Annotated in this window: 42 protein-coding genes; 12 read left to right on the top strand and 30 right to left on the bottom strand. The window is 37.2% G+C overall.

Translation table 11 applies throughout. The features are described 5' to 3' along the window. Window positions 1-300: 300 nt before the first annotated feature. Window positions 301-1,350: an alpha-L-fucosidase gene (locus AC6CH7_RS26070; protein ID WP_498265489.1), complete on the top strand. Its 1,050-nt coding sequence runs from the start codon at window positions 301-303 to the stop codon at window positions 1,348-1,350. 33 nt (window positions 1,351-1,383) lie between these two features. Here the strand turns inward: AC6CH7_RS26070 and AC6CH7_RS26065 are convergent, their stop codons facing one another. Further along, on the bottom strand, window positions 1,384-2,397 hold the full coding sequence (locus AC6CH7_RS26065) for a zinc-binding alcohol dehydrogenase family protein (RefSeq protein ID WP_498265488.1): 1,014 nt from the start codon (window positions 2,395-2,397) through the stop codon (window positions 1,384-1,386). After that, window positions 2,394-3,473 carry an aldo/keto reductase gene (locus AC6CH7_RS26060; RefSeq protein WP_498265487.1) on the bottom strand — a complete coding sequence of 360 codons (1,080 nt, stop codon included), beginning with the start codon at window positions 3,471-3,473 and terminating at the stop codon, window positions 2,394-2,396. Before AC6CH7_RS26060 ends, AC6CH7_RS26065 begins: the two co-directional genes overlap by 4 nt. 106 nt (window positions 3,474-3,579) lie before the next feature. Here AC6CH7_RS26060 and AC6CH7_RS26055 point away from each other — a divergent pair, with 106 nt between their 5' ends. After that, the gene (locus tag AC6CH7_RS26055; protein WP_498265486.1) at window positions 3,580-4,449 is read left to right on the top strand and encodes an AraC family transcriptional regulator; all 870 of its coding nucleotides are present in this window, start codon (window positions 3,580-3,582) and stop codon (window positions 4,447-4,449) included. Window positions 4,450-4,456: 7 nt separating this feature from the next. On the opposite strand, the gene AC6CH7_RS26050 is transcribed toward AC6CH7_RS26055, so the two are convergent. Then, entirely contained in the window at window positions 4,457-4,768 is a 312-nt protein-coding gene (locus AC6CH7_RS26050; RefSeq protein WP_048906015.1) for a hypothetical protein, read from the bottom strand. A 122-nt stretch (window positions 4,769-4,890) separates the two neighbouring features. Between AC6CH7_RS26050 and AC6CH7_RS26045 the strand changes: the two genes are divergently transcribed. Further along, window positions 4,891-6,789, top strand: a complete 1,899-nt coding sequence (locus tag AC6CH7_RS26045; RefSeq protein ID WP_498265485.1) for a glycoside hydrolase family 172 protein — start codon at window positions 4,891-4,893, stop codon at window positions 6,787-6,789. Here AC6CH7_RS26045 and AC6CH7_RS26040 read toward each other — a convergent pair. Further along, window positions 6,786-7,430 (bottom strand): response regulator transcription factor, encoded by a 645-nt coding sequence (locus AC6CH7_RS26040; protein ID WP_498265484.1) that lies wholly within the window; start codon window positions 7,428-7,430, stop codon window positions 6,786-6,788. The two genes, AC6CH7_RS26045 and AC6CH7_RS26040, sit on opposite strands and share 4 nt — an antisense overlap. Before the next feature lie 148 nt (window positions 7,431-7,578). Here AC6CH7_RS26040 and AC6CH7_RS26035 point away from each other — a divergent pair, with 148 nt between their 5' ends. Next, window positions 7,579-7,989, top strand: a complete 411-nt coding sequence (locus tag AC6CH7_RS26035; RefSeq protein WP_498265483.1) for a hypothetical protein — start codon at window positions 7,579-7,581, stop codon at window positions 7,987-7,989. A gap of 66 nt (window positions 7,990-8,055) precedes the next feature. Here the strand turns inward: AC6CH7_RS26035 and AC6CH7_RS26030 are convergent, their stop codons facing one another. After that, window positions 8,056-10,014, bottom strand: coding sequence for an ATP-binding protein (locus tag AC6CH7_RS26030; RefSeq protein WP_498265482.1), 1,959 nt, complete (start codon window positions 10,012-10,014; stop codon window positions 8,056-8,058). 46 nt (window positions 10,015-10,060) lie between these two features. Further along, window positions 10,061-10,708 carry an FMN-binding negative transcriptional regulator gene (locus tag AC6CH7_RS26025; RefSeq protein WP_498265481.1) on the bottom strand — a complete coding sequence of 216 codons (648 nt, stop codon included), beginning with the start codon at window positions 10,706-10,708 and terminating at the stop codon, window positions 10,061-10,063. A gap of 84 nt (window positions 10,709-10,792) precedes the next feature. Between AC6CH7_RS26025 and AC6CH7_RS26020 the strand changes: the two genes are divergently transcribed. Beyond that, the gene (locus tag AC6CH7_RS26020; protein ID WP_498265480.1) at window positions 10,793-11,701 is read left to right on the top strand and encodes an SMP-30/gluconolactonase/LRE family protein; all 909 of its coding nucleotides are present in this window, start codon (window positions 10,793-10,795) and stop codon (window positions 11,699-11,701) included. A gap of 60 nt (window positions 11,702-11,761) precedes the next feature. On the opposite strand, the gene AC6CH7_RS26015 is transcribed toward AC6CH7_RS26020, so the two are convergent. Beyond that, the gene (locus tag AC6CH7_RS26015; RefSeq protein WP_498265479.1) at window positions 11,762-12,160 is read right to left on the bottom strand and encodes a nuclear transport factor 2 family protein; all 399 of its coding nucleotides are present in this window, start codon (window positions 12,158-12,160) and stop codon (window positions 11,762-11,764) included. A 141-nt stretch (window positions 12,161-12,301) separates the two neighbouring features. On the opposite strand from AC6CH7_RS26015, the gene AC6CH7_RS26010 reads away from it, so the two are divergent. After that, a complete protein-coding gene (locus AC6CH7_RS26010) occupies window positions 12,302-13,288 on the top strand; it encodes an AraC family transcriptional regulator (protein ID WP_498265478.1) in 987 nt (328 codons plus the stop codon). A gap of 26 nt (window positions 13,289-13,314) precedes the next feature. Here the strand turns inward: AC6CH7_RS26010 and AC6CH7_RS26005 are convergent, their stop codons facing one another. Both AC6CH7_RS26005 and AC6CH7_RS26000 read right to left on the bottom strand, forming a co-directional pair. Further along, window positions 13,315-14,898 (bottom strand): Na+/H+ antiporter, encoded by a 1,584-nt coding sequence (locus AC6CH7_RS26005; protein ID WP_498265477.1) that lies wholly within the window; start codon window positions 14,896-14,898, stop codon window positions 13,315-13,317. Between the two features lie 77 nt (window positions 14,899-14,975). Next, on the bottom strand, window positions 14,976-15,752 hold the full coding sequence (locus AC6CH7_RS26000; protein ID WP_498265476.1) for a phosphatase PAP2 family protein: 777 nt from the start codon (window positions 15,750-15,752) through the stop codon (window positions 14,976-14,978). A gap of 133 nt (window positions 15,753-15,885) precedes the next feature. Between AC6CH7_RS26000 and AC6CH7_RS25995 the strand changes: the two genes are divergently transcribed. Continuing rightward, the gene (locus tag AC6CH7_RS25995) at window positions 15,886-16,596 is read left to right on the top strand and encodes a DUF4488 domain-containing protein (RefSeq protein WP_498265475.1); all 711 of its coding nucleotides are present in this window, start codon (window positions 15,886-15,888) and stop codon (window positions 16,594-16,596) included. Between the two features lie 8 nt (window positions 16,597-16,604). Here the strand turns inward: AC6CH7_RS25995 and AC6CH7_RS25990 are convergent, their stop codons facing one another. Continuing rightward, window positions 16,605-18,440: an outer membrane protein assembly factor BamB family protein gene (locus tag AC6CH7_RS25990; RefSeq protein WP_498265474.1), complete on the bottom strand. Its 1,836-nt coding sequence runs from the start codon at window positions 18,438-18,440 to the stop codon at window positions 16,605-16,607. 138 nt (window positions 18,441-18,578) lie between these two features. On the opposite strand from AC6CH7_RS25990, the gene AC6CH7_RS25985 reads away from it, so the two are divergent. Then, complete coding sequence (locus tag AC6CH7_RS25985; protein ID WP_498265473.1) at window positions 18,579-19,664, top strand: Gfo/Idh/MocA family protein; 1,086 nt, start codon at window positions 18,579-18,581, stop codon at window positions 19,662-19,664. Window positions 19,665-19,680: 16 nt separating this feature from the next. Here AC6CH7_RS25985 and AC6CH7_RS25980 read toward each other — a convergent pair whose 3' ends face one another. The 4 genes from AC6CH7_RS25980 to AC6CH7_RS25965 form a co-directional block, all read right to left on the bottom strand. Then, the gene (locus AC6CH7_RS25980) at window positions 19,681-20,682 is read right to left on the bottom strand and encodes an aldo/keto reductase (RefSeq protein WP_498265472.1); all 1,002 of its coding nucleotides are present in this window, start codon (window positions 20,680-20,682) and stop codon (window positions 19,681-19,683) included. A gap of 80 nt (window positions 20,683-20,762) precedes the next feature. Beyond that, window positions 20,763-21,671 (bottom strand): helix-turn-helix domain-containing protein, encoded by a 909-nt coding sequence (locus AC6CH7_RS25975; protein ID WP_498265471.1) that lies wholly within the window; start codon window positions 21,669-21,671, stop codon window positions 20,763-20,765. A gap of 93 nt (window positions 21,672-21,764) precedes the next feature. Beyond that, the gene (locus AC6CH7_RS25970; protein ID WP_498265470.1) at window positions 21,765-22,337 is read right to left on the bottom strand and encodes an NADPH-dependent FMN reductase; all 573 of its coding nucleotides are present in this window, start codon (window positions 22,335-22,337) and stop codon (window positions 21,765-21,767) included. Window positions 22,338-22,383: 46 nt separating this feature from the next. Then, window positions 22,384-23,892: a GNAT family N-acetyltransferase gene (locus tag AC6CH7_RS25965; RefSeq protein WP_498265469.1), complete on the bottom strand. Its 1,509-nt coding sequence runs from the start codon at window positions 23,890-23,892 to the stop codon at window positions 22,384-22,386. A 178-nt stretch (window positions 23,893-24,070) separates the two neighbouring features. On the opposite strand from AC6CH7_RS25965, the gene AC6CH7_RS25960 reads away from it, so the two are divergent. After that, window positions 24,071-24,373, top strand: coding sequence for a hypothetical protein (locus AC6CH7_RS25960; RefSeq protein WP_498265468.1), 303 nt, complete (start codon window positions 24,071-24,073; stop codon window positions 24,371-24,373). Then, window positions 24,370-25,026, top strand: a complete 657-nt coding sequence (locus AC6CH7_RS25955; RefSeq protein WP_498265467.1) for an ATP-binding cassette domain-containing protein — start codon at window positions 24,370-24,372, stop codon at window positions 25,024-25,026. The genes AC6CH7_RS25960 and AC6CH7_RS25955 overlap by 4 nt, the downstream gene beginning before the upstream one ends. 31 nt (window positions 25,027-25,057) lie before the next feature. On the opposite strand, the gene AC6CH7_RS25950 is transcribed toward AC6CH7_RS25955, so the two are convergent. The 11 genes from AC6CH7_RS25950 to AC6CH7_RS25900 form a co-directional block, all read right to left on the bottom strand. Further along, complete coding sequence (locus AC6CH7_RS25950) at window positions 25,058-27,616, bottom strand: DUF5686 and carboxypeptidase-like regulatory domain-containing protein (protein ID WP_498265466.1); 2,559 nt, start codon at window positions 27,614-27,616, stop codon at window positions 25,058-25,060. A 184-nt stretch (window positions 27,617-27,800) separates the two neighbouring features. Further along, on the bottom strand, window positions 27,801-29,066 hold the full coding sequence (locus AC6CH7_RS25945; RefSeq protein ID WP_498265465.1) for a sensor histidine kinase: 1,266 nt from the start codon (window positions 29,064-29,066) through the stop codon (window positions 27,801-27,803). A gap of 5 nt (window positions 29,067-29,071) precedes the next feature. Further along, the gene (locus tag AC6CH7_RS25940; RefSeq protein ID WP_498265464.1) at window positions 29,072-30,445 is read right to left on the bottom strand and encodes a sigma-54-dependent transcriptional regulator; all 1,374 of its coding nucleotides are present in this window, start codon (window positions 30,443-30,445) and stop codon (window positions 29,072-29,074) included. Between the two features lie 20 nt (window positions 30,446-30,465). Then, a complete protein-coding gene (locus tag AC6CH7_RS25935) occupies window positions 30,466-31,650 on the bottom strand; it encodes an ABC transporter permease (protein WP_498265463.1) in 1,185 nt (394 codons plus the stop codon). Window positions 31,651-31,683: 33 nt separating this feature from the next. Then, window positions 31,684-32,919, bottom strand: coding sequence for an ABC transporter permease (locus AC6CH7_RS25930; RefSeq protein WP_498265462.1), 1,236 nt, complete (start codon window positions 32,917-32,919; stop codon window positions 31,684-31,686). A gap of 20 nt (window positions 32,920-32,939) precedes the next feature. Then, window positions 32,940-33,605: an ABC transporter ATP-binding protein gene (locus tag AC6CH7_RS25925; protein ID WP_498265461.1), complete on the bottom strand. Its 666-nt coding sequence runs from the start codon at window positions 33,603-33,605 to the stop codon at window positions 32,940-32,942. 23 nt (window positions 33,606-33,628) lie between these two features. Continuing rightward, entirely contained in the window at window positions 33,629-35,101 is a 1,473-nt protein-coding gene (locus AC6CH7_RS25920) for a TolC family protein (RefSeq protein ID WP_498265460.1), read from the bottom strand. 10 nt (window positions 35,102-35,111) lie between these two features. Continuing rightward, window positions 35,112-36,359: an efflux RND transporter periplasmic adaptor subunit gene (locus AC6CH7_RS25915; protein ID WP_498265459.1), complete on the bottom strand. Its 1,248-nt coding sequence runs from the start codon at window positions 36,357-36,359 to the stop codon at window positions 35,112-35,114. Window positions 36,360-36,502: 143 nt separating this feature from the next. Then, window positions 36,503-36,898 carry a (deoxy)nucleoside triphosphate pyrophosphohydrolase gene (locus AC6CH7_RS25910; protein WP_498265458.1) on the bottom strand — a complete coding sequence of 132 codons (396 nt, stop codon included), beginning with the start codon at window positions 36,896-36,898 and terminating at the stop codon, window positions 36,503-36,505. Window positions 36,899-36,908: 10 nt separating this feature from the next. Further along, complete coding sequence (locus AC6CH7_RS25905) at window positions 36,909-37,586, bottom strand: pseudouridine synthase (RefSeq protein ID WP_498265457.1); 678 nt, start codon at window positions 37,584-37,586, stop codon at window positions 36,909-36,911. A gap of 43 nt (window positions 37,587-37,629) precedes the next feature. Next, window positions 37,630-37,935, bottom strand: a complete 306-nt coding sequence (locus AC6CH7_RS25900; protein ID WP_498265456.1) for a hypothetical protein — start codon at window positions 37,933-37,935, stop codon at window positions 37,630-37,632. Between the two features lie 264 nt (window positions 37,936-38,199). Between AC6CH7_RS25900 and AC6CH7_RS25895 the strand changes: the two genes are divergently transcribed. Then, window positions 38,200-38,838 (top strand): NAD(P)-dependent oxidoreductase, encoded by a 639-nt coding sequence (locus AC6CH7_RS25895; protein ID WP_498265455.1) that lies wholly within the window; start codon window positions 38,200-38,202, stop codon window positions 38,836-38,838. 41 nt (window positions 38,839-38,879) lie between these two features. Here the strand turns inward: AC6CH7_RS25895 and AC6CH7_RS25890 are convergent, their stop codons facing one another. Then, entirely contained in the window at window positions 38,880-40,082 is a 1,203-nt protein-coding gene (locus AC6CH7_RS25890; protein WP_498265454.1) for a DUF763 domain-containing protein, read from the bottom strand. A gap of 217 nt (window positions 40,083-40,299) precedes the next feature. Here AC6CH7_RS25890 and AC6CH7_RS25885 point away from each other — a divergent pair, with 217 nt between their 5' ends. After that, entirely contained in the window at window positions 40,300-41,157 is an 858-nt protein-coding gene (locus AC6CH7_RS25885) for an EamA family transporter (protein WP_498265453.1), read from the top strand. Here AC6CH7_RS25885 and AC6CH7_RS25880 read toward each other — a convergent pair. The 4 genes from AC6CH7_RS25880 to AC6CH7_RS25865 all read right to left on the bottom strand — a co-directional run bounded on the left by AC6CH7_RS25880 (window position 41,154) and on the right by AC6CH7_RS25865 (window position 45,512). Beyond that, window positions 41,154-41,399: a hypothetical protein gene (locus tag AC6CH7_RS25880; RefSeq protein WP_498265452.1), complete on the bottom strand. Its 246-nt coding sequence runs from the start codon at window positions 41,397-41,399 to the stop codon at window positions 41,154-41,156. The two genes, AC6CH7_RS25885 and AC6CH7_RS25880, sit on opposite strands and share 4 nt — an antisense overlap. A 127-nt stretch (window positions 41,400-41,526) precedes the next feature. After that, complete coding sequence (locus AC6CH7_RS25875) at window positions 41,527-43,395, bottom strand: M1 family metallopeptidase (RefSeq protein ID WP_498265451.1); 1,869 nt, start codon at window positions 43,393-43,395, stop codon at window positions 41,527-41,529. Window positions 43,396-43,442: 47 nt separating this feature from the next. After that, window positions 43,443-44,792, bottom strand: a complete 1,350-nt coding sequence (locus AC6CH7_RS25870; protein ID WP_498265450.1) for a PhoH family protein — start codon at window positions 44,790-44,792, stop codon at window positions 43,443-43,445. Between the two features lie 105 nt (window positions 44,793-44,897). Further along, window positions 44,898-45,512 (bottom strand): outer membrane beta-barrel protein, encoded by a 615-nt coding sequence (locus AC6CH7_RS25865; protein ID WP_498265449.1) that lies wholly within the window; start codon window positions 45,510-45,512, stop codon window positions 44,898-44,900. Window positions 45,513-45,698: the final 186 nt, after the last annotated feature.

Genomic DNA, 45,698 nt, shown 5'->3' with positions numbered 1-45,698 from the left:
GTTTAAACAAACTAGATCTTCGGTATTAAAATGATTAAATCAAGTTCTATAAAACATAAATATTAACTTATAATTAACACCCTATTGTGTGTAATTATTTTACATCAGGGCCAATGTTCTAAAGCCGAAACAAAAAGAGGCAAAATAAGCACTTAAACGTATTATACACAAACGTTTGCGCAGTTTTAGGTGGGGATAAAAGATCTGATTTGCCGAATTACTTCCTTACCTTCCGATTCACTAAGCATTATTTATCAGATCTGGTGAATTATCAAATTGAACCAAAATCTAAACCACTAAATGAAAAAACACATTCTATTTTCCTTAGCATTGCTTGCAATGGTAAAATTTTCTTTAGCCCAGGAAGGTATTACAAAGCCCATTCCCTCTTCAAAACCTGGCAAATACCAATTAGAACAAATAAACCGTAAATACGGGATGTTTATTCATTTCGGCATCAACACTTTCCATGATGAGGAATGGACTGACGGAACATTACCGCCAACTTCATATAATCCATCTTCAATTGATGCAGAACAATGGGTTAAAACCGCTAAAGATGCCGGGATGAAATACGTAATACTTATTACTAAACATCATGACGGATTTTGCCTCTGGGATAGTAAATATACCACCTACGATGTAAATAGCGCTGCTAACAAAACTAACGTGATAGAAGCCGTAGCAAAAGCATGCAAAAAGTACGATATAGGTTTAGGATTATATTACTCTTTATGGGACAGGCATGAGAATGCGAAGACCGAGGACACAACTCAGGACAAAGCATATAATGATTTTATGGTGAATCAAATCAACGAGTTAATTGCTATAACTCAGAAAGCCAAAACTAAAGTTGTAGAGTTTTGGTTTGACGGAGGCTGGGTGAAGCAAAACAACAGATGGCCTGCTGCTGAGATTTATAAAGCAATAAAATCTAAAGAGCCACAATGCCAAATAGGAATTAACTGGTCTATAGGTGCACCTGGAAATGCTGATCAACATATGGTTTTACCTGCTCAACAAAAAGAAGGCTACCCTATCAGATACTTCCCAAGCGACTTTAGATTAGGTGACCCATACCTCCCTGCCACGCCTGATCCAAAAATATTCTCTCACAATAATGAGAATTATTATATGCCTTGGGAATCTACTATATGCATCAGTTCAAAATGGTTTTATAACACCAAAGACACTACATATAAGTCCATAGATAAACTGGTTGAGGATTATAAAATAACTACTGCCCAAAATAATATTTTAATTTTAAACACGCCTCCCAATAGAGAAGGAAAAATAAGGCAAAAAGATATTGAGCTATTAATGGAATTAAAAAAGCTAATTTCTAAGTAGACATTTCCCGGATAGGTTTTCCAGATCCTGCTTTCAGAATACAATCACGGCTTTTACCAAACCATTTTCAAAGGCAATAAGGTCTGAAAACCTATCTTTCACTTCTTCAAATTTCAGCTTGTGAGTGATGTAATTTAATGGCTTTATATGCCCATTCCTTATGCACGAAATCACATGCTCAAAATCAATTGGCAGTGCATTGCGGCTACTTAATAATGTTGCTTCCCTTTTATGAAATTCGGGGTGACTAAAACTTATTTCCTGCTTTTGTAAACCTATCAAAACAAAACGAGCACCATGCGCCATATACTGAAATGCATTATTTATGGCTTTCAAATTTCCGGTACAATCAATTACAACTGTGGGCATATCACCATTTGTTATCGTTTTTAATCGCTCAAAAACATTGTCAGACGTGGCATTTATAATATGCTTTATCCCCAACTTATCTCTGCAAAATTCCAAACGTTGCAGATTAGTATCCAAAGCAATTACCTCTGCACCGGCTATTCTGGCAAAATCCATGGTTCCTAAACCTATAGGACCGGCACCTACAACCAGAACAAATTCTCCGGGCTTAACGCTTGCTCGTCTGATACCGTGAGCGCCAATAGCGAGCGGCTCCACCAATACCAGTTCATCTTCACTCAAACCTTCACCTGCGACTAAGGCATAATCAGGGACAAGAATGTATTCACTCATTGCTCCGTCTATATGTACACCGCAGACCCTCATTGTTTCACAGCAATTTGTCTTCCCGTTGCGACAGGCAATACATTCACCACAATAAAAATATGGGCTTATTGTTACCTTATCTCCTATGTTAAATGAGCTTTTCGCTGAAGTTTCAGCAATTTCAGCAGCAATTTCGTGGCCCAATATTCTGGGATAATTAAAAAAGGGCTGAACTCCTTGATAAGCATGGTAATCTGTGCCACAAATTCCTACAGCCTTAATCTTCAACTTAGTATATCCTTCTATTAGATCTGGTGATATTTTATCTATATATTCAAACTCCCCCGGAGTATTACAAACTAACGCTTTCATCTGTTTAATGGTGTCGATATTAATTGTTCATGTTGCATGGCTTTCCAAAAATCTTCCGGAATTTTCTTATTTACCATCATTATATTTTCGCTTATCTTCTCAGGACGGGTTGTATTTAAGGCGATGCTACTTACTCCCGGTATATTAAAACCAAAATCAAAACACGCTTCGGCAGGTTTAACATCAAACTTGCTACATAAGGCAAAAAAATTGTTTCTCCATTGATAAAGTGCTTTACCTTCTACAGTGTGCTTATCTACTTTTTGATAATTGTAAAAATCACTTCCTATTAAGAATCCTCCATTAAATACGGCCGAATTAATAACTTCAATATTCTTCTCCCTTAAGTCGGCAATAAATCTGACTAAATCTTCTGGGTGTGACTTTACCGTTAAGCTATTCGCAATCATTACCCAATCCAATTCTACATCAGCAGCTACGCGCTCAATTACCTTCCAGTTTTTAGCACCAATACCAATTGAAGTTACTAATTTCTGCTTTTTTAATTCGGTAAGTGCCCTATAAGCTTCAAGAATATCCTGATACTTTTGCTCCTTCTCTTTTTCATCTTTTGCCGCAGCTAAATATTCATCAGGATCATGAACAGAAACCATCTTTGCAGAATAAATACCCAGCAAACTGTTCCCCTGATCAAAGCACTTTATAATACCCTCATAGCTGATTTGCTGAACCGCATCATTTTTCAAGTCAACCCAAACGTCTTTTTCAAAGGTAGGTTCTGGAGTTAGCAATTCGGTTTGATACCATCCCAGCTTATTGCATATCACAACATCATCCGGGTGAACATTTAAATCTGCCAAACTTTTACCTAAAACTTCCAACGCCAAACCGGCTCCGTATTTACCGGCCGTATCAAACAAGGCTTTTCCAAGAGAATGCTCAATACATTCCTTTATTATGTTTCGCTTAGTTTCATAACTCACAGACTGATACAAATTCCCTAAACTGCTTGTACCAAAAATTATTGGTGGCAGCTGTCCATCGTTTTTCTTCCTTTTTTCTTTTTTTACAGATAACATCAAATAATTTTGTAATTGATGGTATAAAGGAAGCATGTTTTAAAATATGAAATATGGTGTGCTTATCCATTTATTAAGCTATTTTAACATAATTACCATCAATATGCTTTTTTGAAGTATATTTTAGCTATAATAGTCAGAGATGAAACCTCAACACCTTAAAATTCCGAACAGTGCAGATCATTCTTTTAGCGTAAGAAAAGACATGATTCCAAACATCAATAACAGATGGCATTACCATACTGAAATAGAATTGATCTGCTTTCATAAGGGCACCGGTACCCAGTTTGTCGGTGACAATATTAAAAGATTTGCACCTGGAGATATTGTTTTGGTGGGAAGCGATTTACCACATTATTGGAAATATGACTCCCCTTATTTTGATGATGCCGGATCAAAAGAGCCATACTCGACTGTAATTCATTTTTACGACAACTTTATTGGCGAACGATTTCTACATCTTCCTGAAACCAAACCTATTAAAAACATTCTTGAAAAGGCCAAAAGAGGTATTCTAGTACAAGAGAAAGATGCCTTAGAAATAGCTGCATATATTGAGAAAATATATCAAAGCGATGGCATAGCTAAAATAATAACGCTTCTTGAATGTTTAATGGCAATTGCAAACCTTCCTCAAATTGCCTTACTTTCTTCGATAGGCTTTAAATACGATTATAGCGCATCTGAAAACGAGCGGATGAATAACATTTACAACTTTGCATTAAATAATTTCAAGAAAAAAATTCAGCTGGAAGAAATAGCAGCTGTTGCAGACTTGGTGTCAAATTCCTTTTGCCGTTATTTTAAAACCCGAACCGGAAAGACTTTCTCTAAATTCCTTGTAGAAATAAGAATCGGCTATTCCTGCAAGTTAATTCTTGAAAACAAAATGGATATTAAGCAAATATGTTTTGAATCGGGCTTTAACAATTTTGCTTCTTTTCACAAAAGTTTTAAAATGATCACAGGGAAGACCCCAAAACTTTATCGTCAAAGCCATATGTTAACTTAGCGGATAACTATCTGCCATGGAAGCTATTCAGTGTTGCCGTTTTCCATTTAATATACCCTAGCAATGCGCATTGATCAGCCACAATGGTTTCTATTTTCAAAGGAACATCATTTACTATTTTCCAACGGATACTATATTTATTATTATAACCTATATAGATTACCAGATCTTCAAACAGAGGTTCAACAGATTCTAATTCTACAAGGTGTATTTCCTTCAACTCGGTTGCCAAACGGCGTAATCTTTCATTCATAACTTTAGCAAGTGGTGCCGCAGGAATAGATTCTGGTTCTATAATTGGAAGTACTGTAACGGTCATAACAATAATTGAAATACTACAAATATTAGCAAATATAAGGATATTAACATTGATATCTACATTTAAGTGTTCTCTTGATGTAATTTTTAGAAATTATTGATGAAAATAATTAAATTAAGCGGATGAAAAGAGCCTATCTATGCATACTGGTAAGTGGTTTAACTCTTAATGCCATAGCCCAAAACAACCAAATAAGCACAACAACTGAGTTAAATAAATTACGTTTAATACAAGACCTGCCTAAGTATTGGGAGGACACTAAAGTAAAGCAGTTCTCTTCGTACGATACAACGGGGAACAACGATGATGGGTTTAGTGGTAAATATTCGTTTATACGCAAAAATGCTGACAGCTCATTAGTAATATTTGAAGCTAAAGGAAACGGGGTGATCAACAGGATCTGGACGCCAACACCGAATAATGATATGCTTGACTTTTATTTCGGAGGAGCAACAAAACCTAGCTTTTCGATTCGTTTTTCGGATCTTTTCTCAGGCAAAATATTTCCTTTTATTTCGCCACTAGCAGGTAATGAACTTGGCGGTTATTTTTGTTATTTTCCAATTTCATTCAAGAATGGTTGCAAAATCGTTTCGAGAGGTAAAAAAATGGAATTCTACCAAATTCAATATAGAAGCTATCCTAAGAATTACCAGGTTAGAAATTTCAGTTCTGAGCTTAATGAACAGGAAAAACTAGCACTAACTACGCTTGGTGATGATTGGCACAAAGTGACTAAGCTAAATAGCCAACCAATCCATACTGAAAGTATATTAACACCCTCCAAATCAGTAACCATTGCAGATATAAATGAAGGAGGAAGAATAACCGGAATAAAATTACATCATGCCGATTCTTTTAGAGGTCTAAATAAAAACGTTTTAATTAAGATGAGCTGGGACGATGAACAACCGGCAGTATTTATGCCTGTGGCAGACTTTTTTGGTTATGCCTTTGGCAAAGAATCTATGCAAAGTCTGTTACTAGGCTCTGCTGACAACATCAATTACGCTTACTTCCCTATGCCCTTTAGTAAAAAGGCAAAAATAGAAATTTTACAACTTGAGGGTACTCAGGGAACAACACCCATAAAAATTGAGGCAGATGTGTATGTTGAGGATACAAAATATGAACCTTCAAAAGAAGGTAAATTCTATGCCTTTTGGAATCCAGATAAAAATACGAAACCAGAAACACCTCATTTATTTTTAGAGGGTAAAGGCAAGGGGCATTATGTCGGAACAATTCTACAAGCTCAAGGTCTCAATCCAGGAATGACATTGTTCTTTGAGGGTGATGATGTAACTACGATCGACGGCGAGATGAGAATGCACGGAACAGGCTCCGAAGATTACTTTAACGGTGGGTGGTATGCTTTGCTTGACCGTTGGGACCGAAAAATGAGTTTACCTCTTCATGGCTCACTTGATTATTCTTTGCCATACGCACGAACCGGAGGATACAGGCTATTTATATCGGACAAAATGCCATTTGAAAAAGAAATAAAACACACCATTGAACATGGCCCCGAAAACAACAATAAACCTGGAGATTATACTTCTGTTGCATTCTATTATGCCGACAAATCAATCAATAGTAATCTTGTTTTACCAAACCAGGAGCTAACTAAGGTGTATATACCCGACACCCTTATGGTTTATCCTCAATTAATGCAGTATACGATTGGTGGCGCTGTAAAAATAGATGGGAACATTTTGCATTCCACAGGGGGCGGACAAGTAAAGATAGATCTTAGTGAGCTGCCTAAAGGTCATTACAAGTTGTATGCTGATATGGAAAAATCCGATGATGGTGCTGAAATCACCATATGGCAAAGGCAAAAACTAGTAAGTGAGCCTATTTCTTTTTATACTGAAAAGCGTAAATCTTACCCAAATTCGTATCTCTGCGATATTGAACTGGATGACTTCAAGAATGCCATAACCCTACATTTCAAGCGTGATGATAAAAAATCTATTGTCAACATGCATAGATTAATATTAATTCATCAAAAAAACTAACCGATAAACTTAAGAAATCCTTGATCTGCTGCAATTTTTATCAATGAAGCAACATTTTTGACTTCAAATTTTTGCAGCAGATTTCTTCTATGAGTTTCTATAGTTAACGGGCTCACAAAAAGATGCTTTGCCATTAATGCGGTTGTCTTTCCTTCAGCTATTAGCTGTAATACCTCTTTTTCTCTTTTAGTGAGTTGAGGTATTCCTTTCAGATCATTGGCAGATGGACGAGCAAGAATCTCTTTTACCGCCTTGCTAAAGGCCACTTCTCCATTAAGGGCTTCGTAGATACAGCTAGTTAATTCTTGCACCGAAACATTTTTAAGTAAATACCCGCTTGCTCCATTTTGTAGCATTTGCATTACTATACTTCGTTCGCTGTGATTACTCAAAGCCAAAACGCACGTATTTGGAGATACACTTTTTATTTCTTTACATATGTCCATCCCATTACCATCGGGAAGCATTATGTCAAGTAGTACTATATCAACTTCACTGCTCTTTAAAAATTCGATAAAATCACTTCCTGATGTAAAACAGCCAGTTACATTTATATCACTATTATTCGTAAGTATCATTTGCAAGCCCTGGACAACAATAGGATGATCATCAACAATGGCAAGGGTAATTTTTCGGTTCATTTCGTTTAAAAATAGATATCATTTCGGAACTCAATCTATAAGCAAAAAAAATACCAGAAAACCAGTAGAAGAAAAACCATGTTTAACGTGATTGCCTTCCTTGAAAACATAAAATATTTTTGCAATGGAAAATTTAAATCTAATACCTATGAACATTTTATCATTTAAAAAATCGACGCTTAAGATTGTGACTATGCTAGTAGCAGTAGTCATGTTCGCATCATGCGGAAAAGACAAGGACGGCCCTGACCAGTCAAACAGCTATCCAAAAGAAGTAACAATCGAGTATAGGGTAACAACAACTTCTGGATTAGCAAAAATGAATATTTCTTACACCAATGAAACCGGCGGTCACACCGTATTGTCAGATTCAGCTATTCCTTTTACAAAAAAGTTCAAAAGAACTGTTAATATGGGGGATGGAGCTAGTGTTGGAGTAACATCCTATGTTGGGGGTACAGTTAAGGTTGAAGTATTGATAGATGACAAAGTGGTTAAATCAGAGGTGTTTTCTGGTAATGAAATCATTTCGGGCAGTGTAACCTTTCCTTTTATTTAAGCTGAAGCTATTTCTAAATAAAACGCTCTGTATATCCATCGCATAAAATATCATGCGATGGATTTTTTATTTTATATGACTTGAATTCAATTCAATATTAACTACAGTACCCTCATCAATTATAGATTCTATATTCATTTTTCCTTTCAGTAGTGCGATCCTATTTCTAATATTCATTAGTCCCATGCTTTTTGTTTTCCCTGCAACTACCGGATCAAAACCATTACCGTCATCTTCTATAGTTATGTAAAAGGAATCATCATTCTGACTACACTGAACTATAATATTATTTGCTTTTGCATGGCGAATTGCATTGGATAGTAGCTCCTGTACTATTCGATATATGGTAAGTTGTGTTTTAGTAGAAATCTGCTCATTAACACTTAATGCCTGAAAGTTAATTTTAATATCATTAGTCATTACTGACTCGCACAAATCTTTCAGTGCTGTCTCCAAACCAAACTTCAATAGGGTTTCAGGCATCATATTTCGAGCTATATGCCTTAATTCTTTCACAGAGTTATCAAGCTGACCAATGATTCTATCTAATTCAACATTATTAATATTATCTCCCTGATGCTCTGCCCAACCTGAAAGATTAATTTTTACACCGGCAAGCATCCCTCCTAAACCATCGTGCAAATCTCTGGCTACTCTTGTTCGCTCTCTTTCCTCACCTTCCAGCATTGCGTTGGTTGATATTAGCTTTGCTCTATTTCTATAGTAGTACAAAATAAATATAGCAAGCGCGATCATAAATATAACCGCACTACCGAGTAGCCAATTAGCGAGCTTGTTGTTTTTTGCCGACAAAGCGGCTTTTTGATTTTCAGCCTCGAGTTGAGTAATCATCTTTTGATTTTCGGCATTTCTGAATTTGACTTCCAGGGTATTAATATTTTCCTTTAGTTTACTATCATTCAGACTGTCACTCATTTTGCTATAAGCAGTAGACCATTTATAAGCTTCTTCCATTAGTCCCATGCTCGCATTGGTTTTAGCCAACTGATCGTAAATAGCCTTTCTACTGTTTGCATCTGCGGCAAGCGGGCCTTCTTTTAATAATCCTAATAAAACTTCTTTAGCTTTTTTAAATTCCTTTAATCTAACAAATACCTCATACTTCCTAAAAACGAGCATCTGCCAAAGCATAGTCTGGTTATATTCTTTTGCTAGTGGGATACCTTTACCCAAGCTTATCAACGCCTTATCAAACTGGTCCGTTAAGGTTAAGTAAATTGCTTCATTATAATAATAATTCGGATAGTTAATGGATTTGGGATAAGTCCTTAACATTTTACCTGCCTTATCAAGCACATTTTTTGCTTCTGTTTTTTTTTTCTGATAGCAGTAATTGCTGGTCGCAGCTAAATAAGCGTGCAGTAAAATTGATGAATTTGGATATTCACCTTCCAATAAGTCAATTGCCTTATTGTTATAAATTTCAGCTTTATCAAACTGGCCATTATACATTAATAATGTACCCAATTGCGAATAATAATGTGCGGTTTTTTCAGCATCACCAGCTTTTTCTGACAAAGGTATTGCTTTGTTAATTGCGATATCAATTACAAAAGCATCACCTTTCTCTGTCTTCTTCATTATGGCATAATTGTACCATGCTGCAGACCTGAATTTGTAAACCTCTTTATCTTTAAAAGCAGCTAATTCCTTCTCGGCATTCATAAAAGCCTCAGCGGCTTTTGAAGGATTACGCGTAAAATAATACTGTCCTTCATAAAATGGATAAAGAGCCTTAACCAATGGGTATTTACTTGCCATTGCCTTCCCTCTTATCAAATATTCTTTACTCTTAACGGTATCTTTTGATCGCCAATAATCCGACAATAAATAACTGGTTCGCGCTTTAATACTATCGGATTGTTTGGATTCCAAAATAGCCTGCAAACTATCTGTATAAGATTTTTCATTGATTGGTAGTATCTGTTGAGCATTTGTCTTAAAAGAATTGCTCATTATTATACCAAAAACAAGTAAAATCCAATTCTTATTTGTTTTTTGCATTTCTACAAATATTTTAAATTTTAATAGGTACAAGATAAAAGTAAACTTAAAAATCTTTTGTTTCTTTCTTCATATATCTCCCAATCTGTCTTTCAACATCATGTTGGCTACTGCTCAAAGATTCAATAATCCTTTGCTGCTCAGCGCTTGTTTTATTTTGGCTTAACTTTTTACTGGCCTCAAACGAAGAAACTTCAATTTCAAAAGCCACAATTCCATTTAGCATTTTCAATTTATACTCTTCAGGTAGCTTATTCCATTGGGTCATATAATCAGCTTCAAAAGCATTTATTGATTTCTCCATAACCTCCAGCATCTGGGTGGTTCCACTCATAATAACTGCTTTACCATAGGCATGGACGGCTATGTAATTCCAGGTGGGCACATTTAACTCTTTATCATAAAGCTTTGGTGAGATGTAAGCATGTGGCTCAGAAAATATCACCAGCACTTCATTATTTAATAATTCTTTCCATTGCGGATTAGCTTTGGCAAAATGAGCTATCAGAATGGTCTTATCACCTCTTTTTTCTATCACAAAAGGCAAATGACTTGCATTAGGACGACCGTTATCCGAAGTTACAACAGCTGCAAAGCTATATTGAGTAATAAATTCAATAATCTCGTTTTCATCTGTCGCCAGATTTTGCTTAGATATATACATACGGTAGTGATCAATGATAAATAGTCTCAAATTTATACATTTTACTACACGGTCACATTATTTCGGCACATTTCATTATCTTGTACATTTTATCAACACACAAACCAAATGAACATGAAAATTAAACGTCTTAGTATCCTTGCCCTACTACTCTCTGTTTCATCCTCTTCTCTATTTGCACAAAACCTAACTTCGCATCCAAGCAATCTATTTGCAGCAGACGATGCTAAACTTATATCATCTGATTTTAGTTTCACAGAGGGTTGCTCTGTTGATAAAAACGGAAATGTATTTTTCACAGATCAACCTAATGATAAAATATGGAAGTACAGTACTGATGGGAAGCTTTCCATTTTTCTTGATAAAGCTGGTAGAGCCAATGGCACATACTTCGACAAAAAAGGAAACCTGATTACCTGTGCAGATGAAAAAGGACAATTATGGTCAATAAGCCCATCAGCAAAAGTAAAGGTTATAATGAATGACCTGGATGGTAAACAACTTAACGGGCCAAATGATATTTGGATTCATCCAAACGGGGATATGTATTTTACCGATCCATATTATCAACGTGATTACTGGAAAAGAACTTCACCGGATCTTAAAAGTGACGATGTCTATTACCTCGCAAAAGGGAGCAAAAAGCCAAAAATAGCGGCCGATGGCCTGGTAAAACCAAATGGAATTGTTGGCACACCAGACGGCAAATATCTATATGTATCCGACATTAATGCAGGAAAAACTTACAAATATAGTATCGAAAAAAACGGTGAACTAACCGGAAAACAACTGATCATCGATAAGGGGTCTGATGGCATGACACTCGATGAAAAAGGCAATGTTTACCTTACTTTAGGACAAGGTATTTTTATATACAATCCTGCAGGAGAGCTGATTGCTGAATTAAAGATAAAAGATGGGCCAAGTAATGTGTGTTTTGCAGGAAAGGACAGGAACATATTATTCATTACTGCTCGCAAAACCATATATACACTACCAATGAAAGTCAAAGGAGTAGAATAAGAAAGTTACAGAGGATGGATTATTCCATCCTCTGTAACTCAAAAACTCATAATTACTGAATTATTTTCTCCAAAACTCATTCTCAACATCAATATCCTCTGAGTAAACCACAACATTCTTGATTAAGCCGTTCTCAACGGTATAAACATCAATATTGTCTATATCCAAAACCTGACCGTTCGGGTGTTTGGCCTTCCAATGAACAAGACAAGCAATACTGTCCCCGTTTTCTGCAAGCACTTTTATTTCTGTTAAAGCCAATGTGTTAGAGGATAGCTCAAACATTTGACCGACCATTTGAAATACTTCACCAGCACTGCTTTTAAATCCTGAAACCACGTTATCTCCTGGTTGCGACCATTTTACTTCCGGATGCAATAATGTCCCTAATTTTTCTGTATTTCCTTTTTGTACCGCAGTTAAAAATTCTGTAACTACATTCATCGCTTGATTTTCCATGTTCTTTGATTTTAATTGTTAATTATTTTCTAATACAAAGAAAGTGCTCATACAGAGACTTACCCTTACCAATAAGCGACAAGGTATTGTCTTTTCACGACAAATATTTTTAATGAATAACTTAATCTATAACTTTACTAAATGGAAAACCATCAGCATCGTTTTATATTAAGTCTACTTGCTTATTATGCACAAAGAGATCTCGATGTAAAAAAATTATGCAGCTTGTCAGGCATCGATTTCGAAGCTATTAAGAAAAACAAGATAGTAAACTTTAGTCCAAAACAGTGGAATGACGTTTGGCTTAATGCTGTTCAGAATAGTAAAGACTCTTTATTTGGCCTTCATTTTGGAGAATCAATGCAACTAGCCGCACTTGGTGCCGTTGGCGAAATCATTAAAACAAGCACCACTATTGGGAATGCTTTAACCCAGGCATCAGCGTTAACGCATTTAATAACTGATCTGTTCAGTATGAAAGTGAATGTAAAGTCTGATGTATTCGATATCATTTTTTATCCGTATAAAAAGGTAGATCAAACAAACCTGGCCTACAAACAAACGGTAGATTTTTTCATGGCATTTACTATTCATGAATTGGATGGGTTGCTTTTAGAAAAAATAAAACCTCGAAAAGTAACATTCCCATACGAAATCACACACAATCAGGAATACGAGCGTGTTTTACGATGCAAACCCCATCGAGGCGACAGCTATTGTATTCAATTCGACACAAAATTCTGGGATGATATAATTATTACCGGGAATTACAGCATGCAAAAAACACTGTTACAGCATATCAGTCAACTATCCAATACACAACCGGATAAATTTGAAATGATGGTTTACAATTATATTTTGACAAAATCTTACTTAGGTATTTCCTCAATAAAAGATGTGGCAGCAAATTTTAATCTGAGCGTGCGTACCTTACAGCGAAAACTTGAAGAAGAAGGAACAAGCTTTCAGTATATAGCGGATCAGGCAAGGAAACAACTGGCCTTAAAATATCTTAAATCAGGGGAACATCAAATAAAAGAAATCTCATACATACTAGGTTACAATGAATTAAGTGCATTTACAAGAGCCTTTAAACGATGGACAGGATCTCCCCCCACATCCTACTAATTAACATTTTAAATTATAGGGTATAGTTAAAGGTCAAATCTTATCCTGAGTTTTTCTTCTTCAAGATCAATCAGCCCCTGCAATTTCCTAATCACATCTTCATCTGTATCCTGTTCTTTATTAAGCGCTATCAGAAATAGCCGCTGTTTAATTAGTAATTGAAGGTAAACATCTTGGTAATCTTTCTCTTGATGATCATATTCTGGATGTTCAAAAGCTAAATCGTTCTCTAATCTAGCCCTGATTTGTTGTAATCCCGGGCTGACCTTAACCCTTTCAGAATGATTAGCATCCAGATATTGCATACTATGTTCCGCAAGCATTTTTCTTATCCTTGAGTCCTCTTCTGATTCAGGAAGGTGGTTATCAGGATCTGACATATTAACCCATTTAATCACATAAGGTAGGCTTATCCCCTGTACAACAAGTGTTAAAAGAATCACCGTAAACGTGATGAATAAAATAAGATTTCGTTCAGGAAATGGGACTCCGTCACCTATATATGTCGGTATTGATAGTGCAGCAGCTAAGGAAACCACACCTCGCATGCCTGCCCAGCCTATAATAACCGGTCCTTTCCAACCCGGCCTGTTATCGGCTGTGGTGATGTAGCGGCTGATAAATACAGTAAATACAGAAGCTCCAAGTGTACTCAGTATCCTGGTAACAATAAGCACCAAAGTAATCAGCACGCCGTAACCAATAGCGGCACCTAAACTTACGTTTCCGAGCTGATTTACAATTACCGGCAATTCCAGGCCAATAAGCATAAATACAAGCCCATTTAACACAAAACCAAATGCAGACCACACATTAGCACCCCGCAATCTGCTACTGTGACTTAGGAACAAGTGACTCTTTGAGGATAGAAAAAGCCCACCACTTACTACTGCCAGCACCCCTGAAAAATGAAAGTGCTCAGCAGCAATATACATCACGTAAGGAGCAGTTAGCGTAAGTATGATGTCGATATTTGGATCAGTTGGCATCCATTTATGAACTGCAAAATACACTAGTCCTACTACAATTCCGATTAGAATTCCCATTAAAACCACAATAACAAAACTCAATGCCGCTTCATGAAAAACAAAGCTTCCGGTACTAATCGCGATAATGGCAAAACGAAATACAATTAAACTTGAAGCGTCATTTAGCAAACTTTCACCTTCCAGTATGGCAGTGATGCGCTTGGGAACTTTTATTGTCTTTAGTATTGAGGTTGCCGACACTGCATCGGGGGGTGAAACTATTCCTCCAAGCAATAAACCCAAAGCCAATGTAAACCCTGGTATGATCATTTGAGATACCAAGGCAACCACAAGCGAAGTAAGCAACACAATCAAAAAGGCAAAACTCGTAATCACCCTTCTCCATCGCCAGAAATCTTTCCATGAGGTATACCAGGCTGCCTCATATAATAATGGAGGAAGGAAAATGATAAATATAAGTTCAGGATTAATACTAATTACAGGCAGTCCGGGCAATAAACTTATTGCAAGGCCTCCAACTACAAGGACTATCGGATAGGCTATTTTTAGCTTCTGGGCCAGCATCACCAGAAAAAGTATTACTATAATTATGGCAATGTATGGAATAACAATCTCGATCATAAGTCAGGGCGTATTTCCTTCTAAAAATACATTATAAACCAATAAGCTACAACCTGTTATTCAGCTAATACGTTACATTAGAGGGTACCGCTTAAAGAAAGCCCCATACTATGCTGTTGATAGGATGGCATTACTGTATAATTAAAACTACCCTTTCCTGTAATCAACTTTTTCAGTTTAGGATATAGTAAGTACGACAATTTAGTTGAAAGAATACCAAATCCGGCACCTGCAACAACATCACTAGCCCAATGTTTATTGTTATAGGTTCTGAGTACACCGGTTGCAATTGCAACTGTATACCCGGCATAACCATACCAAGGTGAAACATCCGTATATTCCTGCTTTAGAAATTCAGCAGCAGCAAATGCATTGGCGGTATGACCCGAAGGAAATGAAGTATACCCTGAACCATTAGGTCTTAGCCTGTGTGTAGCTTTCTTTAATGCCGTTACACTTCCGCCCATAATTGCAGATGACAATACATATAAACCGGTAGCATCAAGCAAAGAATGCTTTCCTTTTATACCTAAAAGATTAAGTCCATAAACTGCCGCGGCCGGGGCAAACTGCATATAATCATCGGCATGTGCTGCAAACAAGGGATGATCTTCCTGCAACTCGTCCTTAGTACTATAATCAACCCGCCTGATCACATTCTCACCGGTTAATGATATCACACCATAACCAATAAATACTGATGGAATAATAAACGTAGTAACCTTAGGTTTATAAGTTGCAGGCATCATAGTCGTGTCTGATTTAAAACTACTCTTTTCCTGTAATGTATCCCTAGCTTGGGCAAAAATAACTCTAGGTATTGTAAGCAATACCGCTATAATTAATAATCTCATACACATCTCCTAATAATTTTTTGTCCCTCCAGAGAATTTCAAATTAAAGATGAGATACAATTTTGGAGAAATACTGTAGGTAAACATGGAATATTTTTTATCTTTAATACAACCACTTATAAATTAAACCATTATGAAAAGACACATCATCTTATTAGTACTTGCAATTAGTATTTCCTTTACTGCTGTTCAGGCCCAAATGAGCGCTCTTACTGGCGCATGGGAATTCAGCAATGGAACAGATCAGCACCAGCTTTTTTTTGAAGATGGCTATTTCATACATACGACACACCAGGCTGATAAGTTTATAATGTCTCGTGGAGGTAGTTATGAAGCAAGCAATGGAACTATTAAAGCAAAGGTGTATTTTAACAGTTCAGATTCGTCCAATGTGGGAGGCGAATTAAATGTTCCATTTGAAGTTTCTGCAGATAAGCTATCTATGGATGTGCCAGATGGTCGTGTTAATTTCAACCGTGTAGATGATGGCAAAGCACCACTTGCAGGTGTGTGGCGCATAACTGGAAGAATGCAGGAAGATGGTAAAGTTGCTGACATTCACCAAACTGGTTCCCGTCAAACCTATAAACTACTTACCGGCAAGAAATTTCAATGGGTTGCTATAGATCCTGAGAAAAAAGAATTCTCTGGCACTGGCGGTGGTTCGTATACTTTTAAAGATGGGAAATACACAGAAAAAATAGAATTTTTCTCCAGAGACAATAGTCGTGTTGGGGTTTCATTAGTATTTGACGGGAAATTACAGGATGGCAAGTGGCATCATAGTGGCTTGAGCAGTAAAGGAGCTAAAATCTATGAAGTATGGAGTAAGGTTGACGAATAAACCTCCTTTTACTTAACTGAAAGTAAGGTTACAACACCATCCATTGTTGCCAATAAAACAGATTTTTTACTGATAACATTTACTGTGTTTACCATAGAATTATCTACTTTATGAGCCCAGACTGTTTTCTTACCAAGAGGATCGAAAGCATATACCACTCCATTTCTTGTTCCAAAGAAAACTTGTTTATCTTTTGCAATTAGCATAGAGGGTGTGTGCTCATAGCCAAAACCCATATTTAAACGCCAAAGAACACCCGGATCTGTAGTTTGTGTTTTATAAGCCACCACCTCGTCGTTCATTGTTTTACCAAAAACAAGACTGCCATCTTCAGACATACCTATTGATTCTCTCACTGTAGCTTCCTTATTCCTCCAAAGAACATTACCATTATTAGCATTCAATGCTGTAAGTACCCTATCTGGCGCAGCAAAATAAACTACACCATCCTTTGCTACCGGAGTACACATTGCCGGAGAAAACATACGATTTGCACTTCCATTGTTCCATTTCCAAAGCAATAAACCATTGCTTTGATCTAAAGCGTACAAGTGACGCCCCCAAGAGCCAAAAAACACCTTGCCTTGATATATTAAAGGTTTACCTACTATGGCTCCTTCTACCCCATCAAAAGTCCAGATTTGTTTACCGCTTTTAACATCAATAGCGCTAAAACTATGATCACTTCCACCAATATAAACAACTTTACCATCAACAACAGGTGTACCTAAAACAGACGCTCCTGTTTTAATTTTCCAAATCTCTTTTCCACTATTCAGGTCCAAACCATAAATAGAACCATCACCAGAACCCAATATAACAACATTCCCTACAATAGCAGGAGAAGAATAAATAGCACCATCTGTTTTAAATCCCCATTTCTTACTACCATCTTTTATGGATAAGGCCTCAACTTCACCAATGCTATTTCCAAAAACCACCAGCTTCTTACTGGCGGCTGGAGTTAGTACTACATTTGCACTTGCATGGTAACTCCATCTCTTTTTAACCTGCGGATAAGTGGCATTTATCTCATAAGATGGCCTTACAATTTTACCACTGTTGTTGGCCACAAATTTACCCAAAGGAATACTTCGCCAGGTAGGTTCTATTGCAAATCCGGGCTTTTTAACAGCAAACAAAACAGAATCACTTCGCATTGTAACTACGTTGTATCCACCTACACTATCTTTAGCTCTCAAATTAGAGCGTCCCATGGTTGCGGGTACTCCTTCAAAATCCATTGCCTGATTTGCATGACCATGGCCACAGATTGCATATTGAATATTGTACTTTTTAATCCTGTCGGTTGCTTCATACCAGTTATCCAAACTATTATCAACAGGATAATGATTGATGAACACAATTGGCATATCTGCAGGTGTTTTCTTTAGAACTTTGTCAAGCCAAACTACGGCGTCTCTTGGAATGTGTCCGTCCGACATCCTTACATAAGGACCTGATGCACATGCAATAAATCGATAACCATTATGATCCAATGTAAATTTATCATTTCCAAATTCACGAATAAAGTCTACCCCACCCGACTCCGACCAACCTGTATCATGATTACCTGGAATAACATACCATGGCTTTTTAAGTCCGGTTAAAATCGCCTTTGCAAGCTTAATTTCCAACTTAGTTCCCATTTCAGTTACATCACCCGTAACGATAATAAAATCGAGATCATTCTGTTGATTAATATCATTTACCGTTCGTCTCAGGTCCTCCTCACCAGTTTCAGTCCCAACATGTGTATCTGTAACAAAGGCATATTTAAATGCCTGGGCATTCCCATTTAAAAAGGAGGCAACAAGTATTATAAAAGCAATAAGATATCTCATATCATGACCAGTTTTAAGGCAGCTCAATTTACATTTTTCTAATCACTTGACCTGATTTGTTACAAGAATGTCTCAATTAGAACGTCAATAATTCATAAATTGCCTGTCAGTTAACAAACGAGATCTAAGAATTATCTTATGCAAAAATTACTTACAATTGCCCTGCTGGCATTTTTTTCTTTACAGGTTAAAGCACAATCCAAATTAAACGTTGTATTGGCTGGTCTTAGTCACGACCACGTAAACCTTATAATGGACAGTTACAAAAAAGGTGAGGTAAACATCATTGGAATTGCAGAAGAAAATCCCGTTTTAGTAGAAAGATTTAAAACCCGTTTTAAGTTAGCTGATTCAGTATTTTTTACCGATTTAAAAGAGCTATTGAAACATCGTAAACCTGATGCAGTACTTGCCTACAACGCCATAGAAGATCATTTAATGGTTGTTGAGGCTGCTGCTCCACTTGGTATTTCTGTTATGGTAGAAAAACCTTTAGCCGTATCTGTAAAACATGCAGAGCGTATGGCCGCACTTGCTAAACAATACAAAATCCATTTGTTAACCAATTACGAAACCACATGGTATCCAAGCAATCAGGAAGCATACACCCGAATTAAACAAAACAGTGCTATTGGAGACATTAGAAAAATAGTTGCACATGACGGCCATGAAGGACCTAAAGAAATTGGTGTAAGCAAGGAGTTTTTAAATTGGCTTACAGATCCAAAAAAGAATGGTGGAGGTGCAATTATAGATTTTGGCTGCTATGGTGCAAATCTTATGACCTGGCTAATGAATGGAAAAGCGCCCATTTCAGTTACTGCATTAACACATCAGATAAAAAAGGATGTTTACCCGAATGTTGACGATGATGCAACAATACTACTGGAATATCCAACCGCAACAGGCATCATAGAAGCCTCATGGAATTGGCCATTTAGCATAAAAGACATGGAAGTATTTGGAAAAACAGGATACATACAAGCTGTAAATTCAAATACACTTCGTACAAAGGAAAACGGAAAAACAAACTATCAGCTAGAAGAAGCCAAATCATTAGCGCCTACGTATAGCAACCACCTCAACTACCTCGCTGCAGTGCTGAAAAATGAAATAAAATCCGAAAATGATCTATCATCACTAAACAACAACCTAATTGTGGTAAAAATATTGGAGGCTGCTAAACGTTCGGCCAAAGAAGGACATAAAGTACTTATTGATTAAACCAATTCACCAAAAACTATTTACCTACCAGCTTCATTGCCCCTTCACTATAGCGTTCTCCAGTATTCGGATAACGGAGCAACAGTTCATCAATAGCTTTTAAGTCGTTGGCAGATAACGTAAGGTCAACCGCCCCTGCATTTTCCTCAAGGTACTTTCTTTTCTTAGTACCTGGGATAGGAATTACATCATCGCCCTGGGCCAGTACCCATCCAAGCGCGAGTTGTGCAGCGGTACATCCTTTTTCCTGTGCCAGCTTTCCAAAATCATGCGCAAGCCCCTCATTGTTCTTTAGATTATCTCCACTATAACGCGGGAGTGTTTTACGGAAGTCAGTAGCATCCAGCTGCGCTACATTTAACGCGTTAGTTACCAAACCTCTTGCCAGTGGGGAATAAGGGATAAGTGAAATCCCAAGTTCACGTACAGTACTTAATATGTCACCCTCCACATCTCTGGTAAGCAGCGAATATTCACTTTGCAATGCCGTAATTGGATGTACTGAATGTGCCCTACGGATTGATGCAGGCGATGCCTCGCTCAATCCAAGATACCTTACTTTGCCCTCTTTTACCAGCTCTGCCATCGCACCTACCGTTTCTTCAACAGGAACATCAGGATCTATCCTGTGTGCATAATACAAGTCAATCGTATCTATTTTCAAGCGTTTTAAGCTATTTTCTACAGCAACCTTCATCCATTTAGGTGAACCATCAAAGTAAGTTCCTGAGGCAATACTTGGTCCTGCAATGTCATCTTTAAATCTGAATCCAAACTTAGTAGCAATAAAGACCTTATCTCTATTTGGCACTAAAACTTTAGAAATCAATTCTTCATTGTTTCCATTTCCATACATGTCAGCAGTGTCCCAGAAATTAATTCCAAGATCAAGCGCTTTATGCAGTGTTGCAATACTTTCAGTATCATCAACCGGACCATAAGCAAAGCTCATTCCCATACAGCCCAAGCCTATTGCCGATAGCTGCTCTTTTGTTTTACCCAAATTCCTGTATTTCATATCTTTTAGATTTTATGATCCAAAATTACCTCATTACCACCACCTGTAGTTTAAAGGATTCAAACAGATCATTATAAAATTCAAACAGCAACATTTCTAATCTCCTTTGGTGTACGCTGGGTTTGTTTTTTAAAAAAATTATTAAAGTAGGCCGGATACTCAAAGCCAAGCCCGTAAGCTACCTGGGACACATTCCAATCTGTATGCTGCAACAAAGCGATCGCTTCTTTTACAATTCTGGTTGAAATATGTTCGGTAGTTGTTTTGCCTGTAACCTCTTTAACAGCACGATTAAGGTGATTAACATGAACGGAAAGATTTTCAGCATAGTGATTGGCAGTTTTCAACTGAAGTGCCATTTCCGGTGTATCAATAGGGAATTGTCTTTCTAGCAATTCCAGAAACAAACCTGCTATCCGTGAGGATGCGTTGGTGTTTTTCTCAAAACTCTCTGCTGGCTGCAATTTCAAGGCTTCGTGGATAATGAGGTGCAGGTAATTGCGTAACAGATCATACTTATGAATATAATCTGAATCCATTTCAGAGATCATTTTCTTGAAAATAGCTGAGATTTCTTGTTGTTGCTCATCATTGACAAAAAATATTGGTGACCCTCCTATTTTAAATAACGGGGAATCCTGTAATGTTCCTATTTTTTCATTAGGGTGTATAAACGCCTCTGTAAACAAACAGAACCAGCCTTCCTGATCGTTAGATGCCGCTTCCCAGGAATATGGAATTACGGGATTTGAGAAAAGTAATGCAGGGCGATCAATTTCAATCCATTTATCGGCATAGTGCAATTTACCTTTACCTATTATGAGTGATACTTTATAAAAATCACGTCGTATGTAAGGCGCATTGTTGAGGCATGATCTACGTTCAAATACATTAAAATGCCCTGCGCCAGCATTGTGAAGTGAGAGTCCTAAAGGATTTGCCTGTGGTACCCGGCTATAAAACTCTTGTACAGATTCAATTTGTTCCATTCAACAAAAAATTATAAAATTCAAACGGATATAAAGTTGCAGTTTCTTACAATTTGCTCCGTCGCCTTCGTGTCATTAAATACCGCCTGCCATTTAATTTACTAAAAATGGTGCCTCAAGTGTATCTACATCCTTAAGTACAAGATCTGTTAATGATTTGATAAGCCTCTTTACATGACCTAAGGTTAACTGATTGATTATATTACCCTGTTCATCTATTTTATTTTTAATACCAGGAATTAAAAGCTGTGTATCTGCCGTCATTTTTGACTCAATAATTAAAAGTGTCCCCAATAATGAGGCATGCGCTTTTTCTCCAGATAATGACGCGGTGATTAGTGCGACGGGTTTTTTAGAAAATTCCATTGACGAAACCGTCCAGTCAATTGCATTTTTTAACGTTCCAGGTACTCCCATGGCATACTCAGGAGTACAGATCAATATTGCATCTGCTGCTTCAAGATGCTTTCTGAAATTAGCAACTTGAATTGGTGGTGTTTCTAGATCGAGATCAGGATTAAAATGAGGAATATCAGATAGTCCTTCAAAAATGCTTATTTCAAAAATATCAGAAGCTAATCGCCCAATTCCTTTTATCAGATTAAGATTAGAAGAGGTTTTTCTTGTGCTTCCGGAAATGGCTATTATTTTAATTTTATCTATCATTGTTCTTACTGTTTGTTAAGGATTCATTACAGCCCTCAAATTAACCCTATTTAAGTAATTTAACCTCATAAAGATCATTACGTCTATCCTTAAGTATTCTAACGGTACCGAAATGATGAATTTCATCAAGCAGGTGAAGGTCAACATCTACCACTAACATCATTTCTGTATTGGGTGTTGCTTCAGCTTTAACAGCATTGGTAGGAAAAGCAAAGTCAGAAGGTGTAAATACTGCCGATTGCGCAAACTGAATATCCATGTTGTTTACCTTAGGCAGGTTCCCTACACATCCGGCAATAGCTACATAGCATTCGTTTTCTATTGCTCTCGCTTGTGCACATCTTCTTACTCTGGTGTATCCATTTTGGGTATCAGTAAGAAATGGAACAAATAAAATCTGCATTCCCTGATCTGCATAGATGCGGCTCAGCTCAGGAAATTCCACATCATAACAAATCAAAATCCCAACTTTTCCGCAATCGGTATCAAATACCTGAATTTTATCACCCCCAACCATACCATAGTATTTCCGCTCATTCGGAGTAATATGAATCTTCCTGTATTCCTCTGTTTTACCGTTTCTGTGGCAAAGATAGGTGGCATTGTATAGCTTATTGTCTTCTAGTATTGGCATACTGCCCGAAATAATATTAACGTTGTATGAAACAGCATATTCCTGAATTTTAATAACAATCTCTTGGGTAAGTTCTGCCAGCTTGCGCATAGCTTCCATTTCTGGCAGGTGATTATAAGGCTGTAAAAGCGGAGTATTAAAAAACTCAGGGAACATGATAAAGTCAGATTTATAACCGCTCACAGCATCTACAAAAAATTCTACCTGCTCATAAAAAGCATCCATGGTAGGGAAAAGACGCATTTGCCATTGAACCAAACCTATACGAATGGTTTTTGCAGATCTTGCCGAAGCATCAACTCCCTGATAATAAATGTTATTCCACTCAATTAGCGTTGCAAATTCTTTAGATTCATGATCACCTGGAAGATAGTTTTTTAATACCTTTCTAACGTGAAAATCATTTGATAATTGAAAGGTAAGAGTTGGATCATATAGTTCCTTAGCTTTTACTTTATCGATGTACTGTCTGGGGCTTAATGTTTCAGCATGTTCATGATAGCCAGGTATGCGTCCGCCGGCAATGATGCTCTTTAAATTTAAGCTTTCGCAAAGCTCCTTTCTGGCTTCATAAAGCCTGCGGCCTAAACGCAGACCACGATATTCAGGCGAAACAAAAATCTCTATTCCATATAATGTATCACCATTTGGATCATGGGTAGAAAACGTATACCTACCGGTTATCATTTGATAGGTGTGCTTATCTCCGTACTCATCATAGTCTACTATAATAGATAATGAGCAGGCCACTACTTTCTCGTCTACTGCAATACACAACTGGCCCTCAGGAAATAATTTTAATAGTTTAGCGATGGTTTGCTTGCTCCAGATCTGTCCTCCTAGGGTATCATATGCCTGTTCCATAGATTCCTTAAGGTCGTTATAATCTTCAAGCGTCAATTTTCTAATTTCAATATTCATGAGTACGTGTTGTTATACTTGCGAGTGCACATAAATAGTGCCTGAAATTGTATTGTAAAACAGAATTACCCGCCCTGCAAAGCCACATTCCAAGAACTTCTTACTATATTTAGCAAGCTGCGATAGATTGAATTTGAACCAGCCTAATTACACAAAAACCATTCAACCAAAAGATAAAATGTTAAAAACTAAAACATTAAGACTGATGTTCACTTTTTACATGAGCTTTTTCACTACGGCTTTTGTATTAACTTTAGTCTCAGCGTACATGCTGTCTAAACTTGGTTCAGAAGCTTTCACTTTAATATTTTGGTTTAAAATGATTAGCTACGGTATAATTGTCTATTATATAAATAACTACAAGAACAAGGAATTTTATTACTATCAAAACCTGGGAATACCTAAGCTTACTTTATGGATAGGTACCTTAACCTTCGACTTCCTGTTATTTGTTGCACTTTTAATTTATGCTGTTAAATGATCCATAAACTTGAAGCCGACAGCATATTCCTTGAATTTGGTTCAAGAAGGATCTTATCTGATATTTATTTAAAGTGTGAAACCGGCAAAATAACTGGATTGCTTGGCAGAAATGGAAATGGTAAAACATGTTTAATGAACATTATCTATGGCAATTTAAATGCTAATAGTAAATCCATTCGCTTTGACGATTTAACGGTTCAGGCTGCCTATAAGAGGCCTGATTTACTATTGTATCTTCCTCAGTTTAATTTCATACCACAAACTTTAACTTTAAAAAGGGTATTCGCCGACTTTGATCTGGACTTTTTTGAATTCGAAAACCGTTTCCCAGATTTTAAACCAAGCTATAAAAGCACCTTAAAAAGTTTATCTGGCGGCAACCGAAGACTAGTTGAAGTATATATTGTACTAAAGGCAAAATCTAAATTCGCCATGCTGGATGAGCCTTTTTCACACCTGAGCCCGATAATGATTGAGGCTGTCATGGAACTAATGAACGAGGAAAAGAAAAATAAAGGATTATTGGTTACAGATCATATGTTCAGAAACATAATTGAGATCAGTGATAATCTTTACGTTTTAACAGGAGGAAAAACCCATCTGACAAAAGCCGTTGAGGAACTTGAATTTTTGGGATATGCAAAGGTTTAGCACTACTCGTTATTGATAGGCTATATCACGCTTAGAAATCAAATTTCACTCTTGCCCGGATTCCCCATTCAGAAACCATTGGATTATCAAGATAAGTGAAGCGTTTTACAAGATCAACCCTAAGTAATTTAAAGATATTTCCTACACCTACGCTACCCTCAATATAAGGATCTCTGCTTAATGAATTTGTGATAGGTACTCCATCCTGATTAAGCACAAACTGCATTGCACTATTATTAACCGCAGGGTTGTTTTCGTTGCGCAAACCACCATATAGTGCCTTGAATGACATCACCTCTCTTAACTTCAGCTTTTTTAGCAATGGCACCTTATTAAAAAAGAAACCATTAAAGTTTTGATCTATGTTTATACTTGCGTAATGATCACTAACAAACTCTAAAAAGTTCATTAGGTTGTACGATTGCAATTGATAAGCATAAGTTTGATTCGCTCTGTGAATAGATAACAGCGGAAAAGGTACTTTACCTAAAATATAAGCACCTTCGAGTGTTACATCAGTATATCCAAGTTGAGATAGGTAAAAACGTTTATCAACGCTTCCCATGAAATTATGATAGTTATATTCACCTCCTAAAACTCCCTTTATGCCTGCAGTATATCTGAAATTAAAAACAGGATACTTGTCCACAAGTGGGGTGCGGTACACCTTGCCCTGATAAAACTTTTCGTGTGGTGCGTACCTTAACTGAAGTGATATTTCTGATGTACTGATCGAGTTACTCTTAATTAAATTATTGTCTCTTGAACTTGCGAAATACAACGATCCAGCGGGTGTTTGATTCCATTTACGCAAACCAAGGCTATAAGAGAAGTGATTTTCAAACTCATGCACATAGTCTAATCTGTAAAAATCATTGTACAACATCATATCATTCTCTCCCCTTTTAAAGGATAATAAGAAATTATCTTCTTGTACAAATTGCAATTCCTGACCTGGTATTTTTGTATCTCTCTGGAAACTTGCCCTTAAATAGTTTTGGGGAAAAGCATAAATAGATTTATTATTTAACGAATAGGTTCCGCTTAAGAAATACTTCCATTTGGTATCATTAAAACCATAGGCCGCATATGTTTCAAAGTAATAACGTTTACTAAGCGCTGGAGTAGTTCTTCCCCCTAAACGCAAACGAAAACCTTCAACACTGTTAAAACTGTAAAAAGTATTTACAGGCCCCATTTCAAAAGGTCCAAAATCTTTATAACCAGCAAAGAAAAGCGTAACTATATCCATTGTTCTTTTGAAAGACGGAATGGTTTGCAGGGTATCTAAATTACTGTAGACTTTTAAATTTGTAGCACTAAGCGCCTCAGGACGGTTATCGGCCCAAAACTCGTCTGATCTCTTAGTCGCATCGACAACTACCTCAGGAACTGCCGATCCGTAATATGTAGTATCAGGAAGTGGCTTATTGATCTGATAATCTTTAAAATTCACAGTTCTTTCACCAGTAAACCCTGTTCCACCTTTTTTACTTAGGCCAAAATCAACAATCAGATTACTTTTACTCAAGTGATAACGCTTATCTGGATTTTGCTCAAAGTCGAGCTTAGCTTCTAAGGCCCTAACGAAATTCAAATTGATATTTTTATTTACAGTAAGGTAAGCGTTCTGAACAGCATAATTCCCGTCTAGCGTAATGTATAACTTACCTTCAAACAAGAGGTCAGTATTGTTTCTTGGCATAAATGAAAGCTCAACCAACTTTGGGTTATGATTTTGAATGGTATCAGTAATGAAAAACTTATAGAATGTAGGTGCCCCATCTGCAATTGGACTTAACAACTGGTTACTTACTACCGAAATATTGTTATCATAGATATCTATATCCTGATACATTCTATCGAAATAAGTGGTTAGCCCCTGGTTATCGATAAAACGTTCATCAAAGTTAACGCGCTTATCAGCTACTATAATGGTTTTAAGTTTTTCGGGACTTTTGCGGAAGTAATTGTTCGAAAGCTTCTCTTGTTGAAATACCGGAAGCATGGTTTTACCACCGATTTTAGTAGAGTCCTGCTCCTGGAACAAAAATTTATAATTACGGAATATCCTTTTGTTTTTAAACTTATCAGAAAGGTTACTCATAGAAAACATCATCCTTTCGTATTTCTTGTATTCAACGAAATCGTAATGATCCATACGGTTCTTAGGTTTATTAGCGATAACATTTCTAATAAGCGCAACAGCAGGGTTATCCTTATTCTTATATTTTGGTTTTTTTCCTGCCGTAATTACCACTTCATCCATTTGAGTAGTTTCACTCTGCAGCTGCACATCTATTGTTTGCGTTTTGCCTGGAATAATTGTTTTTACAACTGATTTGTAACCTACATAACTAAATTTAACCTGTGTATGGTCATCACTAATAGTAATACTGTATTGACCGTCAGCATCTGTCCTGCCACCCTTTTCTGTTCCTGTAATTAGAAATGAAACATATGGTAAAGTTTCTTTGGTTGTAGCATCCGTTACTGTACCGCTAACCACCGTTTGCTGAGCTTTTGAAGTAAAAGCAAATGCTATCAGTAAAATAACAGTTCCTATATATTTAAAATATTGATGTTTCATTATGTATTTCATTTACCTTGATCCCGCCAACGCAATGGTATTACCGGATATACTTATTCAGGATGTCGGCAAAGGTACATCTCAACTTTTGAATATTATACTAAAATAGTCAGGATAAAGTCTTCAACCAGATGTTATGACATCAAGATGAAAAAGCAAAAAAATAAAGTTTGTAAATAGTTGATTAATTGAGCTGAATAACAAAATCTGTTTGCCCAGGTTGTAGGGTTTTTAATGAAAACAAAAAACCATGATTGAGCAATATCTCTCTGACCAGGGTCAAACCAATACCCTGCCCGTCCTTCTTCGTGCTAAAAAACGGACTAAATAGCTGTTCGCTTAAGTCCTCTGATATTCCCCTGCCGTTATCAGTAATTACAAGCTTCTTTAATTTAGCGTCTAGACCAAACTTTACAACACCCTCTTGACCAATAGCTTCTATGGCATTCTTGACAAGATTAATCAGTACTTGTTCCATTTGCTGTGAGTCGGCCGAGATATAAAAGGGAGCATTTGGCAAATCAAACTCAAAGCTAACGCCGTTTTCTTTCGCATTGATAAGCATAAAATCTGAAACTGAATAAATTAAAGCAGTAAGATCAACCTGAAGTTTGTTTACAGGTGTCAGTTTTACCAAATCTGCAAAATTCCTCATGAACAGATTTAGATTCTGATTTCTGGCAACAGCAACGTACATCGCATTCTTTAAACTCGATTTATCTGCAGAGGTCCAAATATCATCGGTATCCAAAGCCATATTAATGATAGAATTCACAGGCCCAACTGTATTATTTACCTCATGGGCCATCATCCTGATCACTTTACCATAAGCATTTTTTTCTGCTTCAAAAATCTCAGCAGTTACTTCTTCAATCATCACAAACATTCGAGGAAAACCCCTATCTATAAAATGAGATTTCTGAATCTTATAGGTATTTAAACTGCCAATTCTCATCGTTTTAGACTCACCCGCCTTAAGTGGCTCAAACTGAGTTAAAAGTAATTCAGGGCTTGTGCCCAATATTTCTTCCGCTTTTGGGTTAATCTGCTTTATATGATTATCGTAATCAAGTATAACGATACCCGTGGGTGATGTGTGGATCAGTTTTTCTAGAAAAAAGTGCTGTGCTTCCTGTTTTGTCCTTTCTTCCCTTAATGCATCCATCATTTGATTGTATACATCTATAAGCTCATCTGTTTCTTTCTTTCCTGTTGGTAAAAACTTAACATTAAAATCACGATCATTGATCGCACTAATCCCTTCCCTAAGATAATTTAAAGGTTCCACAAGCTGCTTATAAAGCCCTATTGATATCACCACCGAAATAATAACCAAAACCTCAGAAACAATAAAAACTATCTTATTCTTCTCCAGAATAAGATAGCTAAGTCCTAAAAAGACAAGATGAAGAACAACAATAAAGAGGATATACTTAGTCTTTAACTTCATTCAGTTTAATCTTCGGCTTCATTAAATGGAATCTGATACTTCTCAAGTCTACGGTATAGTGAATTCCTTGTTATCCCAAGAGATGCAGCGGCTTTGGTAATCTTGTTTTGATGAAAGCTCATTGCTCTTTTAACCATTTCAATTTCCATCTGTTCAAGTGTAATACTGCCTACACCGGGCATTTGTACACTCGCCTTTTTTGAAGGAGACAGATCCAATTGCGCTTTAAAATCATCTATACCAAGTTCATTATTTTTGCTCACTAAAATAGTCCGCTCTACCAGATTTTTCAGTTGCCTTATATTGCCTGGTAACTCCAATTGCTGAAGCCACTTCATTGCGCTGACCGATATTGATAATAATGGTCTATTGTAGATTTCTTTAAGATTATTAATAAAGAAATCCACCAATAAAGGAATATCATCTGATCGTTCACGTAAAGGTGGTAAATTAATGGTGATCAGGTTGATGCGATACAACAAGTCTTCTCTGAAAGTGCCCGCACCGACCATTTCATTTAAATTTTTATTAGTTGCACACACCACCCTGACGTCCACTACTTTACTTCGGCTGCTACCCAGTACTTCGTATGTTCTGTCTTGCAACACTCTTAACAATTTAACCTGACTGCCGGCTTCCAGCTCTCCTATTTCATCTAAAAAAATAGTCCCTTTGTTAGACATTTCAAACCGACCTGTTCTGTCGAAACGTGCATCGGTAAACGCTCCACGAACATGACCGAACATTTCACTTTCAAACAATGAGGAGGATATCCCCCCAAGGTTAACCTTTACGAAAGGCTTATTCCGACGTGAACTATTCTCATGTATTGCCTCGGCGATCAGCTCCTTTCCTGTACCACTTTCTCCAAGTATAAGCACTGATGCATCAGTTGGTGCAATCTGCCCTATGGTTTCAAGTATAGTAAGCATCTGAGGATCTTCAGCAATAATTTGCTTAAAATTGTATTGCTTATCTAATTGTTTACGGCTGCTATTTTTTGTTTTAGCAGTATTTAACTCAAGTAATGTTTTAACTGATTGCAAAACATGCTCATTATTCCATGGCTTATTTATAAAATCATTAGCGCCAAGCTTCATACCCTGAACAGCTAGTTGGATACTTGCCCAACCTGTAATCAAAATCACGGGAACATTGGTATCAATTTCCCTAATCTTGCTAAGTAGTTCCATTCCCTCCTTTCCAGTGGTATCAATTGAAAAATTAAGATCAAGAAGAATCAGTTCCGGCATTTGCTCTTTGATGATATTTAAAGCCTCTATGGCAATATCTACCCCCTGAACCTTATTACCCACGTTTTCAAGTAATAAAGTTAAAGAAGTTCTCACAGCAATATCGTCATCTACAATCAGTATCATATACAAAGTTAATATAGTTATTATTCTTCATGCAAAGCAATAGCAGGATGTATGGCGGCAGCCTGTCTGCCCGGATATAGCGCACACAGGATTACGAGAAGATAAATGAATGCTATGGCCATTATTAAGGCAATCAGGTACACCTGTGTCGGCACATTAAAAACATTTAATAAAGGAAACTGGACGGCAAAGAACACGCCGACTGCCAGAGACAGCGTGGCCAGTAATACGGACTCTGCAACCAGCTGGTTGGCTACAGATGAGCCACTTGCCCCTATTGCACGTCTCAAACCTATTTCGCTACGTCGCTGGTTAATATTGTACCACAGTACGCCAAACAACCCCAATGCCACATTAATGATCAAAAATCCCGCAATGATACTGCAAATAATAACAGGAATAATGGTATCACCATTTTTCGATTCCCTCATTTCGCTGAGGTGTTTGATCTCGATATTAGAATTCGGAATTGTCCTGGCAAGCAATTTGGAAAGACGACTTTCAAAGGCAGCATCTGCATCTTTTGATACTTTAATTAGCATAATGCCCGCCCACTGAAACGTTCCCGAATCAATCACCTTATACATACCCTGACCTGAAGGCCAAAAGTCACCACCACTTTTTATATCAGCTACCACCCCAATGACTTTTGATTTATTGTTATCATCCTTAGCTCCAAGTAATTTACCGATAGCTGACTGTTCGCCAAACATTGCCTTCTTCAGCGTTAAATTGATCACGATAGGGTTGTTTTTTAAAATGCGGTCTTCTCTGTTAAACCAGCGACCTTCTACAATCTTGGCGGACAACACTTTAGCATAATCTTCATCTACCTGATAAAAATTGACAGGGTCATATTTTTTGCCGTTATATTCCGAACCAACCGTGGACATACTATTGGAATAAGGATAATTGTGACTGGAATAACTAAGTTCTTCTATTTGCGGCAAGCCAGTTAAAGATGATTTAACCTGGTTGTAAAAAGTAACCAGCGTATCATTATTTTTGGTTTTAAGCGGATTGTTATAGGATATCGACCATACTTTTTTATACTCAAAACCTGAAGGCTTAATATAATTGAGGTAGTAAAATACGAACATAGAGAATACCGCGAAAATTACCAAAAAGGAGATCAGTATTTCTGAGAGGAACAGGACATTGTGCTTCCTTTTGTTCCATATTAGTGTAAATAAGTGTTTAACCATGATAATGTCTTATTATTGATTTCAAATATTGAATTACCTTACCTTCAATGCGGAAACTACGTTGAGCCGCGACATTCGCCAGGCGGGGTATACACCTGAAAGTAAGCCGAATAGCAGACACACAAATAGCCCCAGCGCCAGTACGGATAAGTTGAGTGACAAGTTGAGGTCAGGCGTATAACCCGACTGATTGAAAATGTAAATCACCACATAAGAAAGGACTATTCCAATAAGGCCACCTAAAAGTGTCAAAATGATGTTTTCTACCAGAAACTGATAGATCAGCGTTCTGGAGGAGGCGCCAAATGCTTTCCTGACCCCAATTTCAGAAGACCGCTCCATGATCCTCGTTATATTTATGTTGACGAGATTGATGGTTGGCAATAACAGAAACAGCAGCAGAAAAGCGTTCACCATAACCAGCATTTTACCAAGGCCCACCGCGTCATCGCTGCCAAAGAACCGCCTTGACAAGTCTTCCCACGGCGTATCGGCATGTGCATATAATTTATCATATTCCTTATCTAGCGGAATCTTATCCACCATCTTCTGGTATTCGGCCCGGATTGAAGGCATATCCGCTTCAGATTTAGCGAGCAGGATCACGTTGAAGTTGCCCATTACGCCCTGGTCATCGTACCCGGTTTTTGACACGGTATATGGCAGATAAACTTCTGCCTGGAAATGACGATTAGTTCTGGGCACTCCGCGTACTACACCATTTACCCGATAGTTGACGTTATCCACTTCAATGTTTTTCCCTACCACATCTTGCTGATCACCAAAATAGGCCTTTCTAGTCCGGTCGGAAATAATGGCTACCCGTTCGGCATTGTCTATCTGCCGCTTAGTATAAGCTTTGCCAGACAGAAAATCAAAGCTTGCTACCTCCCAATACAAATCGTTAGTATACTTAACTTCCAGCAAGATCTTTTTATTGTTAACGTAAGCATTGGTATTGGTACCTGAAGTATAAAATGCAATCTTCTCAGGCTTTTTCAACGTAGACACATATTTTTTTACGAAGTTGTAAGACGCCGAATTACTATTGATCCATCCCTTCTTCGTGTTTTTAAGTGTTACACGCTGCACATAAAGTGAGCGTTCCCTGTTGTAATCCGGATAGGCCGGACTCATGACATTCTCCAGCAATGCGGTTGACGTCATCACTATCGTAAGGGTAAAACTAATCCCAAACAGACTTATGAAAGTAAAGAACTTCCTGCGGCGAAGTACCGCTATGGCTATTTTAAAGTAATTTTTGAGCATAATAATAGATACTAAATGAATTATTGAACTTGTGAACCGTCAAACAGCCTTACCAGACGATGGGTCTTGTGCGCCATATTTTCGTCATGCGTTACCATGATGATCGTTGTGCCTTCATTCTTGTTCAGATTGATTAGGATATCCATGATCTCATTGCCCATGGCACTGTCCAGATTTCCTGTAGGCTCATCGGCCAGAATGATCTGTGGACGGCCTACAATAGCCCTCGCTATGGCTACACGTTGGCGCTGACCACCGCTTAGCTGGTTTGGAAAGTGCTTAATCCGGTTGCTCAATCCTACTTTTTCCAATGCTTCAGTTGCCAGTTGCCTGCGTTCTTTTGCTGATGAGGTCCGGTATAAGAGCGGCAGCTCTACATTATCCAGCACCTGCAGGTCATTGATCAGGTGATAGCTCTGAAAGATAAAACCCAGTTTCTGGTTCCTGAATCTGGCCATTTGCTGATCGCTGAACCTCGAAGTATCCTGATCATCTATCTTAATGCTCCCTTTTGAAGGCTCGTCCAGTAGACCTATGATGTTGAGCAGGGTACTCTTACCGCAACCTGAAGGCCCCATAATAGACAGGAATTCACCTTTAGCAATATCCAAGGTAATGTTGTCAATAGCCAGTGTTTCAACCGTATCTGTCCGGTATACCTTTTCAATATTTTGTAAACGTATCATAATGTATAATTAGTAATTAAGATTTATTTATAAGTTATTTTTTCATTCTTTTCAAAATCATATAGCGATAAGTACCTCAACTGGTAATAGGCTCCCCAAAAATCTCTTAACGAAGCCACATAATCTCTTTTGGCTCTGTCACTTTCCTGAAAGGCTATGCTCAGATCTGTTATACTCAAATTGCCTAAAACATAGCGTTCACTTGCAATTTGATATTTTTCAGAGGCAATCCTATCGGCCTGTGCGGTTAACTCTAATTGCTCTTTCATCATGTTAAAAAGTGTTACCTGTGTTACTATTTGTTGCTTAAAGGTTTGCTTGTCCTGTTCTACCTCATAAATAGTAAATTGCTGATTCGCCTCTGCTGTTTTGGTTCTGGATTTAGATCTTCCCCAATCAAGAACCGGAATAGCCAATTGCAACTCAACAGATTGTTGACTTTTAGGTGATCGGTAAACATCTAGTATATGACTTCCCGCACTAGAGAAGCCCAGATTAGCTTTTAGGGTAGCTATAAGCCCATTTTCTCCTTTAGCCTTAGCTACATCCCGCTTTGCTTCAGCAATACGCCTTACAAAGGCTATGGCATCAGAGCGATTTTCAAATGCTTCTATTAAAACTCTTTCCGAAGATACCTCAACACCTTTCACTGCCTCTGGCATTGTCAGCACAATCCTATCATCACCTTCTATCCCAGCATAGCTTCTTAGATTCAGCGTTGCAATTTCCATATCTCTTTTAGCGGTTCCTACAGCTTTTTTAGCATTTACCTGCTCCAGTTGCAACTGCAGGATCTCATTTTTAGATATTTTTCCCAATTCAAATTTAGTGTTGGCTATTCTTAAGATGTTGCCCGTATTTGTATAATTAGTCTCTGCAATATGGAGATTTACCTGAGCAAGTAACAGATCAAAGAAATAACCGGTAACTGTTACGGAAATTTGTTCCTGGGATTCTATATAAGCTTGTTTACTCTCATTGTATTTTAAGGGTGCTATTCTTTTATCCCATTTAAGGCTGTTAAACTGTAATAAAGGTTGTATGTACCCAATACCATAAGGAGTACCGTTATACAACACATTGTCCCTATCAAAATCAGTAAAACGTTGCAACTGGGTGGTACCATAAATAGTACCACCTGTTGCGGCCAAACTCTGACTAAAATCGAGCGTTAGTGAAGAATTATCATTTCTTATTGGCTGAAAAGCTACTGTTCCATTTGGTTGAAGTACCTGAGAATATGTTTTATTGTATCCTGGTAAAATGCCACTTAAAGCTAACTGAGGCTGGTAATTAGACTTAAATGTCCGCCACTCCCAATATTTGGTTTCTTTAACTGTAATGGCTTGTTTTGCGGCTATTGAATTGGCTTTAGCTTTTTCAACTACCTCGCTTAAAGTTAGTTTCAAAGTGTCGGCGGTATTTTTTAATTCTATACTACTGCCCCAAACGTTAAAGCAATACATGATCATTAGGGTGGTGAAACTGATTTTCATACGCTTATGATCAATTAGTGATTGAAATTTCTTTTGAATACTCATACTTGCTCATATCGGATGTGATCACAGTCTCGCCTGCCTTTATACCACTAATGATCTCTATGTAATCAAAATTGCTAAGTCCCGTTTTTACATTTCTTCGTACTGCTTTGCCATTATTCAACACAAACACCTCTTGCTGATTTGAGCCTTTAAAGGCTGCTCCGTTATTCACCCGAATCACCTTATTTCTGGTTTCTGTAATCAGAAAAACATCAACTTTCATATTTGGTCTGAGCAGTTTATTGTTCTTTTCATCCAGCTGAACCTCAAATGAAACAATTGAGTTGTTTACTGCCGGAGAAACACTCACAACAGATCCTCTAAGTTGAACATCATTTACTCTGATAATGGTGGTCATATTATTGTGAAGCTGATCTGACATATTATCAGATATACTGCCTGCTACCTTATAACTGCTCAAATTTGCAATTCTTGCCAAAGATTCACCCTCTTTTATACTGGCTCCAATATTTTTATTAACCCATGTTACAACACCTTCACGTGTAGCAATCACATTTGCCAGATCAAGCTTACGCTTTAAGGCTTGCTGATCGTTTTTTTGGATAGCCAAAGCAATCTCAGCCTCCCTGATCTCTATTTTCATGGTTTGCTGCTTGTTTTTAATTTCATTTTCAAGCTGCTGCTTTTCCAGTTCTGCTACTTTTAAATTTAACTGGGCTTGTTCAATATCTTCTTTAGTCCCTCCGCCGGCTTTGTATAACCTCTGGGCACTTGCTACTGCATCTTTAAAATTTACAATGCGTAGTTGTTTAATGTTATTGTTGGAATTGATGTCGTAAAAGGTTTTCTCGAGATCAAGCTTTAGTTTTCTGATTTCGTTTTCTTTGGATTCAATTTGAAACTTTAGTTTATCAAAATCAGTTTCGGCAGATGATTTATCAAGAGTAAGAATAGATTGCCCGGCTTTTACCTTTGTACCTGCATCCATTAATACATTTCTTACAGCTGCATTTATTGGGCTGGTTAACACTTCTTCAAATTCTGGCAGTACTTCTCCTGTAGCATTTATTGTATTTTCTATATCTCCCGTTTCAGCCACCCCTGTGGTAAATTCGGCAATAGCTATCGAAGGTTTAATGTAAGCACGTAAAGTGAATATCCCCGCAATCATAACTGTCACTATTATGATTACAATTATCCTGGTTTTCCTCTTTCTTTTTACGGTAACTTCTTCTTCAATTGATTTGTCCATTGGTCGTTTGTTTCGACATAGCTTTACAACTCAAATACCAAACTTAAACAACTAATAAACAGGTAATTAAAAAAATAAAAATCCATAAAAATGCCCGATATCAAACTAAACGTTCGATATCGGGCATTTTTAAGTGATACTTGTTAAATCGTATTTAATGAGTTTAAATAATTCTCAACTATAGGAACATCTGCTTCAGCCCAGTCTTGATCTAAAAGCTCAGATGAATTTAGCCATCGGTATGATGCGTGCTCTCTTAATTCAATAGAACCTCCAATAACTTTACAAACAAAAGGGATCAGATTAATTGAAAATTCAACATAATGATGGATGTTCGCAGACATTTCAAAAAGAATTTTAATATCCAGGTTTAGCTCCTCTTTTATTTCCCTTACTAGACATTCCGAAGGTGTTTCTCCTTTTTCAATTTTTCCTCCTGGAAATTCAATCTTCAACGGCAATTTCATTGATGCACTGCGCTGAGTAACCAATACGCTATTGGCATCATCCACTATTATGGCGCAAGTAACATTAATCATGATTATTTTTTTACCATTTCATTAATTCCATCACCCTGGTAAACTCCTCTTGAAGAGGAGCTTTAAGGTGAATTTCTTCATTGGTTACCGGGTGCTTAAATATAAGTTCTGATGCATGCAACAACATTGTTGTCATTTCCCATTGCTCTTTAAACAGCTTATTTTGTTTATTGCATCCATGTTTACGGTCGCCAATTATAGGGTAGAAAATATGGGCAAAGTGTTTTCTAAGCTGATGCATTCTTCCTGTTGTTGGCGTAGCCTCTACTAAGGAATATCTTGAGGTGGTATGTTTACCAAAGGCAACATCCAACTCAGCCCTGTTTAAAGTTACGAAAGCTGTAAAAGCATCCTGAATGGTTCCATTTTCTTTTGCAAGAGGATAATCTATATCCTGGCTATCGGGTGCATACCCTCTAACAATCGCAAGATATTTCTTTTGAACCAAGCCATTTTGAAATTGCTGATGCATTGCTATTTCTACATCCTTTTCAAAAGCAAATAATAGCAAACCACCTGTTTTTCGATCCAAGCGATGAACCGGACTAACATGTCTGTTTACCTGATCTCTTAAAAGTTGTAATGCAAATTCTTTTGCATCATTAGCAATCGACGAACGATGTACAAGCAAGCCATGAGGTTTATTAATCGCAATTAAATGGTCATCCTGATAAACAATTTCTAGCATTTAAACTTTTTTTGGCGAAGATAACCTTTTAAACTTTCCTGTTCTATTTGGAAGTAACTTCTTCTACCTCTATTAGGTCCGGACCATTTTCAATAGGATAACCATCCACCTTTGTCCCTTTTAAGGTAACCTCCTTATCTACATAAGCATTTAAATCAACCTTACTACTTTTTAATGCATAGGTTTTAGCGTCCACTGTTAAAATGTGGGTACCATACTGGAATGTGGTCATCCCTAACTTTTCAATTTTACCGCTTAACTTAACTAAGCCCTTACTTCCAGCCTGTTTCGCTGTGTTACAGCTTACCGTGGCAAATCCAATAAACAATAGGAATAATATTTTTTTCATAACCTTAAGACGTTAAATTTTTCAATTATGCTACAAATAACAATAATTAAAGATAGTGAAATGTTGGGACCTAATGATTTACAGCCAGATTATTTATACATTTGAATCATATTAACATTAGTTACATATCTAAATAGGATTACCAAAAATCCAAACCTATAGCGGGAAGGCTATTTTATTGCCTTTTTTCTTACACTATAATCAATAATCATATTCCTAATAATATTTAGAAAGAATTATTCTTTTCACAATAGAATTTTAAAAATGACTAATCATATAAAAGTCGCCCTAATTGGCGCAACTGGTAAAGCTGGAAGCTACCTACTAAGCATACTATTAAATCAAGGTTATTCCGTTAAAGCATTAATCAGAAATCCATCATCTTACAATTACATACACCCCAAATTGGAAATTGTAGAGGGAGACATAAAAGAATTAGAGACAGCGAATGACCTTATTCAAGACTGTGGAGTTGTGATAAGCGCTCTAGGACAAGCAAAAGATGAACCTCCAATAGCAAGTGTAGCGGCACAAAATATCTTAAAGGCTATGAATAAGCAACAGATCAAAAGATATATATTCTTAACCGGATTGAATATAGATGTTCCAGGGGATAAGAAAAGTATGAAAACAATTCTGGCGTCCACATGGATGAAGGAAACATTTCCAGTATTTGTGGCCGACAAGGAGAAGGCTTTTGAAATAATAAAAACAAGTGGTTTAGATTGGACTATGGTGAGGTTGCCATGGATTGAGCAGACGGGTGAAGTAAGGAATCTGATTGTAAGTCTGGAAGACAATCCTGCCGAAAAGATTAGTACAACAGATCTGGCACATTTTCTAATAGATCAGATCTCAAAAACTGATTTTATTGGAAAAGCGCCATTTGTAGCAAGCCGATAAAATTTAAAATTATGAGGGTTAAGCTATTTTCCCTCATAATTTTAAAACAGATTCAGTTGTCCGCCATTTGGTGGTTTTGCATCGCCAAAAACTGTTTTACCACCGTATTTCCATGAGTCATTTCTCTCTTTTTCTATAAGCTCTTCAAAATTATCATTAGGAATAGAGTCCTTTTCAACTTTGAAAGATAGTTCACTCAGCTTTTGTATAGCGTGAAGCTTATCTGCTTGGTCGATCTTTGCTTTATAAACTGCTTTGCTTAGTACATTAATGGTTTCATCATAAACATTTAAGGGTACTGGGAATGGATGCCCATCCTTACCTCCATGCGCAAATGAGAAACGGGCCGGATCAGTAAATCGAGAAGATGTACCATAAATAACCTCACTTACTAATGCCAGTGATTGCAAGGTTCTAGGTCCCATTCCCTCAAGTAGCAGCAATTCTTCAAAATCGCGAGGGTTCTTTTCATGACTTAACCAAAGCATCGCACCCAAACGTTTAAGATCCACATCCTTGGCTCTAACGTCATGGTGGGCCGGCAAGACGAGCTTACGCACTTCTCCTATCATTCGTTCTGGATGCTCTGTTGTCATTGATAACAGAGCATTACGGGAAGGTAATGCTTCTTTGGCCACAAGATTTAAAATTTGTCCCTGGTTTTTCCCACAAATACCGGTATGAGGTTCATCCACAAAGGAATTTAGTGATGACGAATGCCAGTGATACCTGCGTGCAGTCGAACTTCCATCTCGCATTCCCTGTTGTACAACGGTCCACAATCCATCCTTGTTTACAATAAAGTTGTGCATATACAACTGAAACCCATCTTGTAAGGCTGTATTATCAACCTTGGCACTTAGCTTACTGCTACGCACTAAGTCATTGCCATTTAATCCGGTACGTTCTCCAAATTTAAGTAGCTCATCAGGAGTTTGTGTGGATTTTTTGCCCTTGCCTCCACAAATATATATGCCCAATTCTTTATAATGAGGATTAACTGAGGCCTTTAAAGCGCCCATAACGGAAGTGGTAATTCCAGAGGAATGCCAATCCATACCCATCACTGCACCTAAGCTTTGGAACCAAAAGGGGTCACTTAACCTCCGCAATACTTCAGCTGTACCATACTCGATAACTATTGCCTCTGTAATTGCCAATCCCAAACGCGACATACGTTCTGCCAGCCATTTAGGAACATATCCATAATGCAAAGGTAAATCAGCCGTCCCAGATCTTTTCATTACTAACAAAATTAGCAAAATATTACTAATAATTCAATTTAACATTTCTTAACATCTGCCTATTACAATCCACCTTATATTTGTGGTATAAATATTTGGTTAGTATTTATAGTTTAGGTTTAGTTGATAAATAAAAAAGCACCGATGGATTTCGGTGCTTTTTTATTTAATCAAATCCTTAAATTTGCAGGGTTATCCCCGCCCTCACCATTTATCAATGAGCACCAATAAATTAATAAATATACCACCCCTCCCTGCCGTACTATTGTCTATAATTAGCGTTCAGGCTGGGGCCGCAATCGCCAAAGGATTATTTCCTGTACTTGGGGCAACCGGTACTGCATCTGTGAGAATTGGTTTATCTGCAATTATTTTGGTGGGAGCCTACAGACCAAACCTGAAACGTTTCACAGCAGTACAATGGAAAGCTGTTATCCCTTATGGTATATCACTGGGTTTAATGAATGCTATTTTCTATATGGCCATAGAAAGGATCCCGCTGGGTCTGGGCGTTACGCTCGAATTTATTGGGCCTCTTTTATTAGCTGTAAGTGGATCCAAGCGTGTATTAGATTTCTTTTGGGTGTTTTTGGCTGCAATAGGTATAGCGTTTATTGCTCCCTGGAATGAAAAAGGCATTGATTTAATTGGTGCATCACTAGCATTGCTTGCAGGAGGTTTTTGGGCAGGCTACATTCTTCTTGGAGGGCGAATAGCTAAAATTATGGACGGAGAACAAGCAGTGGCCGTAGGCATGATATTCGCCGCTATTGTAGTGGTTCCTTTTGGCTTTGGAAGCGGAGGTTTAGCCAATTTCACACCGATTATGATTTTAAGCGGTGGCGCGCTGGCATTGTTATCAAGTGCTATTCCATTTACTCTGGAAATTGGTGCCCTTAAGAAATTACCAGCACGTACTTTTAGTATTTTGATGAGCCTTGAGCCAGCGGCTGCAGCATTATTCGGGCTAGTGTTTTTAAAAGAACACCTCACCCTACATCAATGGTTGGCAGTAACTTTTGTAATCATTGCAAGCCTTGGCGCCACCCTAACTAAGGGTAAGAAGAACCTTTAGCTTGCCATTGGAATCCTACTCTTCGAAACCACCATTACAATAAGAGATCGCTGCTGTTCGTCGCGGAAATTGATTAAAAAATTCTTATTTCCGTTATTTTTGATCAAACTTGTTAACCTTGGAAACATAATCGCTAATGATTCTACCTGTTTTATATCATCGCTATCTACAATAAGAAACTGAGAAGAAGCATCATTCTTAATATGTTCTATATTTTGGTGAAAAGGGTGTAATGAATCCATAATATGATTAAGTTGAATTGATTAATAAACTGCTATTTAATATATAACGAGATTAATTGCTATTCCGCTACAATTAGTTCGAATTATATTAGTTTAGTTTAGACAATTACACTTTCAAGTTATTACATTACTTTAAAAACTTATCTATCGCCAGATAAGTCATAGGATGATAGTTAGGCCTTGCTTTTTTGTAAATCTGTTTGGCTTTTTTTAGGCCTTCAGGCGTTTTCATCATTTCTTTATACAAAGGAATGATGTGCCACATTCTTCCATTCTCTATTAAATAATCTTCTATTCTTTTATTGGCGACAGTGTACTGGTGGCGAATGGCCAATGTATACCATGCCAACTGAATATCAGTATTATTAGAACCGGTAAAGTTAAACTGACGATCTAAATCAGCCATTCGCTTTGCAGTCATTTCTGGTGACAACAGATTGATAAAGAATCTCTTCTCATTACTTGTAACGATTTCTTTAGTCAAAACTGAAGTATCTGTCAATTCATTTTTATTCCACGCTGATGTTATATGATCAATTTTAGCGAACTTTCCATCTTTACTCCACAGGCCTTTAGAATAAGCGATATTTGATGGTATACCTGGCCCATAAACCCAATCATTTACCTTAATTTTCTTCTCAAGACCAGGGCTAGGTTTAATTAGATTCTGATTCAGATACGCTAGAAACTGTTCCGTAGAAACAGATTGAAAAGCATGACCATCAAAATAACCTCTTAAAAAAGCATCAAATTTTTCTCTCCCTACTGCCTCTTCAATTGTACGCAAAAAGAAATAGCCTTTTTCATAAGCAATATCATTAGTACCCTCATCAGGATTTCTTCCAGTATAATCAGTTTTCAGATAAGTATCCTTACTGGTATCTCCCATTTCTTTTACAGCATCTTCCAAAGCCTTTTTCGCAAATTCCTCCTGCATTTCGGCTTCCTGCTTGCCAAAAATCTCCTCATCTATTCTGCGTTCAAAGTAATTGGTAAAACCTTCGTTAAGCCAGAAATCATTCCATGTAGCATTTGTTACCAGGTTACCGCTCCAGCTATGTGCCAATTCATGGCAAATTATACTTACCAAAGACCTATCGCCGGCGATAATTGTTGGGGTAATAAATGTCAGATTAGGATTTTCCATACCCCCAAAAGGAAAACTAGGGGGCAATACAAGCAAATCATATCTTCCCCACCTGTATGGGCCGTATAACTTTTCAGCAGCATTTACCATTTTACCCATATCAGCAAATTCATATACCGCTTTTGCCAATACCGATGGCTCAGCATACACCCCTGTCCGTTTATCTACTGCTTTAAATTCAATATCACCAACGGCTAATGCCAATAAATATGAAGGAATAGGATGAACTTGTTTAAAATGATAAATACCTGTGCTGTTTTTTACTTCAGGATTCTCCGCACTCATTAGCGCCAGCAAATCATTTGGAACTGAAACGGTTGCATTGTATGTAAACCTTATACCTGGACTATCCTGACAAGGGATCCAGCTGCGTGCAGCAATACTTTCTGACTGTGTAAATAAATATGGACGTCTTTTACCGGCTGTTTGGTGTGGGTTTAACCACTGCAAAGCACTTGCCTGCTTATTGGTGGTATAATAAATAGTTATCAACTTTGTTTCAGGATTAATAACCACTTTTAATGGTCTTCCTAAAAACTCCTTCTCCTCACCATAGGTAAATGTGGTCTCCTTTTCCTCTGCACCAAGAGTGATTTTTGAAATATTGAGCTGGCTATCATCAAAAATAATCTCATTTGATTTAGCCTTATTGTCTATTTTCCAAACTGCCTTTCCACTAATCTGTTGATTCTCAAAATTAACTTTTATGTCCAAATCCAGATGTTCAACTACAGCTATAGATGGTTTTGAAAAAGAGTGCGGATCTTCAACAAGCTGACTCGCAGCTTCTTCTTTTTGTTTACAGGACAATATCATCAGAAATGGAATGAACAAAATTAAATTCTTCATCAGAACAGTTTTTTTAAACATAATAACCAGTTAGTTTATTATTCAATTTACAATAAGTCGTTTGCAAGATTTGCCAGTTCGCTACGTTCGCCCTTATCTAATGTAATGTGTGCATATAGTGGATGGTTCTTTGCATTTTCTATCAGGTAAGACAAGCCATTACTCTCGGCATCAAGATAAGGTGTATCTATCTGATATATATCACCTGTAAATATGATCTTGGTATCTTCTCCTGCCCGCGAAATTATTGTTTTTATTTCATGCGGAGTTAAGTTTTGTGCTTCATCAACAATAAAAAAGATTTTAGAAAGCGTTCTTCCTCTAATATAAGCAAGCGGAGTAATTACAATTTTACCTGTAGTTACAAACTCATCTATCCTCCCTTGCATCTTTAAATCATGATTATACTGCTCTTTAATGAACCTCAGATTATCCCATATTGGTGCCATATAAGGATCTATCTTCGATTTAGCATCTCCTGGCAAAAAACCTATATCCTTATTACTTAATGGAATAATTGGCCTGGTCACATAAATTTGCCTATAATCTTTACGTTGCTCCAATGCACTGGCAATTGCAAGAAGTGTTTTTCCGGTACCTGCCTTACCCTGAATAGTTACCAGTTTAATTTCCGGATTAAGCAAAGCATGTACAGCAAAAGATTGCTCATGGTTTCTTGGTGAAATATTAAAGATTTTTTTTGAAGCTACCGGATATAAACGTTGCGTTGTAGAATCGAACCATGTAGTTGCAGTTTTCCGGCTATTTTTTAATATGCAGAAATGATTTGGAGATTGGGGCACGATATCCAGTAATTCAGTGCTAATGCTGCCTTCAGTTTTAAGTTCCGCAAAAAGTTGCTCCGGAACTTTAGAAAGAACTGTTTTACCGGTATAAAGTTCATCTACATTTTTAATCTTTCCAGTTTCATAATCTTCGGCATACAGTTCAAGAGATTTTGCCTTTAAACGCAGACATATATCCTTTGATACCAGTACCACTTTTTTCTCTGGAAATTCTTGCTTTAAACTTAAAGCAGCATTAAGAATACGATGATCGAACTTGCCGGCGCCAAAAATAGCTTCAGCATCGGCATGATCAGGTTTATTATCCATCACCACTTTAAATCGCCCACTTTTAGTCCCATTTAAAGGGATCCATTGGTTCATTATTTTATTACCCGAAGCATTATCCATAAGACGAATAAAACTCCTGGCCTCTGCATTACGTGTTTCATTACCATTTTTCATGTTATCAAGCTCTTCTAGAACCTGAATTGGTATGGCTACATCATGCTCCTGGAAATTATTGAAAGCGTTATGATCGTATAAAATAACAGAAGTATCGAGAACAAAGATCTTCTTTTGTAACGAAGGATTTTTAGCAGTTTTACTCATGACACCTAAATTTAGCGATTTTTACGCTCGATACGAAATAACAAAAAAAGAGGCTGTGCCAATCAAATATTTTGCACAACCTCCAGTTAAAATTTGATATTGAATTTAGAACAATAAGTATATTTTAAATCCTAAATCATTGATAAACCCTTGCGTTGTCAGGTTAAAATTAGTTTGTTTATTTTCAGTTACAGTGGCATCATTAATTTTCTGCTTAAAATTAAAGTAACTGGCATTTGCAGATAACAAAGTGGTTTCGAAAGCAAATCTTTTAGATACAAACCAGGTAAGGCCACCGTATACCCCTAAAGAGTATTGATTAGACTTGGTATTACCATTATACGACTCAGGATTTTCAGATTTCTGAGTCGTATAGCCATATCCAGCCTTACCACCTGCATATGCATATAATTTTTTTATCAGGGGATAATATTCTTGATAAGTAAGATTCCCACCATATGATTTTGTATCAATGCTATTTCCATTACCCTCCCCATACTGTAAATCAATTCCAATCCTGGTGTTATCTTTAATGAACAATCCATAACCAAGCGAAAATGAACTTGTTTTTGATTTATTCTCTTCAGAAGGTTGATCAGAATATTCAGTCTTATTGGTGGATACATTCACTCCCAATCCTAAAGTGCTGGTACCTTTTGTTTGGGCATACCCGCATAGGGAAGCCAATACTGCTACTGCAGTTAATAGTTTCTTTTTCATTTGTGTGTGTGTTTAAGAACTAAACTTAACGATATACAATGTCATTACGAAATATTTATTTTCATAATTTGTAACATAATTAAGATGAAGATCAATTATATCTAATGGAATAGCTATAAACGAGAAATTTTCCAGAAAGGCTATAAACACAAAAACCCTGCAGATAAGATCTACAGGGTTCTGATT

The sequence above is a fragment of the Pedobacter sp. GQ55 genome (genome assembly GCF_059758925.1).
This window is presented reverse-complemented; position numbering and strand designations above follow the sequence as displayed.

Bases quoted from the DNA above. Each gene is read 5' to 3' on its own strand.
- AC6CH7_RS26070 (WP_498265489.1), top strand. From the start codon at position 301: ATGAAAAAACACATTCTATTTTCCTTAGCATTGCTTGCAATGGTAAAA.
- AC6CH7_RS26065 (WP_498265488.1), bottom strand. From the start codon at position 2,397: ATGAAAGCGTTAGTTTGTAATACTCCGGGGGAGTTTGAATATATAGAT.
- AC6CH7_RS26060 (WP_498265487.1), bottom strand. From the start codon at position 3,473: ATGCTTCCTTTATACCATCAATTACAAAATTATTTGATGTTATCTGTA.
- AC6CH7_RS26055 (WP_498265486.1), top strand. From the start codon at position 3,580: ATGAAACCTCAACACCTTAAAATTCCGAACAGTGCAGATCATTCTTTT.
- AC6CH7_RS26050 (WP_048906015.1), bottom strand. From the start codon at position 4,768: ATGACCGTTACAGTACTTCCAATTATAGAACCAGAATCTATTCCTGCG.
- AC6CH7_RS26045 (WP_498265485.1), top strand. From the start codon at position 4,891: ATGAAAAGAGCCTATCTATGCATACTGGTAAGTGGTTTAACTCTTAAT.
- AC6CH7_RS26040 (WP_498265484.1), bottom strand. From the start codon at position 7,430: ATGAACCGAAAAATTACCCTTGCCATTGTTGATGATCATCCTATTGTT.
- AC6CH7_RS26035 (WP_498265483.1), top strand. From the start codon at position 7,579: ATGAACATTTTATCATTTAAAAAATCGACGCTTAAGATTGTGACTATG.
- AC6CH7_RS26030 (WP_498265482.1), bottom strand. From the start codon at position 10,014: ATGCAAAAAACAAATAAGAATTGGATTTTACTTGTTTTTGGTATAATA.
- AC6CH7_RS26020 (WP_498265480.1), top strand. From the start codon at position 10,793: ATGAAAATTAAACGTCTTAGTATCCTTGCCCTACTACTCTCTGTTTCA.
- AC6CH7_RS26015 (WP_498265479.1), bottom strand. From the start codon at position 12,160: ATGGAAAATCAAGCGATGAATGTAGTTACAGAATTTTTAACTGCGGTA.
- AC6CH7_RS26010 (WP_498265478.1), top strand. From the start codon at position 12,302: ATGGAAAACCATCAGCATCGTTTTATATTAAGTCTACTTGCTTATTAT.
- AC6CH7_RS26005 (WP_498265477.1), bottom strand. From the start codon at position 14,898: ATGATCGAGATTGTTATTCCATACATTGCCATAATTATAGTAATACTT.
- AC6CH7_RS26000 (WP_498265476.1), bottom strand. From the start codon at position 15,752: ATGAGATTATTAATTATAGCGGTATTGCTTACAATACCTAGAGTTATT.
- AC6CH7_RS25995 (WP_498265475.1), top strand. From the start codon at position 15,886: ATGAAAAGACACATCATCTTATTAGTACTTGCAATTAGTATTTCCTTT.
- AC6CH7_RS25990 (WP_498265474.1), bottom strand. From the start codon at position 18,440: ATGAGATATCTTATTGCTTTTATAATACTTGTTGCCTCCTTTTTAAAT.
- AC6CH7_RS25985 (WP_498265473.1), top strand. From the start codon at position 18,579: ATGCAAAAATTACTTACAATTGCCCTGCTGGCATTTTTTTCTTTACAG.
- AC6CH7_RS25980 (WP_498265472.1), bottom strand. From the start codon at position 20,682: ATGAAATACAGGAATTTGGGTAAAACAAAAGAGCAGCTATCGGCAATA.
- AC6CH7_RS25975 (WP_498265471.1), bottom strand. From the start codon at position 21,671: ATGGAACAAATTGAATCTGTACAAGAGTTTTATAGCCGGGTACCACAG.
- AC6CH7_RS25970 (WP_498265470.1), bottom strand. From the start codon at position 22,337: ATGATAGATAAAATTAAAATAATAGCCATTTCCGGAAGCACAAGAAAA.
- AC6CH7_RS25965 (WP_498265469.1), bottom strand. From the start codon at position 23,892: ATGAATATTGAAATTAGAAAATTGACGCTTGAAGATTATAACGACCTT.
- AC6CH7_RS25960 (WP_498265468.1), top strand. From the start codon at position 24,071: ATGTTAAAAACTAAAACATTAAGACTGATGTTCACTTTTTACATGAGC.
- AC6CH7_RS25955 (WP_498265467.1), top strand. From the start codon at position 24,370: ATGATCCATAAACTTGAAGCCGACAGCATATTCCTTGAATTTGGTTCA.
- AC6CH7_RS25950 (WP_498265466.1), bottom strand. From the start codon at position 27,616: ATGAAACATCAATATTTTAAATATATAGGAACTGTTATTTTACTGATA.
- AC6CH7_RS25945 (WP_498265465.1), bottom strand. From the start codon at position 29,066: ATGAAGTTAAAGACTAAGTATATCCTCTTTATTGTTGTTCTTCATCTT.
- AC6CH7_RS25940 (WP_498265464.1), bottom strand. From the start codon at position 30,445: ATGATACTGATTGTAGATGACGATATTGCTGTGAGAACTTCTTTAACT.
- AC6CH7_RS25935 (WP_498265463.1), bottom strand. From the start codon at position 31,650: ATGGTTAAACACTTATTTACACTAATATGGAACAAAAGGAAGCACAAT.
- AC6CH7_RS25930 (WP_498265462.1), bottom strand. From the start codon at position 32,919: ATGCTCAAAAATTACTTTAAAATAGCCATAGCGGTACTTCGCCGCAGG.
- AC6CH7_RS25925 (WP_498265461.1), bottom strand. From the start codon at position 33,605: ATGATACGTTTACAAAATATTGAAAAGGTATACCGGACAGATACGGTT.
- AC6CH7_RS25920 (WP_498265460.1), bottom strand. From the start codon at position 35,101: ATGAAAATCAGTTTCACCACCCTAATGATCATGTATTGCTTTAACGTT.
- AC6CH7_RS25915 (WP_498265459.1), bottom strand. From the start codon at position 36,359: ATGGACAAATCAATTGAAGAAGAAGTTACCGTAAAAAGAAAGAGGAAA.
- AC6CH7_RS25910 (WP_498265458.1), bottom strand. From the start codon at position 36,898: ATGATTAATGTTACTTGCGCCATAATAGTGGATGATGCCAATAGCGTA.
- AC6CH7_RS25905 (WP_498265457.1), bottom strand. From the start codon at position 37,586: ATGCTAGAAATTGTTTATCAGGATGACCATTTAATTGCGATTAATAAA.
- AC6CH7_RS25900 (WP_498265456.1), bottom strand. From the start codon at position 37,935: ATGAAAAAAATATTATTCCTATTGTTTATTGGATTTGCCACGGTAAGC.
- AC6CH7_RS25895 (WP_498265455.1), top strand. From the start codon at position 38,200: ATGACTAATCATATAAAAGTCGCCCTAATTGGCGCAACTGGTAAAGCT.
- AC6CH7_RS25890 (WP_498265454.1), bottom strand. From the start codon at position 40,082: ATGAAAAGATCTGGGACGGCTGATTTACCTTTGCATTATGGATATGTT.
- AC6CH7_RS25885 (WP_498265453.1), top strand. From the start codon at position 40,300: ATGAGCACCAATAAATTAATAAATATACCACCCCTCCCTGCCGTACTA.
- AC6CH7_RS25880 (WP_498265452.1), bottom strand. From the start codon at position 41,399: ATGGATTCATTACACCCTTTTCACCAAAATATAGAACATATTAAGAAT.
- AC6CH7_RS25875 (WP_498265451.1), bottom strand. From the start codon at position 43,395: ATGAAGAATTTAATTTTGTTCATTCCATTTCTGATGATATTGTCCTGT.
- AC6CH7_RS25870 (WP_498265450.1), bottom strand. From the start codon at position 44,792: ATGAGTAAAACTGCTAAAAATCCTTCGTTACAAAAGAAGATCTTTGTT.
- AC6CH7_RS25865 (WP_498265449.1), bottom strand. From the start codon at position 45,512: ATGAAAAAGAAACTATTAACTGCAGTAGCAGTATTGGCTTCCCTATGC.